This is a genomic window from Bacillus sp. FJAT-45350 (assembly GCF_002335805.1).
Taxonomy (GTDB): domain Bacteria; phylum Bacillota; class Bacilli; order Bacillales; family NISU01; genus FJAT-45350.
Genome location: NZ_NISU01000001.1, coordinates 2,908,968 through 2,966,638 on the forward strand (window position 1 = coordinate 2,908,968; position 57,671 = coordinate 2,966,638).

General features: G+C 38.8%; 55 protein-coding genes, 3 rRNA genes and 3 riboswitches (2 of these 61 cut by a window edge). Of the genes, 15 read left to right on the forward strand and 43 right to left on the reverse strand.

Features of this window, described 5'->3' with window-relative positions; all coding sequences use genetic code 11:
* Positions 1-539, reverse strand: the 5' portion of a protein-coding gene (locus tag CD003_RS14635; protein WP_096201797.1) for a diacylglycerol kinase. 352 nt of this gene lie to the left of the window's left edge; the window shows 539 of its 891 coding nt (coding positions 1-539); its start codon is at positions 537-539; the stop codon falls past the left edge of the window.
* A 265-nt stretch (positions 540-804) separates the two neighbouring features.
* On the opposite strand from CD003_RS14635, the gene CD003_RS14640 reads away from it, so the two are divergent.
* Complete coding sequence (locus tag CD003_RS14640) at positions 805-2,088, forward strand: glycosyl hydrolase family 18 protein (RefSeq protein WP_096201798.1); 1,284 nt, start codon at positions 805-807, stop codon at positions 2,086-2,088.
* 99 nt (positions 2,089-2,187) lie between these two features.
* Here CD003_RS14640 and CD003_RS14645 read toward each other — a convergent pair whose 3' ends face one another.
* The 13 genes from CD003_RS14645 to CD003_RS14705 all read right to left on the reverse strand — a co-directional run bounded on the left by CD003_RS14645 (position 2,188) and on the right by CD003_RS14705 (position 20,476).
* Entirely contained in the window at positions 2,188-3,459 is a 1,272-nt protein-coding gene (locus CD003_RS14645; protein ID WP_096201799.1) for a GntP family permease, read from the reverse strand.
* A 21-nt stretch (positions 3,460-3,480) separates the two neighbouring features.
* Positions 3,481-3,954: a Cys-tRNA(Pro) deacylase gene (ybaK, locus tag CD003_RS14650; protein WP_096201800.1), complete on the reverse strand. Its 474-nt coding sequence runs from the start codon at positions 3,952-3,954 to the stop codon at positions 3,481-3,483.
* Between the two features lie 63 nt (positions 3,955-4,017).
* A complete protein-coding gene (locus CD003_RS14655; protein ID WP_096201801.1) occupies positions 4,018-4,740 on the reverse strand; it encodes a hypothetical protein in 723 nt (240 codons plus the stop codon).
* Positions 4,741-5,176: 436 nt separating this feature from the next.
* Positions 5,177-5,292: ribosomal RNA gene (gene rrf, locus CD003_RS14660) — 5S ribosomal RNA — on the reverse strand.
* A gap of 76 nt (positions 5,293-5,368) precedes the next feature.
* Positions 5,369-8,308 (reverse strand): 23S ribosomal RNA (locus CD003_RS14665).
* A gap of 350 nt (positions 8,309-8,658) precedes the next feature.
* A 16S ribosomal RNA gene (locus CD003_RS14670) occupies positions 8,659-10,210 on the reverse strand.
* Together the 16S, 23S and 5S rRNA genes form the textbook arrangement of a ribosomal RNA operon.
* A gap of 430 nt (positions 10,211-10,640) precedes the next feature.
* The gene (gene gatB, locus CD003_RS14675; RefSeq protein WP_096201802.1) at positions 10,641-12,074 is read right to left on the reverse strand and encodes an Asp-tRNA(Asn)/Glu-tRNA(Gln) amidotransferase subunit GatB; all 1,434 of its coding nucleotides are present in this window, start codon (positions 12,072-12,074) and stop codon (positions 10,641-10,643) included.
* Between the two features lie 15 nt (positions 12,075-12,089).
* Positions 12,090-13,547 carry an Asp-tRNA(Asn)/Glu-tRNA(Gln) amidotransferase subunit GatA gene (gatA, locus tag CD003_RS14680; protein ID WP_096201803.1) on the reverse strand — a complete coding sequence of 486 codons (1,458 nt, stop codon included), beginning with the start codon at positions 13,545-13,547 and terminating at the stop codon, positions 12,090-12,092.
* A gap of 13 nt (positions 13,548-13,560) precedes the next feature.
* Positions 13,561-13,851, reverse strand: coding sequence for an Asp-tRNA(Asn)/Glu-tRNA(Gln) amidotransferase subunit GatC (gene gatC / locus CD003_RS14685; protein WP_096201804.1), 291 nt, complete (start codon positions 13,849-13,851; stop codon positions 13,561-13,563).
* Positions 13,852-14,239: 388 nt separating this feature from the next.
* Positions 14,240-15,412, reverse strand: coding sequence for a CamS family sex pheromone protein (locus CD003_RS14690; protein ID WP_096201805.1), 1,173 nt, complete (start codon positions 15,410-15,412; stop codon positions 14,240-14,242).
* A 32-nt stretch (positions 15,413-15,444) separates the two neighbouring features.
* The gene (gene ligA / locus CD003_RS14695; RefSeq protein WP_096201806.1) at positions 15,445-17,457 is read right to left on the reverse strand and encodes an NAD-dependent DNA ligase LigA; all 2,013 of its coding nucleotides are present in this window, start codon (positions 17,455-17,457) and stop codon (positions 15,445-15,447) included.
* Positions 17,458-17,501: 44 nt separating this feature from the next.
* Positions 17,502-19,721, reverse strand: coding sequence for a DNA helicase PcrA (gene pcrA, locus CD003_RS14700; RefSeq protein ID WP_179295564.1), 2,220 nt, complete (start codon positions 19,719-19,721; stop codon positions 17,502-17,504).
* Positions 19,722-19,789: 68 nt separating this feature from the next.
* Positions 19,790-20,476 (reverse strand): heptaprenylglyceryl phosphate synthase, encoded by a 687-nt coding sequence (locus tag CD003_RS14705; protein WP_096201808.1) that lies wholly within the window; start codon positions 20,474-20,476, stop codon positions 19,790-19,792.
* Between the two features lie 189 nt (positions 20,477-20,665).
* Here CD003_RS14705 and ade point away from each other — a divergent pair, with 189 nt between their 5' ends.
* Positions 20,666-22,402 carry an adenine deaminase gene (gene ade, locus CD003_RS14710; RefSeq protein WP_257008322.1) on the forward strand — a complete coding sequence of 579 codons (1,737 nt, stop codon included), beginning with the start codon at positions 20,666-20,668 and terminating at the stop codon, positions 22,400-22,402.
* Positions 22,403-22,457: 55 nt separating this feature from the next.
* Here ade and CD003_RS14715 read toward each other — a convergent pair whose 3' ends face one another.
* From CD003_RS14715 to CD003_RS14725, 3 genes are all read right to left on the reverse strand, one after another.
* Positions 22,458-22,763, reverse strand: coding sequence for a YerC/YecD family TrpR-related protein (locus tag CD003_RS14715; protein ID WP_096201810.1), 306 nt, complete (start codon positions 22,761-22,763; stop codon positions 22,458-22,460).
* A gap of 19 nt (positions 22,764-22,782) precedes the next feature.
* On the reverse strand, positions 22,783-23,835 hold the full coding sequence (locus tag CD003_RS14720) for a DUF3048 domain-containing protein (RefSeq protein ID WP_096201811.1): 1,053 nt from the start codon (positions 23,833-23,835) through the stop codon (positions 22,783-22,785).
* 61 nt (positions 23,836-23,896) lie between these two features.
* Positions 23,897-25,642, reverse strand: coding sequence for an adenine deaminase C-terminal domain-containing protein (locus CD003_RS14725; RefSeq protein WP_096201812.1), 1,746 nt, complete (start codon positions 25,640-25,642; stop codon positions 23,897-23,899).
* Between the two features lie 238 nt (positions 25,643-25,880).
* Here CD003_RS14725 and CD003_RS14730 point away from each other — a divergent pair, with 238 nt between their 5' ends.
* Together CD003_RS14730 and CD003_RS22845 are read left to right on the forward strand one after the other, a co-directional pair.
* Positions 25,881-26,186 carry a YgaP family membrane protein gene (locus CD003_RS14730; protein ID WP_096201813.1) on the forward strand — a complete coding sequence of 102 codons (306 nt, stop codon included), beginning with the start codon at positions 25,881-25,883 and terminating at the stop codon, positions 26,184-26,186.
* Positions 26,187-26,261: 75 nt separating this feature from the next.
* Positions 26,262-26,360 carry an EYxxD motif small membrane protein gene (locus tag CD003_RS22845; protein ID WP_441296615.1) on the forward strand — a complete coding sequence of 33 codons (99 nt, stop codon included), beginning with the start codon at positions 26,262-26,264 and terminating at the stop codon, positions 26,358-26,360.
* Here the strand turns inward: CD003_RS22845 and purD are convergent.
* The 16 genes from purD to CD003_RS14815 form a co-directional block, all read right to left on the reverse strand.
* A complete protein-coding gene (gene purD, locus CD003_RS14735; protein ID WP_096201814.1) occupies positions 26,338-27,606 on the reverse strand; it encodes a phosphoribosylamine--glycine ligase in 1,269 nt (422 codons plus the stop codon). The two genes, CD003_RS22845 and purD, sit on opposite strands and share 23 nt — an antisense overlap.
* Positions 27,607-27,750: 144 nt before the next feature.
* Positions 27,751-29,289, reverse strand: coding sequence for a bifunctional phosphoribosylaminoimidazolecarboxamide formyltransferase/IMP cyclohydrolase (purH, locus tag CD003_RS14740; protein ID WP_096201815.1), 1,539 nt, complete (start codon positions 29,287-29,289; stop codon positions 27,751-27,753).
* Positions 29,290-29,563: 274 nt separating this feature from the next.
* Positions 29,564-30,127 carry a phosphoribosylglycinamide formyltransferase gene (gene purN / locus CD003_RS14750; protein WP_096201816.1) on the reverse strand — a complete coding sequence of 188 codons (564 nt, stop codon included), beginning with the start codon at positions 30,125-30,127 and terminating at the stop codon, positions 29,564-29,566.
* Position 30,128: 1 nt separating this feature from the next.
* A complete protein-coding gene (purM, locus tag CD003_RS14755; RefSeq protein WP_096201817.1) occupies positions 30,129-31,163 on the reverse strand; it encodes a phosphoribosylformylglycinamidine cyclo-ligase in 1,035 nt (344 codons plus the stop codon).
* 297 nt (positions 31,164-31,460) lie between these two features.
* Positions 31,461-32,873: an amidophosphoribosyltransferase gene (purF, locus tag CD003_RS14760; protein ID WP_096201818.1), complete on the reverse strand. Its 1,413-nt coding sequence runs from the start codon at positions 32,871-32,873 to the stop codon at positions 31,461-31,463.
* A complete protein-coding gene (purL, locus tag CD003_RS14765) occupies positions 32,849-35,077 on the reverse strand; it encodes a phosphoribosylformylglycinamidine synthase subunit PurL (protein ID WP_096201819.1) in 2,229 nt (742 codons plus the stop codon). Before purL ends, purF begins: the two co-directional genes overlap by 25 nt.
* Positions 35,061-35,744, reverse strand: a complete 684-nt coding sequence (gene purQ / locus CD003_RS14770; RefSeq protein WP_096201820.1) for a phosphoribosylformylglycinamidine synthase subunit PurQ — start codon at positions 35,742-35,744, stop codon at positions 35,061-35,063. The genes purL and purQ overlap by 17 nt, the downstream gene beginning before the upstream one ends.
* Positions 35,741-35,992, reverse strand: coding sequence for a phosphoribosylformylglycinamidine synthase subunit PurS (gene purS, locus CD003_RS14775; protein WP_096201821.1), 252 nt, complete (start codon positions 35,990-35,992; stop codon positions 35,741-35,743). Before purS ends, purQ begins: the two co-directional genes overlap by 4 nt.
* Positions 35,980-36,702 (reverse strand): phosphoribosylaminoimidazolesuccinocarboxamide synthase, encoded by a 723-nt coding sequence (purC, locus tag CD003_RS14780; protein WP_096201822.1) that lies wholly within the window; start codon positions 36,700-36,702, stop codon positions 35,980-35,982. The genes purS and purC overlap by 13 nt, the downstream gene beginning before the upstream one ends.
* 134 nt (positions 36,703-36,836) lie before the next feature.
* Positions 36,837-38,135, reverse strand: coding sequence for an adenylosuccinate lyase (purB, locus tag CD003_RS14785; protein WP_096201823.1), 1,299 nt, complete (start codon positions 38,133-38,135; stop codon positions 36,837-36,839).
* A gap of 60 nt (positions 38,136-38,195) precedes the next feature.
* A complete protein-coding gene (gene purK / locus CD003_RS14790; RefSeq protein ID WP_096201824.1) occupies positions 38,196-39,320 on the reverse strand; it encodes a 5-(carboxyamino)imidazole ribonucleotide synthase in 1,125 nt (374 codons plus the stop codon).
* Positions 39,317-39,802, reverse strand: a complete 486-nt coding sequence (purE, locus tag CD003_RS14795; RefSeq protein ID WP_096201825.1) for a 5-(carboxyamino)imidazole ribonucleotide mutase — start codon at positions 39,800-39,802, stop codon at positions 39,317-39,319. Before purE ends, purK begins: the two co-directional genes overlap by 4 nt.
* A gap of 205 nt (positions 39,803-40,007) precedes the next feature.
* Positions 40,008-40,109: riboswitch (purine riboswitch) on the reverse strand.
* Positions 40,110-40,376: 267 nt separating this feature from the next.
* Complete coding sequence (locus CD003_RS14800) at positions 40,377-40,574, reverse strand: NETI motif-containing protein (RefSeq protein ID WP_096201826.1); 198 nt, start codon at positions 40,572-40,574, stop codon at positions 40,377-40,379.
* A gap of 166 nt (positions 40,575-40,740) precedes the next feature.
* On the reverse strand, positions 40,741-41,298 hold the full coding sequence (locus CD003_RS14805; RefSeq protein WP_179295565.1) for an isoprenylcysteine carboxyl methyltransferase family protein: 558 nt from the start codon (positions 41,296-41,298) through the stop codon (positions 40,741-40,743).
* 13 nt (positions 41,299-41,311) lie between these two features.
* Positions 41,312-42,397: a type III polyketide synthase gene (locus CD003_RS14810; protein ID WP_096201827.1), complete on the reverse strand. Its 1,086-nt coding sequence runs from the start codon at positions 42,395-42,397 to the stop codon at positions 41,312-41,314.
* Positions 42,398-42,558: 161 nt separating this feature from the next.
* Entirely contained in the window at positions 42,559-43,089 is a 531-nt protein-coding gene (locus tag CD003_RS14815) for a DUF6944 family repetitive protein (RefSeq protein ID WP_096201828.1), read from the reverse strand.
* Between the two features lie 143 nt (positions 43,090-43,232).
* Between CD003_RS14815 and CD003_RS14820 the strand changes: the two genes are divergently transcribed.
* From CD003_RS14820 to gerPC, 5 genes are all read left to right on the forward strand, one after another.
* Positions 43,233-43,559, forward strand: a complete 327-nt coding sequence (locus CD003_RS14820; protein WP_096201829.1) for a hypothetical protein — start codon at positions 43,233-43,235, stop codon at positions 43,557-43,559.
* Positions 43,560-43,651: 92 nt separating this feature from the next.
* Positions 43,652-43,735, forward strand: a complete 84-nt coding sequence (locus CD003_RS14825; protein WP_096201830.1) for a YjcZ family sporulation protein — start codon at positions 43,652-43,654, stop codon at positions 43,733-43,735.
* A 131-nt stretch (positions 43,736-43,866) separates the two neighbouring features.
* On the forward strand, positions 43,867-44,088 hold the full coding sequence (locus tag CD003_RS14830) for a spore germination protein (RefSeq protein WP_257008324.1): 222 nt from the start codon (positions 43,867-43,869) through the stop codon (positions 44,086-44,088).
* Positions 44,089-44,115: 27 nt separating this feature from the next.
* Entirely contained in the window at positions 44,116-44,328 is a 213-nt protein-coding gene (locus tag CD003_RS14835; protein WP_096201831.1) for a hypothetical protein, read from the forward strand.
* 310 nt (positions 44,329-44,638) lie between these two features.
* Positions 44,639-44,950 (forward strand): spore germination protein GerPC, encoded by a 312-nt coding sequence (gene gerPC / locus CD003_RS14840; RefSeq protein ID WP_218838252.1) that lies wholly within the window; start codon positions 44,639-44,641, stop codon positions 44,948-44,950.
* A 79-nt stretch (positions 44,951-45,029) separates the two neighbouring features.
* On the opposite strand, the gene CD003_RS14845 is transcribed toward gerPC, so the two are convergent.
* Complete coding sequence (locus CD003_RS14845; protein WP_096201833.1) at positions 45,030-45,461, reverse strand: Hsp20/alpha crystallin family protein; 432 nt, start codon at positions 45,459-45,461, stop codon at positions 45,030-45,032.
* Between the two features lie 85 nt (positions 45,462-45,546).
* On the reverse strand, positions 45,547-45,987 hold the full coding sequence (locus CD003_RS14850) for a LysM peptidoglycan-binding domain-containing protein (protein ID WP_096201834.1): 441 nt from the start codon (positions 45,985-45,987) through the stop codon (positions 45,547-45,549).
* Positions 45,988-46,179: 192 nt separating this feature from the next.
* On the opposite strand from CD003_RS14850, the gene CD003_RS14855 reads away from it, so the two are divergent.
* Positions 46,180-46,392, forward strand: a complete 213-nt coding sequence (locus CD003_RS14855; protein ID WP_096201835.1) for a spore germination protein — start codon at positions 46,180-46,182, stop codon at positions 46,390-46,392.
* 104 nt (positions 46,393-46,496) lie between these two features.
* On the opposite strand, the gene CD003_RS14860 is transcribed toward CD003_RS14855, so the two are convergent.
* The 5 genes from CD003_RS14860 to CD003_RS14880 all read right to left on the reverse strand — a co-directional run bounded on the left by CD003_RS14860 (position 46,497) and on the right by CD003_RS14880 (position 50,347).
* Complete coding sequence (locus CD003_RS14860; protein WP_096201836.1) at positions 46,497-47,345, reverse strand: ATP-binding cassette domain-containing protein; 849 nt, start codon at positions 47,343-47,345, stop codon at positions 46,497-46,499.
* Between the two features lie 240 nt (positions 47,346-47,585).
* The gene (locus CD003_RS14865) at positions 47,586-48,743 is read right to left on the reverse strand and encodes an agmatinase family protein (protein ID WP_096201837.1); all 1,158 of its coding nucleotides are present in this window, start codon (positions 48,741-48,743) and stop codon (positions 47,586-47,588) included.
* A gap of 195 nt (positions 48,744-48,938) precedes the next feature.
* A complete protein-coding gene (locus CD003_RS14870; protein ID WP_096201838.1) occupies positions 48,939-49,376 on the reverse strand; it encodes an Hsp20/alpha crystallin family protein in 438 nt (145 codons plus the stop codon).
* A 66-nt stretch (positions 49,377-49,442) separates the two neighbouring features.
* A complete protein-coding gene (locus CD003_RS14875; RefSeq protein WP_096201839.1) occupies positions 49,443-49,997 on the reverse strand; it encodes a GNAT family N-acetyltransferase in 555 nt (184 codons plus the stop codon).
* 80 nt (positions 49,998-50,077) lie between these two features.
* Positions 50,078-50,347, reverse strand: a complete 270-nt coding sequence (locus CD003_RS14880; RefSeq protein ID WP_096201840.1) for a hypothetical protein — start codon at positions 50,345-50,347, stop codon at positions 50,078-50,080.
* 307 nt (positions 50,348-50,654) lie between these two features.
* Here CD003_RS14880 and CD003_RS14885 point away from each other — a divergent pair, with 307 nt between their 5' ends.
* The 5 genes from CD003_RS14885 to cbiQ all read left to right on the forward strand — a co-directional run bounded on the left by CD003_RS14885 (position 50,655) and on the right by cbiQ (position 53,989).
* A complete protein-coding gene (locus CD003_RS14885) occupies positions 50,655-51,056 on the forward strand; it encodes a YppG family protein (RefSeq protein WP_096201841.1) in 402 nt (133 codons plus the stop codon).
* A 215-nt stretch (positions 51,057-51,271) separates the two neighbouring features.
* Complete coding sequence (locus tag CD003_RS14890; RefSeq protein WP_096201842.1) at positions 51,272-51,880, forward strand: CbiM family transporter; 609 nt, start codon at positions 51,272-51,274, stop codon at positions 51,878-51,880.
* Positions 51,881-51,900: 20 nt separating this feature from the next.
* Positions 51,901-52,320, forward strand: coding sequence for a hypothetical protein (locus CD003_RS14895; RefSeq protein ID WP_096201843.1), 420 nt, complete (start codon positions 51,901-51,903; stop codon positions 52,318-52,320).
* A gap of 36 nt (positions 52,321-52,356) precedes the next feature.
* Positions 52,357-53,223 (forward strand): DUF4198 domain-containing protein, encoded by an 867-nt coding sequence (locus CD003_RS14900; RefSeq protein WP_096201844.1) that lies wholly within the window; start codon positions 52,357-52,359, stop codon positions 53,221-53,223.
* Positions 53,224-53,242: 19 nt separating this feature from the next.
* The gene (gene cbiQ, locus CD003_RS14905; protein WP_096201845.1) at positions 53,243-53,989 is read left to right on the forward strand and encodes a cobalt ECF transporter T component CbiQ; all 747 of its coding nucleotides are present in this window, start codon (positions 53,243-53,245) and stop codon (positions 53,987-53,989) included.
* 49 nt (positions 53,990-54,038) lie between these two features.
* Here cbiQ and CD003_RS14910 read toward each other — a convergent pair whose 3' ends face one another.
* The 3 genes from CD003_RS14910 to CD003_RS14920 all read right to left on the reverse strand — a co-directional run.
* Positions 54,039-55,340 (reverse strand): NCS2 family permease, encoded by a 1,302-nt coding sequence (locus tag CD003_RS14910; RefSeq protein ID WP_096201846.1) that lies wholly within the window; start codon positions 55,338-55,340, stop codon positions 54,039-54,041.
* Between the two features lie 145 nt (positions 55,341-55,485).
* A riboswitch (purine riboswitch) is annotated at positions 55,486-55,587 on the reverse strand.
* An 84-nt stretch (positions 55,588-55,671) separates the two neighbouring features.
* The gene (guaA, locus tag CD003_RS14915) at positions 55,672-57,210 is read right to left on the reverse strand and encodes a glutamine-hydrolyzing GMP synthase (protein ID WP_096202365.1); all 1,539 of its coding nucleotides are present in this window, start codon (positions 57,208-57,210) and stop codon (positions 55,672-55,674) included.
* A 195-nt stretch (positions 57,211-57,405) separates the two neighbouring features.
* Positions 57,406-57,505, reverse strand: a riboswitch (purine riboswitch).
* A 48-nt stretch (positions 57,506-57,553) separates the two neighbouring features.
* On the reverse strand, positions 57,554-57,671 hold the end of the coding sequence (locus CD003_RS14920) for a transglutaminase TgpA family protein (protein WP_096201847.1). It continues 2,033 nt past the right edge of the window; only the last 118 of its 2,151 coding nucleotides appear in the window; its start codon lies off the right edge, out of view; its stop codon occupies positions 57,554-57,556.

Sequence of the window (57,671 nt, forward strand, 5' to 3'; positions counted from 1 at the left end):
TCAATACGGACGTTTGTTGGTGAAATTGAAGGGAGCTTTTCTAGCCCCTTTACATAATAGGCGACTTGTCCCATCATTGTTTTGAGCCTACTTGGAACTTCGTATGTTAACTCTGTTAACGTACCACCAGCAGCTATATTCACAAAATATTGTTCTCCTGCCTTACCTATATCAATTGGTCTTGTCTGACCATCACATAATATATCACATGCTGCTTCTATATCTCTTGGAATACCGAGGGCTCTTGCAAAATCATTCGTTGTGCCTGCAGGGATTAATCCCAGAGTTGGTCTATACTCCTGTTCTGCTAATCCATTAACAACTTCGAAAATTGTACCATCTCCCCCAGCAGCAATAACCACATCATACTGTCTCTCTACTGCTATTCTAGCTGCTTTTTTGGCGCATCCTTCCCCTGTTGTTGCATGTGCACTAGCTTCATACCCTACACTTTCTAATCGCTCAAGTACGTAAGGTAATTGCTTCCTCATATACTCTCTTCCAGCGGAAGGATTATAAATGATTCTAACTCTCTTCATTTCGATCCCCTACTTTATAATAAAATGTATCCCATGTATTTACATAGCCGATATTTTTAATTATTGTATCGTAATTAGCTAACCTAGTACAATCTTTGAATTATAATTTGTTGAAAATTGTCAGTTTACTACAGTCTTGATTTGTACAACCTCTTATTTCAATATATCAATTTTTCTTCTGATTATGATACTTTTTTCGATTGTATCATCATTTCCTTTTATTTGAATATAGTTATATTGATGATTTTTTTAAGGAGGAACTAATGTGCAAATTTATGTTGTTCAGCAAGGAGACTCTATTTGGGGAATTTCACAGGCCTATAATATCTCACCTGAGCTATTAATTGAAGCAAACCAACTTCCTGACCCAACTCAACTCGTCTTAGGGCAGGCACTCGTTATCCCTATTTGGGGGAGATTTCATTGGGTCCAGTCAGGGCAGACATTAGAAGATATAAGCAGACAATATGGTGTATCTGTTCAGGAACTCGTTACTATTAATCAAATAGCCGATCCTGGATTAATATCACCTGGATTACGTTTATATATCCCTCAGCAAGAGCGAGTACCAATTGATGTTGGGGCTTATGTTGATTTAAATATTACAGGTCCTGAATCACCAGCGGCAGTTGAAGCAGTTGGCGAATACTTAACCTATTTGCAAATCTTCAGCTATGAATTGAATGAAGACGGTTCCTTAACTCCCATTGAAGACCAACAAATAATTAATACTGCCTATGAAAATCAAGTTGTTCCCCTTATGGTTATCACAAATATTGATGAGGGGCAATTTAGCACTGATTTAGTTACTACTGTCTTAGAAAGTGAACAACTACAAGAACGACTTCTTAATGAAGCCATTGCCGTTATGAATCAAAGGGGTTATTTAGGTCTCGATTTTGATTTAGAATATCTTGGAGAAGTAAATCGAGAGCGCTACAATGAGCTCATGAGAAAAGCACAAGTCCGTTTAGATGAAAGAGGCTACTTTCTCTCTAGTGCTCTTGCTCCAAAGGTTCGAGCTGATATGCCTGGTGTCTTATATGAAGGCCATGATTATGCAGCGCACGGTGAATATGCAGATTTTGTTTTCTTTATGACGTATGAATGGGGTTGGACTGGTGGTCCACCAATGGCGGTTGCCCCTCTTCCACAAGTACGAGAGGTTATTGAATATGCTGCATCAGAGGTTCCAAATGATAAAATCATGATGGGTATTCCATTATATGGATATGACTGGACACTCCCCTTTGAACCAGGTGTAACTAGAGCACGTGCTATTGACCATCAAGAAGCAATTGAGCTTGCTCTCACTTATAATGCAGATATCGAGTATGATCCTGTAGCCCAGTCACCTCATTTTAACTATGTAGATGAAGAAGGCCTTGAACATGAGGTTTGGTTTGAAGATGCGCGAAGTATGCAGGCAAAATTTGATTTAGTGAAAGAGCTTGGCTTACGAGGCTTTTATTATTGGGTACTTGGCTGGGAATTCCCACAAAACTGGCTGCTTATAGAGGATAACTTTATTGTAAATAAAAGAGTGTAACCATCAAGATGATCAATACCATCTGGTTACACTCAAAGTAATATAGGTAGCCGCTTCCTTTTTTAGAATATTTTTTAAGGGAGCGGTACACTTATATTTTTAAAAAGATAAAGCAAATACCCCAAATAATAAGGTAGAAATGATTACAATGACTAAACCTATTACTGTTTCATACGGTAGTAGCTTGAAACGCTCTACCATACCCATATTCACACTCCCTCTTGTAATATGAAAATACGTACCATGAGGCAAATGATCGAGTACTGTTGCCCCAGCATGAACCATAGCCGCTCCAGCGAGTGCCTGAATCCCTAATTCTAAAATAATAGGAGCGAACACATTTCCCGCCACCGCAGTAGCAGCTGCCGTTGACCCTGTTGCTGCTGACATTGTCACCCCAGCAATTGGAGCCAATGCATAGGCTGGTAATCCCATTGAATCAATTGCAGACAAAATTACATCAATAATTGCAGAATGTGCTATGACTCCTGCTAGAGTACCGGTCCCAATAAGCAATATTGCTACACCTGACATTTTTTCTAATCCAGACGTAGCATAGCGATTAATTTCTCTTCCCTTTTTCATAATGATCGCCCCTACTATTCCTCCAATGGGCAGCGCAAATAAAGGATCAATAAACCAACCAAAAAGAGGCTGAAGTAGTAAAAGGAAAATAGCAAAAGCTGGGCCAGACAACGATGCTCCTAAAGAAGGCAATTCAGTCTCTTGTTGTTGTTCAGGTACATCGACATCAGAAATTGAGCTTCCTTTGTTTACTAACTTTTTTGCAATTAAATATGTAATAGCTGCTCCACCTAATGCGGGAATAACTCCTGCAACCATGACTGATGTTAACGGTACTTGAAAGGCTTCCGCTGCTGCAATCGTATTCGGATTGGGTGAGATGATGTTTCCAGCCTTTCCCCCACCTGAAATCGCTAAAAGTACAGCAAACTTCGACATATTTGCCCGCTTAGCAATTGCTAAAGCTATTGGGGCTACCGTTAATACAGCTACTCCTATAAAGACACCTACGCCAGTTAAAATCATCGTAGCACCAGTAATCGCAAGAAGTGCCTTCGTTTCTCCTAACCCGTTAACTATCGATTCTGCAATTCTCTTAGCAGCACCAGATTCTATCAATACACCTGCTAGAACACCTGCAGCAAGTACACGAAGTACAACCCCTGTCATTCCTTGTGCACCTTGTATCATTACTTGGACTGTTTCTGGAATTGGCAGTCCTCCAATTAAGCCGCCAACTAGTGCGCCTAGCATCATGGCATATGGTGGATTCACATGCTTAATAATTAAGATAATCGTTAAAGTGAGTCCAATAAGTGTTCCAAATGAACTGATTTGTATGTCCATATCAATCCCCTATTTCTTCTATTATGTTATATCTGCTATCTCAGCATTAGTAATATCTTGGAGAGACTGAACCGATAATTCAATTTGCAAGCCTATCTTACCTCCACTTACTATGATATTCGAAAGCTCGTTTGCTGCGTTATCAATGTATGTGGGGTATAGCTTTTTCATTCCAATCGGAGAACAACCGCCACGTATATAACCAGTCAAAGCTAGAATATCCTTTACAGGGACCATCTCTACTTTCTTTTCCCCTGAAGACTTTGCAGCTTTTTTCAAATTTAGTTCAGCTTCGACAGGTATAACATACACATTAATTGAATTGCTGCTTCCTTTAGCAACAAGTGTTTTATAAACGATAGACGGATCTCTTTCTACTTTTTTAGCAACTGATACACCATCTATCAATCCATCATCATGGGAGTAAGTTAATATATGATAATCAATCTTCTTTGAATCTAACATTCGCATAGCATTTGTTTTTACCTTTGACAATGTCAACCTCCCTTTCTCTTTTAACTGTTATCATTAATAAAAAAGTAGTAGAATTACATTAAGTTACCAACTAAAAAAGTAATTAAATGACAGAAGAACACTAGTGTACAGTAAGACGCTTATCGCGAAAGTAGGAAAATGTGACTCATGTTCATTTGGTAATTCATTTTTTAACACATTTAATATCATTGCCCCAGACAGAAAAGAGTAAATTACTGAATTCACTACTAGAGATAACTCTATAATTGCCCCTATTAAGCAACCTACTATTACACTTACTGAAAGAATATAGCGTCCGAGCTTCAAGTATTTTCTAGGGCTCTCAAACCAAAGATCGTGTGCTACTGTGAGGAAATGTCCACCTATTGCAATAATATATAACAGTGCTTGTATCCCTTCAATTGCTGAGTGTACGAATATATAAGAAATCATCATAGTATAAAGAGCAAAGAAAGCTACTTCTATCCAAAAGAACACCCATTTTCCCTTATTATTTTGTTTCTCCATAACAACTGCTACTCTCTCAAGCCCGCAATATACTAATAATCCTATTAATCCAACGAAGTATATTTCAATATCCATCGCGAGGTTATCGTTATACTCTCTTATCGATTGTTGATAACCATGTAATGAAGGAAAAATATAAATAAAAACATATGATACAGCCAAGCCTCCAGAAAAGGATAACCACCGATTACGACGAATTCGGTTAGATGGAATAATCCTAACTATGAAAATATAGATGAAAATAAAGGTGACTGCCATACTAATAGATTCTATAGACATAGAAATTTCTCCTTTACATACCTTCTCTCCAATAAAGTATTATTTCCCTATAAGGTTTGGAGAAAAACATTCTGATAAATTGGTTAAGAAAAGAGTACATTTTCAGAGTGAGCAATACTAGATGGTTAATGGTTAATGGTTAATTACTTTGTTTTGAAAGAATAAACTTAGGAAATAAATAAAAAATAGGTTCAATCATTATCGATTGAACCATTTTGCTTATATTTTAAATATCAAATTTGAAGATATTTTTTTAAAAATTTAAGATAACTTTTTGATTCGGATAAAGTCTGTGTTATTATTCTGTACACTTTAATTTTTTTACTTATAGTTTTGTTTTATATATATTGAAGATATTGACTCTTCGAGCCAATCGCTCTTCAGCTTTGTCTTCATCAACGAAAAAAAGCACCCTCTTAAAGGATGCTTTACATTTACCTAGCAACGTCCTACTCTCGCAGGGGGAAGCCCCCAACTACCATCGGCGCTGAAGAGCTTAACTTCCGTGTTCGGCATGGGAACGGGTGTGGCCTCTTCGCCATCATCACTAGATTCTCTGAGAGTTGTTCTCTCAAAACTAGATAGTGTTATATATGCAGGTCGTCGAATTCATTTCAACCTTAGAAAATTGGATAAGCCCTCGACCGATTAGTATCTCTCAGCTCCACATGTCACCATGCTTCCACCCGAGACCTATCAACCTCATCATCTCTAAGGGGTCTTACTTACTTAACGTAATGGGAAATCTCATCTTGAGGGGGGCTTCATGCTTAGATGCTTTCAGCACTTATCCCGTCCACACGTAGCTACCCAGCTATGCTCCTGGCGGAACAACTGGTACACCAGCGGTGTGTCCATCCCGGTCCTCTCGTACTAAGGACAGCTCCTCTCAAATTTCCTACGCCCGCGACGGATAGGGACCGAACTGTCTCACGACGTTCTGAACCCAGCTCGCGTACCGCTTTAATGGGCGAACAGCCCAACCCTTGGGACCTACTTCAGCCCCAGGATGCGATGAGCCGACATCGAGGTGCCAAACCTCCCCGTCGATGTGGACTCTTGGGGGAGATAAGCCTGTTATCCCCAGGGTAGCTTTTATCCGTTGAGCGATGGCCCTTCCATGCGGAACCACCGGATCACTAAGCCCGACTTTCGTCCCTGCTCGACTTGTAGGTCTCGCAGTCAAGCTCCCTTATGCCTTTGCACTCTACGAATGATTTCCAACCATTCTGAGGGAACCTTTGGGCGCCTCCGTTACTGTTTAGGAGGCGACCGCCCCAGTCAAACTGCCCACCTGACACTGTCCCCGAACCGGATCACGGTCCTAGGTTAGAATTTCAATACAGTCAGGGTAGTATCCCACCGACGCCTCCACCGAAGCTTGCGCTCCGGTTTCCAAGGCTCCTACCTATCCTGTACAAACTGTACCAAAATCCAATATCAAGCTACAGTAAAGCTCCATGGGGTCTTTCCGTCCTGTCGCGGGTAACCTGCATCTTCACAGGTAATATAATTTCACCGGGTCTCTCGTTGAGACAGTATCCAAGTCGTTACACCATTCGTGCGGGTCGGAACTTACCCGACAAGGAATTTCGCTACCTTAGGACCGTTATAGTTACGGCCGCCGTTTACTGGGGCTTCAATTCAAAGCTTCTCCCGAAGGATAACCTCTCCTCTTAACCTTCCAGCACCGGGCAGGTGTCAGCCCCTATACTTCGCCTTGCGGCTTCGCAGAGACCTGTGTTTTTGCTAAACAGTCGCTTGGATCTTTTCACTGCGGCTCTCTCGGGCTTGCACCCTAACAGAGCACCCCTTCTCCCGAAGTTACGGGGTCATTTTGCCGAGTTCCTTAACGAGAGTTCTCCCGAGCGTCTTAGAATTCTCTTCTCGCCTACCTGTGTCGGTTTGCGGTACGGGCACCTCTCACCTCGCTAGAGGCTTTTCTTGGCAGTGGAGGATCAGGAACTTCGCTACTATTATTTCGCTCGCCATCACAGCTCAGCCTTTACGATAAGCGGATTTTCCTACTTACCAGCCTAACTGCTTGGACGCACATATCCATCAGTGCGCTTACCCTACCTTACTGCGTCCCCCCATTACTCAAACGGTGAGGAGGTGGTACAGGAATATCAACCTGTTGTCCATCGCCTACGCCTTTCGGCCTCGGCTTAGGTCCCGACTTACCCTGAGCGGACGAGCCTTCCTCAGGAAACCTTGGGCTTTCGACGGAGGGGATTCTCACCCCTCTTTTCGCTACTCATACCGGCATTCTCACTTCTAAGCGCTCCACCAGTCCTCTCGGTCTGACTTCGCAGCACTTAGAACGCTCCCCTACCACTGACACCTAAGGTGTCAATCCATAGCTTCGGTGATACGTTTAGCCCCGGTACATTTTCGGCGCAGAGTCACTCGACCAGTGAGCTATTACGCACTCTTTAAATGGTGGCTGCTTCTAAGCCAACATCCTGGTTGTCTGTGCAACTCCACATCCTTTTCCACTTAACGTATACTTTGGGACCTTAGCTGATGGTCTGGGCTGTTTCCCTCTTGACTACGGATCTTAGCACTCGCAGTCTGACTCCCGAGGATAAGTATTTGGCATTCGGAGTTTGACTGAATTCGGTAATCCTGTGGGGACCCCTAGTCCAATCAGTGCTCTACCTCCAATACTCTCACCTCGAGGCTAGCCCTAAAGCTATTTCGGGGAGAACCAGCTATCTCCGAGTTCGATTGGCATTTCACCCCTACCCACACCTCATCCCCGCATTTTTCAACATGCGTGGGTTCGGGCCTCCATTCAGTGTTACCTGAACTTCACCCTGGACATGGGTAGATCACACGGTTTCGGGTCTACGACGGCGTACTGTAATCGCCCTATTCAGACTCGCTTTCGCTACGGCTCCGCATTATCTGCTTAACCTTGCACGACATCGTAACTCGCCGGTTCATTCTACAAAAGGCACGCCATCACCCGTAAATGGGCTCTGACTACTTGTAGGCACACGGTTTCAGGATCTGTTTCACTCCCCTCCCGGGGTGCTTTTCACCTTTCCCTCACGGTACTGGTTCACTATCGGTCACTAGGGAGTATTTAGCCTTGGGAGATGGTCCTCCCAGATTCCGACGGGGTTTCACGTGTCCCGCCGTACTCAGGATCCACTCTGGAGGAAACGAAGTTTCGACTACAGGGCTGTTACCTTGTTTCGCGGACCTTTCCAGGTCGCTTCATCTACTTCGTTTCTTTCTTACTCCGTATAGAGTGTCCTACAACCCCAAGAGGCAAGCCTCTTGGTTTGGGCTATATTCCGTTTCGCTCGCCGCTACTCAGGAAATCGCATTTGCTTTCTCTTCCTCTGGGTACTTAGATGTTTCAGTTCCCCAGGTCTACCTCCACATACCCTATGTATTCAGGTATGGGTACCATCCCATTACGGATGGTGGGTTCCCCCATTCGGAAATCTCCGGATCAAAGCTTACTTACAGCTCCCCGAAGCATATCGGTGTTCGTCCCGTCCTTCATCGGCTCCTAGTGCCAAGGCATCCACCGTGCGCCCTTTCTAGCTTAACCATGACAAAACATAATTGCTAATTGCAAATTACGAATTGCTAATTAAAACCTTAAAGGTTCGTCAGCGTGTAATCGCTAAGGCGATTACACTTAAATGAATTCTTGACTTCTCAAGTAAAACTCAATCGATAAACGATCAAATTATACTAGTTGCATATATAAATCACTATCTAGTTTTCAAAGAACAAGGCTACTACATTGAGTAGCTTCTTTGCTGCCTTGCGACGAGTAATCGCAGGAGCAAATGTATTTGTTGAGAGATTTATTCTCTCAAAACTGAACGACAAAAGTCCGAAGCGTCGAACAACACATAATGTGAAGTCCGTCGACTAGAGTTAAATACTCCATAGAAAGGAGGTGATCCAGCCGCACCTTCCGATACGGCTACCTTGTTACGACTTCACCCCAATCATCTGTCCCACCTTAGGCGGCTGGCTCCAAAAGGTTACCCCACCGACTTCGGGTGTTACAAACTCTCGTGGTGTGACGGGCGGTGTGTACAAGGCCCGGGAACGTATTCACCGCGGCATGCTGATCCGCGATTACTAGCGATTCCGGCTTCATGTAGGCGAGTTGCAGCCTACAATCCGAACTGAGAATGGCTTTATGGGATTGGCTCAACCTCGCGGTTTCGCTGCCCTTTGTACCATCCATTGTAGCACGTGTGTAGCCCAGGTCATAAGGGGCATGATGATTTGACGTCATCCCCACCTTCCTCCGGTTTGTCACCGGCAGTCACCTTAGAGTGCCCAACTGAATGCTGGCAACTAAGATCAAGGGTTGCGCTCGTTGCGGGACTTAACCCAACATCTCACGACACGAGCTGACGACAACCATGCACCACCTGTCACTTTGTCCCCCGAAGGGGAAAGCCCTATCTCTAGGGTGGTCAAAGGATGTCAAGACCTGGTAAGGTTCTTCGCGTTGCTTCGAATTAAACCACATGCTCCACCGCTTGTGCGGGCCCCCGTCAATTCCTTTGAGTTTCAGCCTTGCGGCCGTACTCCCCAGGCGGAGTGCTTAATGTGTTAACTTCGGCACTAAGGGCATCGAAACCCCTAACACCTAGCACTCATCGTTTACGGCGTGGACTACCAGGGTATCTAATCCTGTTTGCTCCCCACGCTTTCGCGCCTCAGCGTCAGTTACAGACCAGAGAGTCGCCTTCGCCACTGGTGTTCCTCCACATATCTACGCATTTCACCGCTACACGTGGAATTCCACTCTCCTCTTCTGTACTCAAGTCTCCCAGTTTCCAATGACCCTCCACGGTTGAGCCGTGGGCTTTCACATCAGACTTAAAAGACCGCCTGCGCGCGCTTTACGCCCAATAATTCCGGACAACGCTTGCCACCTACGTATTACCGCGGCTGCTGGCACGTAGTTAGCCGTGGCTTTCTGGTTAGGTACCGTCAAGGTGCCGCCCTATTTGAACGGCACTTGTTCTTCCCTAACAACAGAGCTTTACGACCCGAAGGCCTTCATCGCTCACGCGGCGTTGCTCCGTCAGACTTTCGTCCATTGCGGAAGATTCCCTACTGCTGCCTCCCGTAGGAGTCTGGGCCGTGTCTCAGTCCCAGTGTGGCCGATCACCCTCTCAGGTCGGCTACGCATCGTCGCCTTGGTAAGCCACTACCTTACCAACTAGCTAATGCGCCGCAGGCCCATCTTGTAGTGTTAGCCGAGGCCAACTTTAAGATAACACGCATGCGCGAATTATCTAACATCCGGTATTAGCTCCGGTTTCCCGAAGTTATCCCAGTCTACAAGGCAGGTTGCCTACGTGTTACTCACCCGTCCGCCGCTAACGTCCGGGAGCAAGCTCCCTTCAGTCCGCTCGACTTGCATGTATTAGGCACGCCGCCAGCGTTCGTCCTGAGCCAGGATCAAACTCTCCGTAGAAAGTGTGATATAAGCTCACTGTCACAAACGTGACGTTTCGATTTTAAAAAATCGAGAAAATTAACGAGATGTGTTTACATCTCTTTTACGCTTGGCTTTTGTCTTGTTCAGTTTTCAAAGAACAACTTGTCACTTGCTTCAGCAACATTTATTAATGTAACACATCAACACTACCAAAGTCAACATCATTTTCAAAAGAATTTATTTTTCTTTTTTAGATGCATTGCTTTAAGCAACATAAAATAATATACCATTTCTAATTATGCTTTGCAACTCTTTTTTAAATTTATTTGTTTTGTTTACCTGTAGTATCTTTACCCAACAGTACAAAGATTAAAACCCTTTTTTGTAAATTTATTTTCAACTCTACAATTTTTTTTAAAAATCCCATTGTAATAGGATCTCTCCTAGCACAATGGGAATCATTATATTATCTCTTTTTAATTTCTTGCATGATTAATTTATTAACTAATGGAGGATTCGCTTTACCTTTAGTTGCTTTCATTACTTGTCCAACAAGGAAGCCAACTGCTTTTTCTTTTCCTTCTTTGAAGTCAGTAACTGATTGAGGGTTATTATCAAGAGCCTCATTTACAATTTTAAGTAGTTCTCCCTCATCAGAGATTTGAACAAGTCCTTTTTCTTTAACGATTGTCTCAGGGTCTCCACCATTTTCAATTAACTCTTTGAAAACAGTCTTTGCAATTTTAGAAGAGATTGTTCCCTTTTCTATTAAAGAAATCATTTTAGCAAGACTTTCTGATGTAAGTGGAACCTCGCCTATTTCTTTATTATTTGCATTTAAATAAGCAGACATATCTCCCATAACCCAGTTTGCTACTTGTTTTGGTTCTGCTTTGTGAGACAGAGCTTCTTCAAAGAAATCAGCTAATGCTTTAGAAGCTGTAATAACGCCTGCGTCATAATCAGATAAACCTAACTCACCAGCATAACGTGCTTTTCTTTGGTCTGGCAACTCAGGAATTTCAGCACGAACGCGTTCTTTCCACTCTTCATCAATCACTGTTCCCACAAGATCAGGATCTGGAAAGTAACGATAATCGTCAGCACCTTCTTTTACACGCATAAGCAATGTTTCATTTTTCACATCATCCCAGCGACGCGTTTCTTGTGCTAGTACTTGACCTTCTAATAACTCTCTTTCTTGACGAATTTGCTCATAAGCTAGTCCCTTTTTAACATGAGCAAAAGAGTTTAAGTTCTTTAATTCCGTCTTTGTACCAAACTCCTCTTGTCCTACAGGACGTAATGAGATGTTGGCATCACAGCGTAGTGAACCTTGTTCCATTTTACAATCCGATACTTCTGTATATTCAAGAATCGCCTTAAGCTTCTCTAAATATGCATATGCTTCTTCAGGTGAACGAAGGTCTGGCTCAGATACAATCTCAATTAACGGTGTACCAACACGGTTAAAGTCTACTAATGAATAGTCTCCGTACTCAGAGTGTGTTAACTTCCCTGCATCTTCCTCTAAGTGTATGCGTGTAATCCCAATTGTTTTCTTCTCACCATCTACTTCAATTTCTATCGAACCATGCTCCCCAATCGGTTTATCTAATTGAGAGATTTGGTATGCTTTCGGGCTGTCAGGATAGAAATAGTTTTTACGATCGAATACTGTTTCCTCTGCAATCTGACAGTTAAGAGCCATAGAAGCTCTCATCCCATATTCCACTGCTTGTTTGTTCAATACAGGTAAAACACCTGGGTGACCTAAGCAAATTGGACATGTATGTGTATTTGGCGGAGCTCCAAACTCAGTGGAGCATCCACAGAAGATCTTTGACTTTGTTTTTAACTCTACATGAACCTCAAGTCCAATGACTGTTTCAAATTTCACGTTTTTTCTCCCCCCTTACAGTTCCGGCTTTGCCTTATGATGGTCTGTTGCTTGTTCATATGTATGAGCAACACGATAAATTGTTCCTTCATCAAAGTGCTTTCCAATGATTTGAAGCCCTACAGGTAAACCATTTGAGAAACCACACGGTACAGAAATCGCTGGTACTCCTGCAAGGTTTACTGGAATTGTTAAAATATCATTTGCATACATTGTTAATGGATCGTCCACTTTTTCACCAATTTTAAACGCAGTTGTCGGCGCAGTTGGTCCAATAATAACATCATACTTTTCAAGTACATCGTCAAAATCTTTCTTAATTAACGTACGTACTTTTTGAGCTTTTTTATAGTAAGCATCGTAATATCCAGAGCTTAATGCATAAGTTCCGAGCATTATACGACGTTTAACCTCGTCACCAAATCCTTGGCTACGAGTTTCTTTGTACATTTCAAGTAAATTCTCTGCATTATCCGAACGCACCCCATATCGAACACCATCAAAACGAGCAAGATTTGCTGATGCTTCTGAAGAGGAAAGTAAATAATATGTTGCCACTGCATACTTAGAGTGAGGTAATGACACCTCTTCCCATGTAGCGCCTTGAGCCTCTAACACTTTTAAAGCAGCAAGAATTTTTTCCTTTACATCTGTATTTACACCTTCTGCAAGGTATTCCTTAGGTACGGCAATCTTAAGACCTTGAACGTTTCCAGTTAATGATGAAAGATAATCAACAACGTCTACATTTGCTGAAGTTGTATCCATCTTGTCGTGACCGGCTAGTACTTGTAGAACTAATGCGTTATCTTCTACTGTACGGGTAATCGGACCTATTTGGTCTAGCGATGATGCAAAAGCAACTAGTCCAAATCTTGAAACACGACCATACGTTGGTTTAAGGCCAACTACACCACAATAAGCAGCTGGTTGACGGATTGAACCACCTGTATCTGAACCTAATGAGAACACAACTTCTCCTGCCGCTACCGAAGCAGCTGAACCACCACTAGACCCCCCTGGAACATAATCCGTATTCCATGGATTTCTCGTGTTGAAGAGACCTGAATTTTCAGTTGAAGAACCCATCGCAAACTCATCCATGTTTAGTTTTCCCATTGTCACAGACTGAGCTTCCTGTAGCTTTTTCGTAACAGTTGCATCGTGAACTGCTTCAAAATTAGCTAAAAGCTTACTTGAACAAGTTGTCTTTAGACCTCTTACCATGATATTGTCTTTAATTCCAGCTGGTATTCCAAACAGAAGTCCTCTTGTACTATCTTTTTCAAGTGCCTCATCTAATTGTTTGGCATAACTTTTTGCCTGCTCATCATTTAATGAAACGAATGCCTTTACCTTATCATCTACTTCTGAAATTCGTTGCTGAGATGCATCAACTAGCTCAGAAACCGATACTTCTTTATTATGTAATCGTTTATGTAAGTCAGAAATACTTCCCTCTAAAATTGACATACTATCCCCTCCTTTACTCCATTATCGATGGTACCTTAACTTGTCCATCTTGTTGGTCCGGTGCATTCTTCAATACCTCTTCAACCGGTAATGATTCTCTTACTTCATCCTCACGTAAGACATTTTGAATGTTCAATACGTGTGTAGTTGGTTCAATTCCTTCTGTATCAAGTTCATTTAATTGTTCTGCAAATGTAATGATTGCATCTAATTGCTTTGTAAAAAGTTCTGCTTCTTCTTCAGTAACTGATAAACGTGCTAAATTGGCAACATGTTTTACTTCGTCTTTTGTAATACGAGCCATGCTATCACCTCCAAAAATCGTACATTTCACAATAAATAGATAATACCAAATTACGTAGTAACAGGCAACAAAGTGGGGAGGGGGATAATGGTGAATTATGAGTTATGAGTTATGAATTGCTAATTGCTAATTGCTAATTGCTAATTGCTAATTGCTAATTGCTAATTGCTAATTGCTAATTGCTAATTGCTAATTGCTAATTGCTAATTGCTAATTGCTCGGCTGATAAATCAGCCGCGACAATTAGCAAAGACTCGTTCTAGCTTTGCTAGAACATCTATAGGTCTTAATTCGCCATTTGCCATTCTACATTTGCAATTCGCAATTCGTTTTTCAATAAAAAAAGAACACAACGTCGGTTTAATTGTCCTCGTTGTGTTCGTTCTGTCTATCGATAGATATGAATGATTGGTTCTTCGTTTGGGTTTCTGATGATGATGCTTTCGTTTCCTGCAACTGAAGTGATATACACTTGGACCTTTAAGCTATTCGGGAATCGCTGTGTGATACGGTCTGCAACATATTGTGTTAAGGCTATCACTTCTGCTTTCCCATAATAACGAATTGGCACTTCAATTGTTAATTCATGGAGCTGTTCATTCTTATAATACCCTTTGCCAACAACACCAATAAAGTTGTCAAAAAATCCTTCTATCTCTTCTTTTAACTTCATGAAACGCTCTGCATCATTACGTTGTTCTGCTGTCGCATCTCTAGACGGGAACAAATAATACCGCTCATTTATTCGTTGCCAATTTCCTATTTCTCTTGCCGGTTCAGCAACACCTTTTGCAAAGAATGTTCCTGGAATAACAGAGTTCTGCTCTTGTTCCATAAATAAAGCTACTATTATTGGAACATTTTCTAAAACACCATTTTCACGATTAACCTCACGCAGACGAGAAACAACCTCACTTGCCATACGTCTTCCCTCTGCTTCTACCTTTTGAGGGTCTAATTGCTTACTATAAAAATGATATCGTCCTTGGTCATCTTCTACTCTAAAATGATAGACACTATTCAACGATAGACCGACGACAATTCCACCTAATTCAAGGTTACCATTTTCATTTTCCACAAGATAATTGTGTTCTAAAATATGAGATAAGTATCTCGGCTGACTTTCCTCTCTCTCCCTCAGCGTTTCCCCATCACCTAGAGGAGGATTAATACCCGCTGGGTTGTTTTCTTCATGGTAACGAATCAACCAACTATTCAACTCATCCTTCTCAATATATTGACCTTCACGGAAAAAGTATTGTTCTGGGCTGAATCGTTCATTCGCTAACCCCATTAGACCCATTTCTAACTGTTCCAAATCAAATCGATTATAAACAACCGCATTACTAAATCCTCTGGCTTCCCCGTGAGTATAAACCCCTTCATAAAGAACACTACGATAGTAATTTTCCTGTGTATATATTTGCGGGCTTAATTCTACCAGTTGTTCCTGTTCATGTTCCTCTACTTCGATAAGCTCTTCTTCGCTTCCGATAAAGGGTAAACACCCAGATAGAAGAAAAACACTCGATAAGACGACCGCACTTATTCGTTTGATCATCTTGCAACACTCCTCATCCAAGCCAACTACTATTAGTTGTTTTCTAATTCTTGTATTAAACGCTCTTCATTCCAAACTTCAATTCCAAGTGACTCAGCTTTATCTAATTTAGATCCTGCATCCTCACCAGCAATTAGAAGGTCAGTTTTCTTACTGACACTTCCTGTTACCTTACCGCCAAGAGCTTCTATCTTTTCTTTTGCTTCATTTCGAGAAAGGACTTCTAACCTACCCGTTAAAACAACTGTTTTTTCTGCAAAAGGGCTATCTTTTACAGCTTCAACAGAAATCTTTGGCCCTGTATATGTTAGATTTACATTAAGTTCTTTTAACTCAGAGATAAGTTCTTGAACCTCTGGCATCTCAAAATAACTAACAATTGAATCCGCCATTTTTTCACCAATTTCGTTTACAGCAACTAACTCATCGTAGCTAGCATCATTTAATGAATCAATCGTTTCAAACTGCATCGCTAATGTCTTTGCTGCCTTTGCTCCTACAAAACGAATACCAAGTCCAAATAACAGACGTTCTAATGAATTTTGTTTCGTCGCTTCAATAGCAGCTAAGAGGTTATCAACCGATTTCTCTCCCATCCGCTCTAGGTTAAGTAGTTCTTCCCTATTTAGCTTGTATATATCGGCTACATCCTGAACAAGCTCATGCTCAAATAATTGCGAGATTACCTTTTCACCAAGACCATCAATGTTCATCGCATTACGAGAAACAAAATGAATTAAACCTTCACGAATTTGTGCTGAACACTTTGGATTAATGCAACGTAGGGCCACTTCCCCTTCTAAACGGACAAGCTCACTTTCGCACGCCGGACAATGGGTAGGCATGCGAAACTCCTCTTCTTCACCTGTTCGTCTATCAGCAAGAACGTTTACAACCTCAGGAATGATATCTCCCGCTTTCTTAATAACAACAAAGTCACCAAGCTTAATATCCTTTTCTCGAATTAAGTCTTCATTATGCAACGAAGCTCTTTTTACTGTCGTCCCAGCAACGGTAACAGGAGATAGTAATGCAGTAGGTGTGACAACCCCTGTTCTTCCGATGCTTAATTCAATCCCCTCTAGCTTCGTGACAACTTCTTCAGCCGGAAATTTATAAGCCGTAGCCCATCTCGGACTTTTTGCTGTGAAGCCTAGCTCCTTTTGATGCTCAAGACTATCGACTTTAATAACGATACCGTCTATTTCATATGGTAATTCAGCACGGCGTTCTAGCCAACTGTTAATATATTCAATTACCTCTTCTATTGACTCACAATGCTTATTCTCTTGATTCGTCTTAAAGCCTATTTCTTTCAAATACTCTAAGCCTTGATGGTGAGAGAAAACTTCATTACCTTCGAGCAGTCCAATTCCATATAAAAAGACATCTAGGTTTCTTTTTGCTGCAATTTTCGGATTTAATTGACGTAAAGAACCAGCTGCAGCATTTCTTGGATTCGCAAACTTCTCTTCTCCAGCCAATTCCCTATCCTTATTTAATGCTTCAAAAGAGCGCTTCGGCATAAACGCTTCACCACGAACCTCGATATCTACGTTTTCTTTTAAACGAAGTGGTATAGATCGGATTGTTTTTAAATTTTGTGTAATGTCTTCTCCAATTGTACCATCTCCCCTAGTCGCTCCGCGGATAAATTTCCCGTTTTCATACGTTAAGGAGACAGCTAACCCATCAATTTTTAACTCACAGCTATACGTAGGTTGCTCATCATCAATCCCTTGTCGAACACGTCGGTCAAAGTCTCGTAAATCTTCCTCATTAAAGGCATTTCCTAAGCTAAGCATTGGGATTTTATGTTCTACTTTTTCAAAATGAGGCAAAGGCGCCCCTCCTACGCGAACAGAGGGTGAACTTTCACTTTGAAATTGAGGATATTGTTGTTCTAGCTCTAACAATTCCTGCATTAACTGGTCGTATTCCACATCTGTTACGACCGGGTTATCTAGCACGTAGTAATGGTAACCATAGTCTTCAAGTAACTCTCGTAGCTTATCAATTCGAGCTTCTGCTTCAATTGTTTTCATTATCGTTCGTTCCTTTCAACCAAGCTCTGGACAAACTTTTCCTATTATACCTTCTTAATCGGAGCAAATTTAGCAAATAATCGTTTGATTCCAGTTGGTGGTGGGAAAGCAATATCTAATTCTACCGAGTCCCCTTCACCTTTCAAACTGACGACCGTACCAATTCCCCATTTTCCGTGCTCTGCTTTATCTCCTACACTCCATTGGAACTGTTCTCCACCCGTTGTATTCATTTTCGGACGAGAAACAGGTCTTGTTGGTGATGGAGAGGTTGAACGAGATGTTTTTGCCCATTGTGGCATTGGCTTGTCTTCATTTAAGTTCTCTAGTAACTCTTCAGGAACTTCTGCAATAAAGCGTGATGGTGGATTTGTATTTGTTCGGCCAAATAATGTTCTCATTCTCGCATTCGTTAAATGTAATTTTTGCTCCGCACGAGTAATACCAACATAAGCTAAGCGGCGCTCCTCTTCCATTTCTTCCTCTTCAAATAGAGAACGACTATGAGGGAACACACCTTCCTCCATCCCAACTAAAAAGACAATCGGAAATTCTAAGCCCTTTGCTGAGTGAAGTGTCATTAAGACAACTGCATCAGTTGGTTCTTCCTCATCTTCATCTAGCTTATCAATATCAGCAATTAATGCTAAATCAGTTAAAAAGGCAACAAGTGATTTATCATCATTCTTTTTCTCAAAATCCTGAGTTACCGATAAGAACTCATCAATATTTTCTAGACGACTTTGTGCTTCAAGTGTTTTCTCATTTTTTAACGCTTCACGATAACCTGTTTGCTCTAGTAGTTCTTCTACTAATTCAGTGACAGATAAAAACTCTTGCATTTGAATCCAATTATTCATTTTCGTCGCAAAATCATGTAGCTTCGTTACAACTCTTGCACTTAAGCCAATTTGCTCAACCTCTTGTAATGCTCTGAAAATTGTAATATCCTGATTCGCCGCAAATTGAGCAACCTTGTCCATCGTTGCTGCTCCGATTCCACGTTTTGGTACATTAATAACCCTTAGTAAGCTAATATCATCATCAGGATTGGCTATTAATCGCAAATAAGCTAATACATCTTTAATTTCTTTACGATCGTAGAACTTAGTCCCACCGACAATATTATAATCAATATTAGATTTAAGGAGCATTTCCTCCATTACACGGGACTGAGCATTCGTACGGTATAAAATCGCAATATCAGAATTCTTATACTGCCCACTTTGAACAGCTTCTTTTATCTTACCTACAACAAAGTAAGATTCGTCCTGCTCACTATCAGCCTGGTAGTACGTGATTTTTTGACCTTCATCATTTTCAGTCCATAGCTTTTTCGGTTTTCTATTTAAATTCTTCTCAATCACTTGATTTGCTGCATTAAGAATCGTTTTTGTTGAACGATAATTTTGTTCAAGTAAAATAACTTGTGCGTTAGGGTAATCCTGTTCAAAAGATAGAATATTCTTAATATCAGCTCCGCGCCAGCGATAAATTGACTGATCTGAGTCCCCTACGACACAGATGTTTTTCAAGCGGTCGCTAATCATTTTGACTAGCATGTATTGAGCTCTGTTTGTATCCTGGTACTCATCCACAAGTACATACTGGAATTTACGTTGGTAGTATTCAAGAACTTCTGGCACTAACTTGAATAACGTGATTGTCTTCATAATTAAATCATCAAAATCTAGTGATTGGTTCTTCTTTAGCTGCTTTTGATATTCTTCATACACTTCTGCAGCTGTTTCCTCATAAGGTCCACTTGCAATTTTACTGAACTCTTCTGGCTTTTTCAGTTCATTCTTAGCACCGCTAATTGACCCTAAAATACTTCTTGGTTCAAACTTCTTCGGATCAATATTCTTCGATTTTAGAATTTGCTTAATAACAGATAGCTGGTCTGCAGAATCTAAAATTGTAAAATTACGATTGTATCCAATGCGGTCGATGTCTCGACGCAAAATTCGGACACACATTGAGTGGAACGTTGAAATCCAAATATCTTCTGCTATTGGACCAACAAGCTGTCCTACCCTATCCTTCATCTCTCTAGCTGCTTTATTTGTAAACGTAATCGCGAGAACATTCCAAGGTGCAATCCCTTTTTCTCGAAGTAAATAAGCAATACGATGAGTTAGTACCCTAGTCTTACCACTTCCTGCACCAGCCATTAGTAATAGCGGTCCATCAGTATGGACTACCGCTTTTCTCTGCTCTGGGTTTAACCCCGATAGCATCTTTTCAATTATTTTCCCCTGCATATTATCACCGCCATAGAAACATATGTTCTTATCACTTTCATTGTAAACTCTATTGCTTTTGACTGCAATTATTCTTTTACTGCTTTAACTGTTTTTAATGCTTCTTTAAAATCATCATAGATGACATTTCCTACAATGACCGTATCAGCAAAATTAGCCATTTCCTTCGCTTGTTCTGGAGTTGTGATTCCACCACCGTAGAAAAGCCTTGTATCTTTCAAAACCCCTTTTGCCTTTTTCACGATTGCTACATCCCCATACGCACCGCTATATTCCACGTAAAATATAGGAAGCTTGTACATGTGTTCTGCCATTCTTGCATAGGCAACTACATCCTCTTTATCTAGTTCACAAACTGCGTCTGTTAGTTTAGCTACTTTAGATTTTTCATTTAAAACACAGTAGCCCTCCATGATAATTTCTTCCCAATTCATTATTGCACCAAATTCTTTAACAGCCTTATGATGAAGCTGAGTAATCCATTTTGTATCCCTACTATTTAGTACAGTTGGGATAAAATAATAATCAAATCCAGGTGTTAATGCCTCGATGTTTGATACCTCAAGAGCACAAGAAACCGAATAGCGACGGATTTGAGCTAATAACATTAATGTATTATCCAACGTAACTCCATCCGAGCCTCCTACAATAATGCCATCAGTACCAGATTCACAAATTGCTTCTAATTCCTCATCAGTTATCTCTTTATTTGGGTCAAGCTTAAACGCATGCTTCCACTGTCTATAGTCAAGCATCTATTGTCCTCCATTATCTCTATGCACTTTTTTCATACCTGTCTGATTATATCAAATAAAGAGGGAGGAACTAAAGGGCGATCCAAAATCAGTTCGTAAATTCATTGAAACTTTATCATCTAATTAGTATTTCAACCGTAAATTATGGTAATATTCCTCAATAGAAAATATAAAAGGTGGTATTCTTCCATGAGCAAAAACCAACTTAAACAACAGCTAGCAGTTGCAACAAGAGAATCTATTGCTGATTTAGTTATAAAAAATGGAAAAATACTTGATGTGTTTAACCGTGAAATTATCGAAGAAGACGTAGCCATTAAAGATGGAAAATTTGTTGGCATTGGCGACTATGATGGGAAGGAAATAATTGATGCTAAAGGTTCCTTTGTTTGTCCTACATTTATTGATGGGCATGTTCATATTGAATCTTCTATGGTGACACCTAACGAATTAGGAAAAGTATTACTTCCTCACGGAGTATCAACAATTATTGCTGATCCACACGAAATTGCCAACGTCTCTGGCAGTGATGGGATTCAATATATTTTAGATGCTTCGGAAAAGTCTCCCTTAAACATCTATATCATGTTGCCATCTTGCGTGCCCGCAACGGAATTTGAACATTCTGGTGCTACCCTTACAGCGGAGGATTTAGCTCCATTCTATGACCACCCTCTTGTTCTAGGTTTAGCGGAAGTGATGGACTTTCCAGCTGTGTTAACTGGAAAGGACCAAATGCTTGATAAGCTACTCTCAGCTAGCAAATATGAAAAACTCATCGACGGTCACGCTGCCGGTCTAGATAAATACGGTTTAAACGGTTATATGACGGCTGGAATTCGTACAGATCACGAAGCCATTTCTGTGAAGGAAGCAAAAGAACGACTTCAAAGAGGAATGCACTTAATGATTCGGGAAGGCTCAGTAGCAAAGGATTTAGTAAACTTACTTCCTGTAGTTACTGAAAAAAATGCTTCTCGTTGTCTATTTGTCACTGACGATAAGCATTTAGATGACCTACTTGAAGAAGGAAACATCGACCATAATGTGAGACTAGCTATTACAAATGGAATGGACCCATTATTAGCCTATTGTATGGCTTCATTTCATAGCGCTCAATATTTTGGTTTGCAAACAAAAGGAGCCATTGCACCTGGATATGATGCAGACTTCATGCTTGTATCAAATATAGAAGAAGTAACCATTAAACAAGTATTTACAAACGGCGCTATTGTAGCGCAAGACGGAAAGCTCGTCATTGAAACAGAGGATTCATACATTGTTCCACCAGTGAACTTAACAAAGAGTGTCAATCTGCCAGAACTAAAAGCAGAGAATTTTCAAATTAAGTTAGATTCAGCCAAAGCAAATATTATTGACATTATCCCAAATTCCCTTGTAACAAAACACATGATAGAAGAAGTAGACATCGAGAATGGTATCTTTATTCCATCAGTAGAAAAGGATCAACTTAAGCTAACAGTGATTGAACGCCATCATCAGACTGGACACATCGGGCTTGGAATTGTAAAAGGATTAAAGCTCCAAGCTGGAGCAATCGCATCGACAGTAGCACACGATTCGCACAACCTTATTGTCTGCTCTACTAATGATCAAGATTTACTAACAGCTGTTGAAGTAATTAAGCAAATGCAAGGTGGTACTGTTGTTGTGAAGGACGGACAGGTACTCTCTAAGCTTGAACTATCAATCTCAGGACTTATTTCTGATAAGCCCTACGAAGAAGTTAATAAGGAACTTAAGCATCTTAATGCTGCATTAGCAAAGATAGGCTTTCAAGAGACCTTTAACCCCTTCCTTACGTTATCTTTTCTTGCTCTACCTGTCATCCCAGAGTTGAAATTAACAGACCTCGGCTTATTTGATGTAAAAGCATTTAAGCATATTGATATATCAGCTATTTAGGAGTTAATCTAGACAAAGAAAATCCCTTTCACTTGATGTGAAAGGGATTTTTATCTTACTTACTTTCTTCTTCCTCGCGAACACGGTCAAGTGTCATTTTGTAGCCATCGTTTCCGTAGTTTAGACAACGCTTTACTCGAGAAATTGTGGCAGTACTTGCTCCAGTTTCTGTTTCAATCTTATGATACGTATATCCTAGCTGTAGCATACGAGCTACTTCTAAACGTTGCGCTAAAGATTGAATCTCATTAATCGTACATAAATCATCAAAAAATTGATAACACTCTTCTAAATTATTTAATGATAATATCGAATTAAACAGTTGATCAAGTTCTTTACCTCGCAATTTATCTATCTGCAAAACTTTCACACCTTTCTACTTATTCAACAACTACATTTTGTTCAATACCAGGTGACGTCGGAATAATATTAATCCACGTTTGACCAGGAACTAGTTTGACAACCTCACCATTTTTTACAGGTAGGATACGCCCACCATCATTTTTCCATTCAACTTGTTGAAGCTTTCCATTCTGTAAAAGTAAGGCTAGTCCACCTGAATTGACATCAATACTACGTCTTCCTACATCATCCAATACGCGGTGGGCCGCTTCGACTATTAACACATTTTCTACACCGACTGGTTCATCTGTTACATAGTCTTTTGTTGCAACGTCTCCATTACGACCACTTGAACGATAATACTTGTTCTTTTCCTCATCAAAATCATAAGCAACTTTATAATTATCGTAATAGGCTATGGTAACGCTCTTTGCCTCAGCCCCTACTACTTCATCATCCTCTTCTAAAAAAAGAAGTGGTGAAAGGTCTCCCTCTAACTTATAACCTTTGTTATCAACACCCTTAATTACATTCTCATATGTAATATAAGAGTTATGTGGAGCCCTTCTACCAGATGAACGTTGAAACAGACTGCCATCATGATAGAGCCCCTGCAAATAATCAGCTTTTCTTTCTCTCTCAAGCATCACATGAGCAGCAGGACTCCAGCCATGAGTTACAAAAAACGCATCATACCCGTTAGAAAGTTCAATCATATATGGGCGCGCACTTCTCACCGGCCCAATATTCTCTGGCTTCTGACTATGATAGAAAGCAACAAACCTAGTAATATTACCTTCTGCTAATACTTCGTAAACGAGATCAGCTTCATTTAATCCAGTTTGTGGTCTCGCTTGTGATTCATTATTTACTGTTACAACAACAGGACGGTGATTAATTTCATCATCCGTACCAATACCAGTTAAAGGATAGGTATTCTTAAATTGCGGTATTACCTCTTCTTCAATCGGTTCTTCTTCAGGCTCTACTTCAACCGACGGCTCTTCTTGTACTACTTCTTTTTCACTACAAGCAACAAGAGTAACAGCCCCTACTAGTAAGATAGAAACTAGGAGTAGTAAATGTTTCATGATGATACACGACCTTTATTAAAATTTCCCTCTCTAAAAACACCTCATATACTTTTATAGTTTAACGCATAATCGAAGGAAAGAGTATTGTTTTCTTATAAACATCGTAAATTCCTTTTTGCGTTACCCGAATATAAGGTAAATGCGTAGACGAGAAGAACAATAAGCTGTAAATTGGATCCTCATGATGATAGCCACGTTCATTTAACATCGTAACTAGTTTCTTTTGTTCTTCAATCACATCTTCCATAGGCTTTACAGACATTCCACCTAATAATGTTAGTGGGATCGAATGGATAATTTCTTCATATTCAGCAAGGAAGATCCCTCCCCCTTGTTCTTTTAAGGCGTTAAAAGCAGTGATCATATCCTTTTTACTCTTACCAATAATGACGATATCTCCAGTATTTGAATATGAAGATGCAAAGCCTCCAACCTTATCTGCAAACCCTTTAATAATTGTATTGATAATCCATTTTCCGTTACGATCAATTAACACAAAAAAGGACTCGTCATGCTCATCAGATAACCTCTCTTGAGTTACTTCAACTGATATTTGGTACGGTTTCAAAATAACAGAGTTTATTAACTCAATTCCCATAGGCATAGAAAAGTGTAGGTCGTCAAACGTTAAATCCCAGTCAATGGCTAATGGTTCTACGCCATGTTCTTTCCAACCAAATTGTTCATTACAACGACACTTTACATTATCTCTTACAAGCCATTGGCCCTTTGCCATAACTGAAACAGGCACTGGATTTTCCTTATCGCTCAAAAAGTTCAAATGCGCTATTCGGCCAGGAGCAATCATTCCAAGCTTATGGTCTAACTGATAATATTTAGCGACATTATACGTTGCCATCTCATATGCATCAATGACAGGAACCCCTTCATCAATGGCAATTTTAATCATGTTATCAATTACACCTTGCTCATAGAACATAGGTGTCGATCCGTCCGTAGTAAAGAGACAACGACCAAAATCATCTACCCCTAACTCCATCATCTCTCTTAATAGCTTTTGTAAATCAGGTCGAATTGATGAGTGGCGTAGAGAGGTTGTGTAGCCTAAATTTAACCTAGTGACAACATCTTTCCCTGTCATTGATTCATGGTCACATGTAACTCCTAATAACGCCATCTGACTTAACGTTCGCTCAGAAGCTCCTGGTAAATGCCCTTCAATTGGTTTTCTTAACCTTGTCGTTTCTTGCATCCAATGAAGAGTCGCATCGTCTCCTTCAAGAACCTTAGGCCATGATGTAAGTTCTCCACCTTGAAGAACTAGATGATGCTCAAGCCACGCTTTCATCCTAGAATTAGAAAACAACTCTTCTTCTTCCTCAAGTTCTGTTTGAGCATCATATCGACACCACCAGTACATTGTCGTTGGTAGCTCGTCAAGATCCTCAATCAAAGTAAGCGCTTTCTTTTTATCAAGATTCAAAAAGAACATTAAATTATCATTTATTAGTGTCGTTGTTCCTCTTTCTGCTGCATATTTAGAAAAGGAATGGGGATTATATAACTGATATGGATGAGCATGATGTTCGATATAGCCAGGAACAATTGTATAGTTACTGCAATCAACAACTTCAGTATCTTTATCAATCTTTTCAGGCATTTGCTCTCCGACATATACGATTCTATCTTTATATATCCAAATATTTGCTTGTAACCATTTCCGTCTTGCACCATTTAGATATGTTGCGTTCTTTAATACGATTGAAGGTGCTGCTTCGCCACGAATAACAGCTAATTGTTTTCTAAGGCGTCTTTTCGTCCAGCGATATATTCGTTCTGGCATTGGTTATCACCCGTTTCTCTCTTATCATTAGTTTCTACTATCGTACCATATTTTTATCGTTTACCCTATTAAAGTTATGTACAATCTTAAATATTTTTTCCAATTACACGGCACCACATAAATAGCACTGTATTACATTTCTTTTCATGAAGTTTGTCTTACGTATAGTAACTTAAAAATTAGGAAGAGTAATTAGCAGTATTAACTATTACTATTCAACGGAAAGGTGATGAAGAACATGAAACCTAATATTAGTATCATTAATGGCCTTGTTAGAATTACTTGTGGCTTTACTCTTTTAACTTGGGCCACGGCTAAACTCGTTCGTCGTCCATACCGTACAACGCCATTAATTGTAGCAATGTTAGCTGGTATGAAGGTAGGTGAAGGAATTTTACGCTATTGTCCTTTAACTGATTTATTTGAAAATAAAATGCAAGAAATGAACCAGCAACAAAATCAAGGCACAAACCTTCCCGTTCCACAACAAGCAGAATTCCAAGGGGAACAGGCTGAAGAAATCACACCTGTAAACCCTTCATAAAATGTAGGCAAAAAAATGCCTTATAAAATCGATTACTGATTTTATAAGGCATTTTTCAAAAAAGGAGATGATATTATGGAATTCATGATTGATACTTTTGCTGTATACGCACTAATCATCGGTAGTGTGATTGCTCTATTAGCCGTTTATATTAAGAAGAAAGGTACGAAATAGCTTTATTTCCAATGTCTGAACGGTTGAATAAGCCATCACATTGTATATTCTCTAACTCACGATATACATCAGCTTGGGCCGTCTTTAGGTCCTGTGCTTTTCTAGATACAAGTAGGACACGACCACCATTTGTTACAAGATTACCATTCACTTCTTTCGTTCCAGCATGAAAGACAAGTGTTTGTTCTTCTAGATTACCTAATCCTTTAATAACAGCACCTTTGTCATATGCTTTTGGATAGCCAGTTGATGCTAAAACAACACCTAAGACAGCATTATCTGACCAAGTAAGCTCTGGCTTTTCTTCATTTAGTAACCCTGTAATAACATCAACTAAGTCTGACTCTAGACGAGGTAGAACAACTTGCGTTTCAGGATCACCAAATCGTGCATTAAATTCAATGACCTTTGGACCTTTTGTAGTCATCATAAGTCCAGCGTATAAAATACCAGTGAACGTACGGTCTTCCTTCATCATAGCGTCTGCCATTGGTTGGAGAATTGTATCCACTGCCTCTTGAACATCGCTATCCTTAAATTGTGGCACTGGTGAGTATGCACCCATTCCTCCAGTATTCGGCCCTTCATCATTATCATACGCGCGTTTATGATCCTGCGCACCTACCATTGGTAATACTGTAGTTCCATGAACAAACGCCATTAATGAAAGCTCTTCCCCTTCAAGATACTCTTCAATAACAACTTTTGCACTTGCTGAACCAAATTGATTATTTTCAAGCATATCGTACAATGCCTCAATTGCTTCTTTCTCAGTCATAGCAACAACAACACCCTTACCAGCTGCTAGTCCATCAGCTTTAATAACGATAGGTGCCCCCATTTTTTCAACATATGCTTTAGCTTCATCATATATAGTAAAAGTTTCATAATATCCAGTTGGAATGTTGTACTTCTTCATAATCTCTTTTGCAAACGACTTACTTCCTTCAATAAGCGCTGCTGACTGCGTTGGCCCAAATACAGCCAAACCTTCACCTAGAAAGCGGTCAACAAGACCTGCTGATAATGGTGCCTCAGGTCCAACAATCGTTAACTCAACTGCTTCTTTTTTCGCAAAATTTATAAGTTCATCATGATTTGACTCGGGAATATTTACAAGAGTAGCTACATCGCTCATCCCATCATTACCTGGTGCAACAAACACTTCCGAAACCTTCTTGCTTTGTGCAATTTTCCAAGCGATTGTATGCTCACGTCCGCCGCTACCTACAACAAGAACTTTCATAAAAAATACCTCCTTAACTGAGAGCATTGAAAAGTGTGTGATTATAAATTTTCAAATGCTCTATTTTTTACACTGATTTTTTACGAGGATGTTGCAAAAGGTACAACCGACCTTTTGCAACATCCTCTTTAATTAAACGTTTGATTAATGTTTAAAGTGACGTACTCCAGTAAAGACCATCGCAATTCCTAGCTCATCTGCCTTTGCAATTGAATCTTCATCTTTGATCGAGCCACCTGGCTGAATAATTGCAGTTACACCCGCTTTACCAGCTGCTTCTACTGTATCATTCATTGGGAAGAATGCATCCGAACCCATAGCTGAACCAGCTGCCTTTTCACCAGCTTGCTCAATTGCAATTTTTGCAGCTCCTACACGGTTCATTTGTCCAGCACCTACACCAATTGTCATTTGATCTTTAGCAAGAACAATCGCATTTGACTTCACATGCTTAACTACCTTCCAAGCAAGCTTCAACGATGCCCACTCTTCTTCCGTTGGCTCACGCTTTGTTTGAATTGAAATTTCAGCATCATCAAATCCGAATGCGTCTTCTTCTTGAACAAGAGCTCCACCATGAATTGATGTTACTTTCTTTTCCACTTGACTACCCTTTTCTACTGGAAGAGTTAATAAACGTAAATTTTTCTTACTTGTTAACACTTCTAATGCTTCTTCAGTAAATGATGGAGCAATTATTATCTCTAAAAAGATTTCTTTCATTTTTAGTGCTGTTTCTCTGTCAATTTCTTGGTTCGCGGCAATAATTCCACCAAAAATTGAAACTGGATCAGCTTCGTAGGCTTTGTCATATGCTTCTTCAATTGTTTGTCCTACTCCAACACCACAAGGGTTCATATGTTTAATTGCTACAACCGCAGGCTCTGTAAACTCTTTTACAATCGCTAAAGCCGCATCTGCATCATTAATGTTATTATAAGATAATTCTTTACCATTTAATTGCTTAGCCGCTGCAATTGAACTAGATGCTCCTAATGGCTTTTTATAAAATGTTGCTTTCTGATGAGGGTTTTCTCCATAACGAAGGTCCTGTTGCTTTTCATATGTAACAGTGAACGACTCTGGACTTTCTTCACCTACTTGATTCGTTAAATACTCTGCAATTACAGCATCGTATGCAGCTGTATGACGGAATACTTTTGCTGCAAGTTTACGACGTGTTTCAGATTGAACTTCTCCATCTGCCTTTAGCTCATCTAAGACAGTTGCATAATCAGCAGGGTCTACAAGTACTGTCACATGGGCATGGTTTTTTGCTGCTGAACGAAGCATGCTTGGACCACCGATGTCAATATTCTCAATCGCATCAGCAAATGCAACATCTGGCTTTGCAATTGTTTGTGCAAATGGATATAAATTAACAACAACTAAATCAATCGGTGTAATATTATGCTCTTCAATTTGTGCTACATGGTCATTATTATCTCTCATCGCTAAAAGACCACCATGGATATTTGGATGTAATGTTTTCACTCGACCATCTAAAATTTCAGGAAAGCCTGTCACTTCAGAGATTCCAGTTACAGCTACACCAGCCTCTTCTAATGCCTTTCTCGTTCCACCAGTTGACACTACTTCTACACCTTGCTCTACTAATGCTTGTACAAAAGGAATAATCCCTTCCTTATCTGAAACACTTACAAGTGCGCGCTTAATTGCCATAATATCCTCGTTCTCCCCTCGAACTTTTAATTGATAATTGTCAATTGCGAATTGCGAATTGCGAATTGCGAATTGCGAATTGCGAATTGCGAATTGCGAATTGCGAATTGCGAATTGCGAATTGCGAATTGCGAATTGCGAATTGCGAATTGCGAATTTTCCGGCTGTAAACAGCCAGAAAATTCTATTGTTTACAAGGAACTTAAAAGGTTTTCATTTGCAATTCTAAATTAAGTCGCTTTTCAATTCATAACTCATAACCCATAATTCATAATTAATTAAGCAGTTTCTCCAACGTACTCGGATACAGCCCGTGCTCTACCTTTTGAATTTTCCCTGTTAACGACTGGAGTGTTTCAGCGTCATCAATAGTGACTGCTTCTTGGGCTATGATTGGTCCTGTATCCATTCCTTCATCAACAAAATGAATTGTTACGCCCGTTACTTTCACTTTTGCATCAAATGCTTGTCCGATCGCATCTTTCCCTGGGAACGAGGGCAATAGTGAAGGATGTATATTCACAATTTTGCCTTCATAAGCCCTCAACAGAGTTTCACCGATTAATCTCATATAGCCTGCTAAAGCAATAAAATCTACATTATGATCCTGTAAGTTAGCTAGAATTTCTTTTTCAAAATCTACCTTCGAAGAATAGTCTTTTGGAACAAATGCAAATGTTGCAATGCCATGATTTTTTGCTCGTTCAATAGATTTCGCTTCTGGCCTATCACAAACAAGCAGAGCGATTTCTACATTTAATTGCTGCTTCTCGACAGCATCAATAATCGCTTGAAAATTGGAGCCGTTCCCTGATGCGAAGACTGCAATTTTTTTCATTTTATTCTAATCCCCCGATCGTTACACCTTCACCTTTTGTTACGCGTCCAATGATGTAAGCTTTCTCACCAAGAGATTCAATTTCATTTAAAACAGGGATTAAATCATCATTTGAAACAACAACTACCATTCCAATTCCCATATTGAACGTTGAGAATAAGTCTTTCTTGCTGATTTCCCCTTTTTCTTCTATTAAGTCAAAGATTGGAGGGATTGGCCATGAGCCGTAATCTACTTCTGCACCAACACCTGCTGGAAGCATTCTTGGAATATTTTCATAGAATCCACCACCAGTAATATGCGAAAGACCTTTAATGTCAAATCGCTTCATAATTTCAAGAAGTGGTTTAACATAAATACGTGTCGGACGAAGAAGTTCTTCTCCCAGAGTACCTTCTAGCTCACCGTACGTTTCATTTAAGTCTAGGTTGTTCGTATCTAATAAGACATTTCTGACTAAAGAAAAGCCGTTACTGTGTAATCCATTTGAAGCAAGACCAATCATAACGTCCCCTTCTTGAATAGATTCACCAGTAATTAGCTTTGATTTTTCAACAATTCCTACTGAAAACCCTGCTAAATCATATTCTTCTTCACTATACATACCAGGCATTTCAGCAGTTTCTCCGCCAACAATCGCACAGCCTGCTTGCTCACATCCATCAGCAATCCCTTTAACAATCGCTTCAATTCTCTCAGGTTCTGATTTCCCACATGCAATATAGTCTAAAAAGTAAAGAGGCTCCGCACCTTGAACAACGATATCATTTACACACATAGCAACGGCATCTACACCAATTGTGTCGTGTTTATCCATCATAAAGGCAAGCATTAGCTTCGTTCCTACTCCATCTGTTCCTGATACAAGGACAGGTTCTTTCAATTGAAAGCTTGATAGATCAAACATTCCTCCGAATGAGCCAAGACCTCCTAGCACTTCTGGACGTTTTGTACGTGCCACATGCTTTTTCATGCGCTCAACAGCTTCATATCCAGCTTCAATATCTACACCTGCTTTTTTATATGCCTCAGACATATAAACCCTCCTCTTTTTTATAAGAAAAACGCTTTAAGCGTCTTTTCTGCAATGTCCGAAGAAACTACTATGTTTTGAGACTAACAACAAGCGGTTTTCTTGGTGTTAGTCGTGTAGTGTGCGGGCCATTGCCTTCTTTGAATTTGCTTACAACTGTTTATACTTATTTATCTCCAAAAATTCAAGAAGCAATGGCGTTGCTTGCTATGTATGTACCCCTGCTAAGAAAGAGCTCCCTCCTAACAAGGGGTAATAAGGTTCAGCAGCATACCATTGCTATGAGCATGTTTATTCCTATTACGATTTATCATGGGGATGAAGTGTATCAGGATAAATCTCTGTTGGATATTGTCCAGTAAAGCACGCTAGACATTGGCCACAATTGGCATCTTCATCCGGTCTTCCAATTCCTTGAGTTAACCCTTCTATACTTAAAAATGCTAGTGTATCTGCGCCCATCATTTCACGCATTTCTTCAATTGAATGATTGCTAGCAATTAACTCTTCAGTAGTAGACGTATCAATCCCATAAAAGCATGGGTTTGTAATTGGCGGTGAGCTTATACGTACATGAACCTCAGTTGCCCCAGCTTCACGTAGCATTTTAACGATTCGACGACTAGTCGTACCGCGAACGATCGAATCATCGATCATTACAACACGCTTACCTTCAACTACTCCGCGAACTGGCGAAAGCTTCATTTTAACACCTTGCTCACGTAGCTCTTGCGAAGGTTGAATAAATGTACGGCCAACATAACGGTTCTTAATCATTCCTAGCTCATATGGAATTCCAGTTTGCTCAGCATATCCAATAGCAGCTGAAATACTAGAATCAGGTACCCCTGTAACAACATCAGCTTCAATTGGCGACTCAATAGCCAACTGCTTTCCAAGGCTCTTTCTTGCCGTATGAACATTAATTTCATCGACATTACTGTCAGGACGAGCAAAATAGATATACTCCATACTACAGATTGCGCGAGAAGTTGAACGAGCAAACATTTCAGAAGTGATTCCATTATCATCAATGACTATTAGTTCTCCTGGTTTTACCTCTCGCTCAAACGTTGCTCCGACAATATCAAATGCGCATGTTTCAGAAGCGACTACGTACGCATCTCCTAATCGACCAAGAGATAGTGGACGTAGACCATTAGGATCAAGGGCAACCATTAGCTTATTCTCTGTCATAACAGCAAAGGCATAAGCCCCTTTAATCATTGATAAGGCATTTTTGAATTTATCCTCAAGACGAGGGTATACACTACGTTTAATTAAATGAGCAACAACTTCTGTATCAGAAGTAGATTGGAAGATGCTACCCTGGCTCTCTAATTGATGCTTTAATGCATTCGCATTAACTAAATTACCGTTGTGAGCAATCGATAGCCCGTCCGTTTGTGATTGAAATAATAGAGGTTGACAATTAACTAATCCACCGCCACCTGCTGTTGCATAACGAACATGACCAATAGCTGCTTTACCATATAATTCTGTGAACTTACTAGAATCGAACACTTCATTTACTAAGCCTAATCCTTTATGGATTGATAGCTTCTCTCCATCAGTCACAACAATTCCAGCACCCTCTTGTCCTCGGTGCTGAAGACTATGAAGGCCGTAATAAGTGATTTGGGCAGCATCCTTGTGCCCCCAAATCGCAAATACGCCACACTCTTCATTTAAGCCTTTGATTTCAGCAAGCATGGAATAGCTCCTTTCCAAGCTGTTTGAATCTCTTGTTGTGAAGTTTTAAGTACGTTTTCCCCGCTTGTGTGTGTAATAGTCAATTCTTGTTCAGCAACTACTTCACCAATAAGCTTCGCGTCTTCAACAACACTCTCAAACGCTGCTTGATTTTCTTTTTTCACTGACACAACAAAACGAGACTGGCTCTCAGCAAATAACTCTGTAACTACTTCTCCATCGACTGTTACACTTGCCCCTACACTTGTTTCCATCATGCTTTCTGCTATAGCTACAGCAAGTCCACCTTCAGCAACGTCATGAGCTGACTGTACTAAACCGTTATGGATCGCTTGTAATAATTGCTTTTGACGATTCTTCTCTACATCTAAATCGATGCTTGGAGCTTTACCAAAGATTTTTCCATACATTAATTTTTGGAGTTCACTTCCGCCAAATTCAGCTTTCGTGTCACCAATAACGTAAATTAAATCTCCAGCTTGTTTGAATTCTTGTGTTGTAATGTAATCTGTATCTTCGATTAAACCAACCATACCAATTGTTGGTGTTGGGTAAACTGCTTCACCACTACGTTCGTTATAAAGAGATACGTTTCCTCCGATAACTGGTGTTTCTAACGTACGGCAAGCTTCACTCATACCATCAGTAGACTTTTCAAGCTGCCAGAAAATTTCCGGACGTTCTGGATTTCCGTAGTTTAAACAGTCTGTTACACCTAATGGTACTCCACCAGAACATACAACATTACGAGCTGCTTCTGCAATCGCAATCTTCCCACCTACTTCAGGGTCTAAATAAAGATAGCGAGAGTTACAGTCTGTTGTCATCGCTAATGCTTTCTTCGTTCCACGAATACGAACGACTGCAGCATCTGAACCAGGAGAAACAACGGTATTCGTTTGAACCATATAGTCATATTGATTATAAACCCACTCTTTACTTGCAATCGTAGGCTGACTTAATAGATTTATTAGTGTATCCTTCGCATCTGTAATGTCAGGAATCACATTATCTTGTGATTGAAACTCAGCATAATAAGCCGGTTCTGCAGATGGCTTATGATAAACAGGTGCGTCCTCCGCTAATGCATCAACAGGTACATCTGCTACTACTTCACCTTTATGAAGAAGGCGTAGCTTTTTATCATCTGTTACGTGACCAACTACTTTTGAAAGTAATCCCCAACGATTAACGATTTCTTCAATTTCAGCTTCACGGCCCTTTTGAACAACAATTAACATACGTTCTTGTGATTCAGAAAGCATCATTTCGTAAGGAGTCATACCTTTTTCACGTTGAGGTACTTCATCTAAGTTCATTTCAATTCCAGAACCAGCTTTACTAGCCATTTCCGCTGAAGAAGATGTAAGACCAGCTGCACCCATGTCTTGAATACCAACAAGAGCATCCGATTGAATTAATTCTAGACAAGCTTCAAGCAGTAGCTTCTCCATGAATGGGTCTCCAACCTGAACTGCAGGACGCTTCTCTTCAGATGCTTCACTTAGTTCCTCAGAAGCAAATGTTGCACCGTGAATTCCATCACGACCAGTACTCGCACCAACATACATAACCGTGTTACCTACACCTTTTGCTTGTCCCTTTTGAATGTCCTTATGATCAATTAAGCCGACACACATAGCGTTTACAAGCGGGTTTCCTTCGTAGCAAGGATCAAATTGAATTTCTCCCCCTACAGTTGGTACCCCAACACAGTTTCCATACCCAGCGATTCCAGCTACAACTTCTTCAAATAAATATTTCACTTTTGGCGAAGTTAACTCACCAAATCGTAATGAATTTAAAAGAGCAATTGGACGTGAACCCATTGAGAATACATCACGTAAAATACCACCAACACCAGTAGCAGCCCCTTGATATGGCTCGATTGCTGAAGGGTGATTGTGACTTTCCATTTTAAAAACAACCGCTTGTTCATCACCAATATCAATGATCCCAGCACCTTCACCTGGTCCTTGAAGTACTTTCTCTCCATCGATTGGGAATTTTTTCAATAGAACTTTAGAGTTCTTGTAACTACAATGCTCAGACCACATAACTGAGAAAAGACCAGTTTCCGTATAGTTTGGTAAACGACCAAGAATGTTTTCTACTAGTCCAAACTCTTCGTCTGTTAATCCCATTTCAGCATAAATCTTCTGTTCCTTAATCATTTCTGGTGTTGGTTCACGATGTAGCGACATTGGTTTCCCTCCAATTACGTAAAATTGATTTAAACAGCTTCAAACCGTCTTCGCTGCCTATCATTTGGTCTACTGCACGTTCTGGGTGAGGCATCATTCCAAGAACGTTTCCTTTTTCATTCACTATTCCCGCGATATCATTTCTTGAACCGTTAATATTACTTTGATATGTGAAAGCAATTTGATTGTTTACTTTTAGTTGTTCATATGTTTCATCATCACAATAGTAGTTACCCTCACCGTGAGCAACAGGAATATTCACAACTTCTCCCTTTTCGTACTCAGATGTAAACATTGTTTCATTGTTTTCCACAACTAAATTAGCGGGACGACAAATGAACTTTAAGTTCTGATTACGTTTCATAGCACCTGGTAATAAGCCTGCTTCAAGCAGTATTTGAAACCCATTACAAACGCCTAATACTGGCTTTCCTGCTTCTGCTGCTTTTTTTACCGAGTCCATAATATTTGCAAAGCGTGCAATTGCACCTGAACGAAGATAGTCTCCATAAGAGAAGCCTCCTGGTACTAATACTCCATCAAAACCTTCTAAACTAGTTTCTGCATGCCATACATATTCAACATCAGCACCTAGCTCGTCTTTGATTGCGTGATACATATCGGAGTCACAGTTTGATCCTGGAAAAACGATGACTGCAAACTTCATGATGGGTTAACCTCCTCCAGTTCATAACGGTAATCCTCAATAACTGTGTTAGCTAAAAGCTTTTCGCACATTTCCTTAATACGTTGGTCAACATTATCAGTCTTTTCAACTGTCAGTTCCATGTATTTTCCAATACGCACTTCTTCTACCTCTGTATATGTTAATGCATGTAATGAACCTTTAACTGCACTTCCTTGTGGGTCTAGAACACTTTCTTTTAATGTTACATAAACTTTTACTTTGTACATGATGATCCTCCTAAGCGATTTAAAATTTCTTGATAAGCATCTTGTAAACTACCAAGGTTTCTACGGTAAATATCTTTATCAAACTTTTGATTTGAATCCATATCCCATAAACGGCAAGTATCAGGTGACACTTCGTCAGCGAGGAGCACATCTCCATTTTCAGTCAAACCAAATTCTAGTTTAAAATCTACAAGGCGAACATTTACTTCTTTAAATATATCTACTAGCACGTTATTAACAGCTAATCCTAATTCACGGATTTTTACTAATTGCTCTGGAGTTGCTATATTTAAGACTCGAATGTGATCTTCATTTATAAGAGGGTCACCTAAGTCGTCATCTTTGTAGTAAAATTCAACGATTGCTTCATCTAGTACTACACCCTCTTCAAACCCTAATCGCTTAGAAAGGCTACCTGCTACAATGTTACGTACAACTACTTCTAAAGGAATAATCGTTACCTTTTGTACTAGCTGCTCTGTTTCAGACAATTGCTTAATAAAGTGATTGTTAATTCCAGCAGTTGTTAGTTTTTCAAAAATTATTGATGTGATTTGATTGTTTAACTTTGCTTTTCCTTCAATTGTATCTTTTTTTTCACCATTAAAGGCAGTTGCTTCGTCTTTATACTCAATCCAAAATACATTCGAATCATCTGTTTTAAAAATCCGCTTCGCCTTACCCTCATACAACATCTCTAGCTTCTCCACAAAGAAACCCCCAATTTTTTGGAATTATGAATTATGAGTTATTAGTTACGAATTGCATGGATGGCAAAGCCATCCATACTTATTACATTCGCAATTAAGCTTTTAATTCATAACTCATAACTCAGCATTTATAATTAACCATTAAGTCCAGTTCGGTTAAAGATTGTGTCTACGTGTTTCATGTGATGGTTGTAGTCGAAGCATTCTTCGATTTCAGCTGGTGTTAGTTGATTTGTGATGCGCTCTTCAGCTTCAACTAGCTCTCTGAATTGAATACCCTTCTCCCAAGCTTCCATTGCTTTTGGTTGAACAAGGTCATATGCTTCTTCCCGTGCCATTCCTTTATCAATTAAAGTTAACATTACACGTTGAGAGTAAATTAAACCGTATGTTCTCGTCATGTTACGCTTCATATTTTCAGGGAATACCGTTAAGTTTTTCACGATATTACCGAAACGGTTTAACATGTAGTTTAATGCGATAGTTGCATCTGGAATGATGACGCGTTCTGCAGATGAATGAGAGATATCACGCTCATGCCATAATGGAACATTTTCATAAGCAGTCATCATATAGCCACGAATCACACGAGCAAGACCAGTCATATTTTCTGAACCAATTGGGTTTCGTTTATGTGGCATTGCTGATGATCCCTTTTGACCTTTTGCGAAGAACTCTTCCACTTCGCGAGTCTCACTCTTTTGTAATCCACGAATCTCTACTGCAAACTTTTCGATTGAAGTAGCAATAAGGGCTAATGTAGACATGTAGTCTGCATGACGGTCACGTTGTAATGTTTGTGTTGAAACAGGTGCAGCATTTAATCCAAGGTTCTTACAAACATACTCTTCAATAAAAGGGTCAATATTAGCAAATGTTCCAACTGCACCCGATAACTTACCAAAGCGAACACCTTCTGCTGCTGCTCTGAAACGTTCTAGGTTACGCTTCATTTCCTCGTACCATAGAGCAAGCTTTAAGCCGAATGTTGTTGGCTCAGCATGTACACCATGAGTACGCCCCATCATTACTGTATATTTATGTTCAATTGCTTTATTTTTTAAAATTTCAATAAAGTTCACTAGGTCTTTTTCTAAAATTTCATTTGCTTGTTTCAATAGATAAGATAATGCCGTATCAACAACATCTGTAGAAGTTAGTCCGTAATGAACCCATTTTCTTTCTTCTCCTAAGCTTTCAGATACAGCACGAGTGAAGGCAACAACATCGTGACGAGTCTCCTCTTCAATTTCATGGATACGAGCAACATCAAATGTTGCTTTCTCACGAATCTTCTGAACATCTTCCTTTGGAATATCCCCTAATTCAGCCCATGCTTCGCAGGCCACAATTTCAACCTCTAACCATGCTTGGAATTTATTTTCCTCTGTCCAGATAGCACCCATCTCCGGGCGTGTATAACGTTCAATCATCTTTTGTTTCCTCCACTTCATTTATCGTAAAATTTTCAATACGTTGTTATTTTAGCATGTCTACCAAATATTTAACGAATCAACTTTATCTAAAGCCTCTTCCACTGTATCAGCTAACACATTGATATGCCCCATCTTTCTCCCTTGCTTTGCTTCTTCTTTCCCATATAGATGAAGTTTGATGGTATCAAATTGTTGTAGCTTGTCTAGCACTGGTGATAAATGCTCTCCTAGAATGTTCACCATAACAACTGGTTTAAGGAGGTTTGTTTGTCCAAGTGGCAAGTCACAAATCGCTCTCACATGCTGTTCAAACTGTGATGTTTCACACGCTTCCATCGTATAATGTCCTGAATTATGTGGCCGAGGAGCTACTTCATTAACATATAGTTCATTGTCTTTTGTTAAAAACATTTCAACTGCTAGAGTCCCAACCATATTTAATCCTTCAGCTAGTCGTATCGCCAGCCCTCTTGCTCTATCTTGAACAATTTCAGGGATACGAGCTGGTACAATAGTTTGATGCAAAATATTATTTTCATGTATATTTTCAGCTACCGGAAACGTTTTTACTTCACCCGAAACACTTCTTGTTACGATAACTGATAATTCTTTATCAAATGGAATCCACTTCTCAAGTACAAGCTCACCTTTACCATCTAACGTTTGAAAGGCAGTTGCTATATCCGCCTTCTCACGAATAACAGCTTGTCCCTTGCCATCATAACCACCTCGACACGTTTTCAAAACGGATGGAATTCGAACTTCTTCAATAGCCTTTTGTAAATCATTTTCTGTCTTAACTAAATAATAAGGTGCAACTGGAATACCTAATGATTCAATTGCATTTTTTTCTAACCCTCGGTCTTGCGTTGTAAGTAACAACTTATGACCTTGAGGCAGGTACAAGTTTTCTTCTAAAAATTGAGCCGTTTGTCCATCAATATTTTCAAATTCATAAGTAAGTACATCACATTCCTTTGCAAGCTCTTCTGCTCCGCCTAGGTCATCATAATTAGCAATGACTTCAACATCAGCAACTTGCCCACAAGGTGAATCACTCTTAGGTTCAAGTACAGCAATTCGATAACCCATGGCTTTAGCTGAAAGAGCCATCATTCTACCTAATTGTCCTCCACCTAATATTCCGATTGTCTTACCGGGTTCAATAAGACGTTTCGTCATAGTTGTTCACTACTTTCAAGTACTTGTTCTTTCGTTTCTTGACGACGTACTTCAAGCTTATCAGCATACTCCGGGAATTGCGTCCCAAGCATTTGTGCTGCTAATAATCCTGCATTTGTAGCTCCTGCCTTTCCAATAGCGACTGTAGCAACAGGAACTCCACCAGGCATTTGAACAATAGATAGGAGTGAATCAAGTCCGTTAAGTGCCTTCGACTGAACTGGTACACCAATGACTGGAACGATTGTCTTTGCCGCTACCATTCCTGGTAGATGAGCAGCACCTCCAGCTCCTGCAATAATAACTTTAATGCCACGTTCTCTAGCTGTTTCGGCATAGTCAAACATTAAGTCTGGTGTACGGTGAGCAGAAACGACCTTCTTTTCATATGGCACTCCTAATTCATCTAAGATGTCGCACCCATGCTTCATCGTTTCCCAATCAGATATGCTTCCCATGATGACACCTACTAATGGCTCCATTGTTGTACCTCCCGTATTAATAAATATTTATGTAAATTATTTTATATAATTGTATTGTTTTGATAAAATCCGACCTTTTTTGCACAATAAACATAAAAAACGCTTATCTTTAGTATTGTCCGCTCTCTACCTAATCTATGGCGAGAAAGCAAAACAACACTAAACATAAGCGTTGTAATCACTTCTTTACACACTGGAGTGTGTTAGAAGAGTCGCTTTCCCTCATAGTCTGATGATTTACGGTCGTCAGGTAGAAACTTTTAGGCCATATTTCCTAAATTATATGAGGAATTATTTTATTAATGTACATGTACATCTTAGCAGTTTGTCAGAAGATTTGTCAATGAAAAATCGAACATTATTAGATTCCGTTAGTTTATTGTTCGCTTTTTACAAGCTATTCCAATGAAACCTATCTCATGATTGCTATACCAACCTTTTTCTGTATGAAAAGTCTGTTATTTGTTGACATACTAAAACTATGAATCAAATCTCTTTGAAGTTGTTTCGATTTTCTAAACAAACATAAAAAAAGACGATAGTGACACTCACCTCGTCTTCACTCCTCCTTATACTATTTTAATACCCCTTCAAATACAATCTTTTGTCTTATTGGCACAAACTCCTGTTTTCCATTTGTCATTACCTCTTGAAAAACTGGCTCTTCCATTCGCCTTGTTGGCATATATCCTTCTTGTTCCATCCTTTGTAAGCATTGATCAATTGATTCATTTTCTCCCACTTCGAATTTTTGCTTCTTTTTTTTCGACATCGATATCTAGCCCCCTTTTGAATATCCTACAGTTAAGATACTATCAAACATGCTTATTGAAAAGGACTCTCTTTGTCTTCATTATAAACAAAAAGAGGCACTTTTTAGGGGAGTAATCTGAATTAGACATTTTCAGTGGCTTTGTTCTTAGTCAACTCGTCTATAATTATTTAAATTTCGGAAAAAATCTATATCTACCCATAAAGGTATTATTATAATCTGTTACGTTCATTAATGCTTTTTCTTCCTCAGGTATACGAATGGACATGACTACTAAGTTTAACAAAGTAAAAATTATCGCCGTCCAGTATGCTTGAAAAATGATTGGCAAAGTGATAATTTCTGTTGCCACAATTACATAATTAGGGTGCCTCATAAATCGGTATGGACCTTTAGCGACTACATTAGCTCCTGGGAGTACCATAATCCTCGTGTTCCAAAATGGACCTAATGAAGATAGGCTCCACACTCTACCTATTTGGGCTAGGATAAAGAATAGGAAAGGAATCCACCACCAAGATAGTATTGTTTTCTCAAAATTAACTACTTCATATAATAAGGAAAGAAAGAAGCCAATATGAACGAATACAATGTATTTATAATGCTTCTCACCAACCTCGTATCCACCTTTTGCTTTAATCCAATCTGCATTTCTATTTGCTATCATTAATTCAACCAATCGTTGCAAAATTACAATTCCGACAATTACATAAAAAAGTATCATTACATCCCTCCTCCTACTTCCATTCTAAAAGAACGAGCTCCGAACTAAACCCTGGACCTAATGCCCCAAGTAACCCTACTTGTCCTACATCGGAATCCTTTTTCATAAATTCATTCAGTACAAATAACACTGTAGGTGCTGACATATTACCATTGTCTTCAAGAATTTTCCTTGAAATACTCGTCATGTCTCTTTTTTCATCAAACATCTTTTCATAAGCATCGAGAACTTTCTTTCCGCCAGGATGAGCTACAAAGTAATCCACTTCCTCTAATGAAATTTGATGTTCCTTCAAAAAATCTTGAACAACAGGACCAAACCAGTTTTTAATTAATGAAGGGATACTTCTAGAAAAAACAACATTCAACCCGTCATTCTTAACCTCCCAGCCCATTACGTCCTCTGAATTAGGCATTAGCTGAGAATCAGTTCCTGAAATCACAGGCAGTGTGTTCTTCGTTACTTGTATGTCGTTTACTTCATCTCCAGCTACTAAGGCACACGCAACACCATCAGCAAACAAAGAGGTTCCGATTAAGTTGCTCTTTGATTGGTCCTCTTTTTGAAAGGTTAGACTACATAATTCAGTGCAAAGAACGAGAACCTTCCCTTTCGGATATGCTAAACAAAATTCATACGCCCGACTTAATCCAGAAGCCCCTCCAGCACAACCAAGACCCCATATCGGAACCCGCTTAATATTTGATTTAAAGGGGAGTAAGTTTGCTATTTTCGCTTCAATAGTTGGAGTAGAAAAACCAGTACTTGAAATAAAATAAATTGCATCAATTTCACTACAGTCAACTGGACTATCTAGAAATTCTTCATTTGATAAGCACAGTTCAATTGCCTCTTTTCCATACTCTGTTGCGAGCTGAATATAAAGGTCATTTCTTTCTTTTAATGTATGGTCTTTATAATACCAATCAAGAGGCATTGAGAAATTTCTATGTTTAATTTGACCGTTATCAAATACTTGTAATAACCTATTAATATCATGAAATTCCTCATGGAATAGTTCTCTTGCAAATTCTGCCGTGTCAGACTGAATTATTTTATTGGAAGGTGTGATTGTACTAACAGATATTATAATCGGCATGCATATATAACCTCCAAAGTGGTATAAATCTTCTCTGTTAATTTTTCCATTACTTTCAAAAAAATACACAAAAAGAAAAAAGAGGCTAAGCTACATTATTTACTAAACCTCTCCTCTAATTTGGCTATGAATTTTCACTAGTTCTGTTTTCCTATTACTCCTTATCGAATTTTGTACGTAACAATAACCGCTTGTAAAATGGATCCAGACGTTTGTGTCCAACTTCCGACAGTTGATAGAATATCTCCCTTGCCTTCTTTTCCATGAATTTCACTCACAGCCCCAATCGCTTCTAGCCCAGCACCTATCGACTGTAGAAAATAGCTTACAAGCAACCGTCTATCTTCTTCTACTAATGAAGCTAGTACTGGACCTAGTGCTTGCAAAGAATCACCCAATGCCTCTAAACGTACATTATCAATGCTTTCTTCCTCCAACTGTCTTGCTGCTGCGATTGATGCTGTTGCTGCACCAGCAGCCTCTATCCAATCACCTATTTCCGCAATCGGTTCTTCTTCATCAATCGCTTGTAAAGCGTTTCCGAATGCCTGTAAACCTTCACCTATTTTAATAATCTCATAAACTAAATCATCATCTAATCCGACTAAGTTTCTAGTCTCACCTATAGATGAAAGAATTTGCCCTATAGCGTCTAACCAACTACCAGATACATCTAATTGTTCAAAGTTCATAGCTATCACCAATCTTCAAAACACTTCTTTAACTATTATATGTTGTTGAAATGACGATGCTATCTTAAATAGTCAAGTCATAATTAAATACGCATTCACATACATCATTAAGAATGTACTATGTGAAAAGGAGGTTTTGACTCTTGGACGAAAAACGATTAGAATTAATCGAAAATAACCTTAAACGCCTAGACAGATTAATCCTAGAAAATCGTGCATACTTAGAAGAATTAATTGAAAGTAAGTTAGCTGACATTACTAACGAGAAAAAGCACAACATTCAACATGACATACCCTCAGGTATAGACTCTCTAAGTTCACTTCAACTAAAAATTGAGTACTTAACATCAGCAAATGAACAAATGGTACAACAAAACCAACGGCTTAGAGAATACATTGAGAATGTTATAGATAAGAATGAAGTACCAACGAAAGAAGATTACTTTCGAGCATTACGAGGAGATGTATAATAATAATGTAAAAAATAAACAGTCTCTCTTCCTCACCCCTTTACTAAAATTCCATACTATGAAATGGAAAAGTAGAAAAGGAGGCATTTATCATGGATGGTGGGTACACGAGCGATTTTATTTTAATCCTTGTTTTATTTATTTTACTCGTTATCATTGGTGCAGCATGGATTTAAAGGAACACAAAAAACGTACTTTAATCACTTTTGATTAAAGTACGTTTTTTTCTTTTATCATGAAACTTGTGACATTCGTCTATATATATACATAAGAATATAGTAAAGGCTAAAAACGGGAGGAAGTTATTTTGACACATGTAAATAACATCGTCGGGATTCGAGTTAATAATGCCTCTAATAACGCCTCTATGAACTTTGGTAATACTCTTCATAAAGGACACCAGGCGAATGTCAAAATGAATGTAGGTTATTATCAAGCTGGGGATGCAAACTTTAGTCCATTGCAATTTAATAATGCTAATTTAGTTAATGATCCAGACGTAACAGATCAAGCCCAAGCGCAGGTCTAAATTTATAGTTTAGAAAGGACTTGAGCCATGCAAATTAATATAAAGAATATTCGTATTAACTCGATAAGTACCATTGGTTCATTAAATATTGGAAAAACTGTGTTTACGGATAATCATTCATCATCAGCTCGATATCCAAAACCAAATTATGAAGAAACTGAACCAGAGAATAACGATGAAAATGAAAACCCTCAAATAATTGATGTAGAAACAATTGGGTTACCTCCATATTCTGGATAGTCCACTCTTCTAACAGTAGAAAAGGATATATTCAACTATAATCTTCGTCATACATTGAGCTACAAATCATATTTTAGTAGGAGAGATAACTATTTAGGGAGGGGTTATTATTTATTATTACTACTGGCCTCGGTATTATCAACAACAACCTGGCTATATAAATCAGTATCAACAGGGTGCACATCAACTTCCAGAATACCTATATCAGCAACAAAAGGATTATAATCCACTCGAAAACGAAATGGTTAGTGAAAGTTATAACTATGAAGATAACTTTCACTTGCCAAACCCTCTAGACATATTAGAGGAGTTGCAAAAGAAAATTGAGGATATCGAAGAAGAAAATAAGCAACTAAAGGAAAAAATCGAGAACCTTCAACCGATTACAATTGAAAATATTAATTACAAAATTCAAGAATTAACTGTTAAAGAGTTGTCAGGCACTTTAAATATTGGCATGACAGCCCTAACAGATCCTGAAAACATCAAGAAGTTAATTAATGAACATGACGACATTAAATTTAATGATTTGGATACGACAGAAGTGAGTGAAGTAGAGGATTTGGATCAATTTGAAGATATAGAGAATATGGAAAACATGAATACTCATCAAGAAGGCTAAAAGTAAATGCCTATGACCAATTAGCGAAAAAAGGTCATAGGCATTTACTTTTTTATATTCTTCTTAGTCGTAATCCACACTACTCATCATCTAAATTCTTTATGCTTACCTTGTTCTTCAAGTGATTTGAGCGAATTAATCGATGCAAATGAATGACCAATAAACCTTTCTGATAAGCAGCATCGATTTTATCATCTCTAATCGGGAAAGGTAACTCTATTGTACGTTTAAATGGACCTTGCGGGATTTCTTCTTGAATAATACGGAACCCAGAGAAATCAGTATGAAGAGTGCCTCTTACTTCTAGCGTCCTTTCATATGCATAAATATCAACTTCCTCTAGTTTAAGCCCAGGCAATGTAAAGACACATAAAAGCTCATTACTAGTTTCATACATATTCATCCTCACTACACTATTCTCATTTGATAAATTATCAAAGCTAGAGAAGAAATCGTCCCCTAGAAATTTCGGCAGCATACTTTTCCAGTTTTGTGAAAAGTTATTATTCATGCTCTCCCCTCCTCTAAGAGTCAGTCACCCCATCTAAACGAGAAACTTTGGTGGATGGGGTGACGTTTCTACTAATATCTAGCTTCTACTGGCCTTGATACCAATAGTAAGGATAATAATAGCCAACTTGATTTGGATATTGATATTGCGGATACATAATTGCTTGAGGCTGGTCTGCTACTGAACGATACTGTTGTTCTTCATTTCTCATCTTAGGTAATTGTTGTTCAGCTTGGTGTCCATGCTTAACCAAATAATCTTCTGATGGCCAATGAGGGATGTTTGGTTTATTGTAATGTACAGGTTCATCAGACACATATGCACACACATTACCTTTATTATCGGATCCGTCCCACAATCCATCTAATCCCATAATAGAAGGTATTGTCACTTGCGCCCCTTCAATGATACTTGTGGGGTCTTGAATATGTTGATTATAGGATAATAATAAATTCACATCAATGTTATACTTTTTAGCTAAAAAATGTAACGTCTCCCCTTGACCACATACGTGCGCTCTAATCATATAAAAACCTCCTATTGATTTGTAACAATATATGTTTATTCACCCATTGGGTTTTTGACATAGTTTTTTAGAAGAACAAGTAGTATTTTTTTATTAGTTCTTTTTCTATAATAGCTGTGTCATTATTCCTCCTACTACATAGGATGAAAGAGTAAGTACACACGTTGGGAGGAGATTACTTTCTTCACACATATGAACAATATCCTCGGGATAAGGGTAAATCAAGCAGCTAGTAATGCCTCTATGAACTTTGGTCACGCTGTCCACAAGGGACATCAAGCAAATTTAAAACTAAACTCAGGCTACACACAACCAGGGGATGCAAACTTCAGTCCATTGCAGTTCAACAATGCTAACTTAACGAATGATCCTGATGTTGTCGACCAAGCACAAACACAGATTTAGTGTTTTTTTAGTGCCACAAAACTGAGTCCACTGAAAAAGTGTGATTTTACACTTTTTTAGTGGACTTCTGTATCTACTATTCTAAAATCTAGTGTACACATAACTTACATCATTTCTTGGTTCGAACTTCCCTCATTAGTACTTAACATTTCATATAACAGCCTTACTGCTTCTTGCTCATTTGTAGGAAGCCTTTCACAGTTTACATCTGGTAACATCCGAAATAGTCTTGAAATTCTCGGTAGGTGTAGTCTTGCCTTTCTAATTGAATCCTCATCTACTAATAACTCAGGTCCACCTACAGATAATATTTTTCCCTCCCTCATCAAAATGATAATATCTGCCCATGAAGCCGCGAAATCAACATCATGGGTGGAAAGCAATATTGTTTTTCCTAAAAAGTTTAACCCTTGTAGCAACCCAGCCACCTCATCTTGCCCTTCAGGGTCAAGGTATGCCATCGGTTCATCTAAAATCACAATATCAGGTCTCATTGCTAATATCCCTGCAATCGCGACTCTCTTCTTCTGACCATAACTCAAATGATATGGCGCCTTCCCTTTAAATTCTCTCATTCCAACTGAACCTAGAGCTACTTCGCAAACCTCTTCTATTTCCTCTTCTGTTAATCCTAAATTTCGTGGACCAAACTGAACATCCTCCCACACAGTTCCCGAGAATACTTGGTCATCAGGGTCCTGAAACACCAACCCCACTTTCTGACGAATTGTTCGTACTGTTTTTTTATTTAAAGGGATTCCCATAATCGATATAGAGCCTTCTTGAGGAAATTTTAAACCATTTAGATGATGTAGCAGTGTAGACTTTCCAGCTCCATTAGGACCTAATAATGCCACCTTAGACCCTATTGGTATTTGCAGTGATAAACGGTCAACAGCCTTTGTTGTATCCGGATATTCATATACAATTTCTTTAATATCAATAGCATGCACTTCGATTACCCCTCCTCACAAGTTGTTCTATTCTTAACTTATAGTATGATTCAAGAAAAAATAACCTTTACTCCTCTTCCATAATAAAAGTGAGCTTGTCCCAAAGAAAACTACAAAAAAATGTGTTTTTATCTTTTCCACTCTTCCAAAAACATCGAATTTAAAGAATGGAGCCCTACTACGAGTGAGTCACTCGTAATAGGGCGGTATGATATATAATAATTGTAATAGCACTATAGCTTACGTGAACTTTTTCCCAAGTTTCCCTGCATCAACCATTGAAGCTAATACATCAGCAATACAACGCGTACCTAATAATGCTGTTTGATCACTTACATCATATGGTGGAGAAACTTCAACTAATTCCATTCCACAAATACCTTCTCTAGCAACAATATCTAAGAATTCTAGACCTTCTCTTGGTAAAAAGCCTCCTGGTTCAGGCCAACCTGTACCTGGAACAAAACCAGCATCAAAACTATCAATATCCACACTTAAATAGACTGCTTTCGCTCCTCCTTGCCACGCCTTCTCAAGAGCTATTTCAGCAACTTTCTTTACCCCTAATCGCTGAATATCACCAATTGATATTGCTGTTGTGTTAAATTTACGTACATTTTGCACAGCTTCACGTGGTACTTGCCAGCCACCAATACCAACTTGAACAAGATTTTCTGGCGGAGCATTCGGAATATTTGTCGCATGGAACCAAGGAGTCGTATGCATCCGTTCATCCATATCTTTTTCCTGTAAGTCCAAATGGCGATCCATATGAATAATACCTACTTTACCATCAACGTTTTCCGCAATTGCCTTTAGACATGGATATCCAATGGCATGGTCTCCCCCTAACATGACAGGTAAAGTCCCTTGCGCAAATACATGAGAAACTGCTTTATAAATTTGGTCAAAGCTTTTCTCAATATTCGCTATTGTAAAGACATCACCAACATCACACATCTTCAAAGATTCAGCTAAATCGACGCCTTTTTCATAGCTATATGATGTATATAACTTTGAAATTCTTCTCATTGCCTCAGGACCAAACCTAGCACCCGCTCTGTATGTCGTACCAATATCAAAAGGCACACCAATAAATGCCACATCATACTCCCCTACTTTACGTACGTCTTCTAAAAATGGAGTTCGCAAAAAAGTAGGAATACCCGCATATGCAGGACGTGGCTCTCTCGTGAACGTGGAAATTGTACGATCTCCAATCGATGGAGCTGCTTCTAATCCGTACTTAAGGGATCTTTGAAGTATTTTTTGATTTTCTACTTCAGGAATTTTGGCTTCCTTTTCAGCCTGCTCTATTCCAAGTAAGTCTGTATGACGATCACTTTCTAGAGCCTTTTTCTTCCTGAAGCTTAAGCCATGATTATCAAAAAAACCCACTACGTCACCTCCGTTTTGTTTTTCTTAGCTGCTAGTTCAAAGAATTACAAATTACTGCAACTCATCGTATTTATATTCTAAAGAATTCCCTTCATTCCAAATTTCAACAAAATAACCAAGCTTACTAACTATTTTATTTTCACAAAGTAATAGAGAACTTTGACACACATGAATTGTCAGTCTTGAGTACAGCCTCTATACATCATCTAAGTTCTTTACATTTACTTTTTTTCTAACCTTGTTAGATTGAATTAATCGATGTAAATGAATAATTAATATCCCATTTCGATAGGTAGCATCGACCATGTCATCACGTACAGGATATGGCAACTCAATTGACCGTTTAATAGTCCCTTGGGATATCTCTTCTTGAATTAATCGATACCCTTGGTAATCAAAGTGCAGTGTACCTCTTATTTCTAGCGTTCGTTGATAAACATAAATATCTACCTCTTCAAGCTTTAACCCCGGTAAAGATAATGTGCAAATAATTTCATTACCAGATTCATAAATATTCGCTCTCGCACTTCCGTTGTTATCAGATACTAAACCTTTAAATTCTGAAAAAAAATCATTCCCTAAAAAATCAGGTATTGAATCTTTCCAGTTCTTCATCGATCCTGATCTATCCAATCACATCACCCTCTCCAACTGATAATTCATATTTATGAAAATTAGGCAGTTGGAGTGCCTGGTTTATTATTTTTTCCACTCACTTTTTAATATCCCATAAACGACAACATCCTCATATTTTCCTTTAATAAGCTGATACTCTCGTAAATAACCTTCTATTTTAAAGTTATACTTTTTTAGTAATTTTAAAACAGGTTTATTCTTTCTAATCGTATAGGCATGAACCTTGTTTAACTGAAGGACACGAAAGCCATAATCAACAATTGAAGGCAATAATTCAGTAGCATATTTCTTGCCCCAATGCCCACTAAGTATATTTCCACCAATTTCTGCATGATCCGATACTCTGTCCCAGTTTCGAAAACCACACGTACCAATAAACTCTCCTGATTCCTTATGAATAATAGCCCACCTTATCGAATCGGTATTCACGTATGGGTTAGTAATTTGCCTTATAAACTGTTCAGCCTCTTCCACGCTCTTCAAGCCATCACTATTATCAAAACGAATAACACCAGGATCAGAATAGAGGTTATATATATGATATTTATCTATAATCTCTATATTTCTAACAATGAGATTTTTCGTTTCAAATTGAATAGAACTTGGTTTATCAAACATTGGTTCTAGCACATCCTTACATATTCAAATATTTTAAAAAAGGGTGGCACTTATAATAAAGGCCACCCATCGAATAATCCTTACCAATATGGGTATGGCATAAATGCCATTGATGCAATTGCCCCTAGACCAACTCCAAATAATGCACCTGCGCCAAAGCCCCAAAGAAACATTCCTGGTCCACCTGGTCCTGCCGGTGGTGGAGCAGCTCCATCTAACGGTCGAAGATATACCTGTTCATAATCCACTCTTTCAATGATTCCTCTATGAACATTGCCATGAATATCTCTAATCTCTACCGCTCTACCTATACTTTTGTTACATAAATCATAATAATGACTTACAGACATTGGTCATCCTCCTCAAATGCGTTATTAGTAATTAAAAAACGAAAGTAAACTCTCTTATGACAGTCAGATCGCCCCTTTCGTTATTCCTTATTAGCATATTGTGTTAGGTGTAATTTGGTTGGACATTTGTAATGCATCTCTAATTTTTTTAATAAATAGGCCTACTGATACTGAGTTTCTGGTTACTTAGCCGTTTCTTTATTTTGTAGCTACCATACTCTGTAATAATTAGACTCTTTTCTAGAATGTTACTAATTAGAGTTGATGAGATTATTTGTTAAGAAAATATGAATTATGGGAGGATACTATGTTTCCACCAAGAGTAAGACAGCAAGGACCGTTTAATGGTAATAGTGGAATGGGATTTAATCCCATGGGTTTTAATCCGTTCGAGCATCATAATCAATATATTCAAGAAGATAATCCATTTCGTAGAGACTTTTTCATGCCACAACAGCCACCTCAATCACAGCAAATACAAGGTCAAGGACAAATGCCTCAATCACAGCATTTTCAGGGGCAAGGACAAAATCCCCAAGTTCAACCATTCCAAGGACAAGGGCAGATGCCTCAAGGATTAAATTCACTTTTCCGAGATCAAAATGGAAATGTCGATTTAATGAAAATCGGAAACAACGTACAAAATGTAATGGGCGTTGTGAACCAAGTTGGACCAATAATGAAAATGTTTAATGGTTTTTTCAGATAATTTAAGAATCTCTCTTGTGAAGCAATAATGGCTTCGCACATTACTTTAAGGGGACTGAAAAAGTGAAAACCACACTTTTTCAGTCCCCTCTTTTAACACAAGAGGTTTTTTTCATTTACATAATTTCGATATTAATAAGTAGAACGAATACTTGGTTTGTCCCTTCTATATAAATAATCTCAGTGTAGTATTCGTCTTTGAAAGGAGGGATTCACGTGCATGTGGCGGATGGGGTACTTAGCGTAACTGTTGCAGCAGCCACAACTATTGGAGCATTCGGATTATTAGCTTATTCTCTTAAAGGGATTAAAGAGGATGAAATTCCAAAAATCAGCTTACTTACAGGCGCTTTTTTTGTATCCTCATTAATTAATATTCCTGTTGGTCCTACATCCATTCACCCTCTACTTAGTGGTTTTCTCGGCTTAACATTAGGAAGAAGAGCACCTATCGGAATTTTTATCGGCCTACTTTTACAAGCTACTCTATTCCAACACGGAGGCTTAAGTACACTGGGGGCAAATACATTATTAATGTCCTTACCTGCGTATTTAGCTTTTGGGCTTGTTCAACTGTTTAAACAACTTCCTTATTTTATGAAAGGGTTTCTTGCTGGCTTTATCGGTGTATTAGTTGGAGTTTTCCTCTTGATTACATTACTTCTCTTTTCGGACCAACGCTATAACGATGGCATGTTTTCCGTCGTTAATATTGTATTTGTTTCCTATTTCCCACTTGCACTTCTCGAAGCAATTCTAACGGGTTTTTCAGTTAAATACTTATATTCCATACGACCAGCCTTCTTCGATCAGATGAAGTCATGAATAGGGGTTGATTCAAACAAATGTTACTAAAAAAAAGACTCCTTATTAGTTTGTTTACCTGTACTTTAATACTATCTTTCTTCATTGTAGATCTTGCTCATGCCCACCGGATGCTCGTTGAAGTCAAGGAAGATTCTATACATGTTCGGTACGATGATGGTACAAATGCAGAACTAGCGGTTGTCTCTGGTTACGATGAGGAGCATAATTTACTTTTTGAAGGAACAGTTAATGAAGATGGTTACTATGAACTAGAACCTAGATTAGATATAGCTAGAATTACAGCCGACGATGGTATAGGACACCGAGCATCATGGTCTAACGAACAAGAGCAAAACACAGAAAGTAACTTAGACCAAATCCCCCTCTTAATTAGAGCCCTTCTTGGAATCTCTATTTTGGTATTTATCGCTAGTTTCTTTTTCTATCGCAGAAAGTAACACTTATATATCTTATTAAAAAGGAGAGCTATTCTAATGAAAAAATTTATACTTACGTTACTATTTTCATTCCTATTGCTAGGTGTGTTTATCCCTACTGCAACAGCACATGAGCTTTTTATTGAGGTTAAGGAAGATTACAACTCTGATGAAATACAGGTTGATGTACTTTGGGGGCACTTACGAGACTTCTTAGATAACGCAAACCATGAAAACTATGAATTATTCGTACGTTATCCTAGCGGGGAAGTAGAACAATTACCTTTAGAAAGTATAGGAGTTCAAGCAAGAGCCTATCTTACACCTGTTGAAGAGGGTGAATATATTTTCTGGGCTGAACGAAAACCTAGTCTTTATTCCCCAAGTGAAGACGTCACAATTCTAAGTAAACAAATGGCAAAAAATGTATACCAAGTAGGCACAGGTAGTCAACCCGACTCTGAGCCAATTCACATGCTATTAGAAGTTATTCCAACTAATGGTTTAACCACTTTCTCTACAGGTACTTTTAGCGGAACTGTATTATATGAAGGAGCTGCCTCTCCTACTACTCTAATTAGCGCCTATGGTCCTAATGGTGAAATATTAGAAACTGAAACAAACGAGGATGGAACATTTGAACTACCATTTGACTCAGTTGGCGACTGGCTTGTAAAGGCTAATGTTCAAACAGACGAGGAAGGTCAACTAGACGGGGAAGATTATCAACAAATTAGTCGTACATCCACACTCATTATTAACACAACAACTGACGAAGAGGTAAGTGAAGCCATTACACCTAAAGCTGACACGTCTTCAGAAACGACTACGACTACAGAAACTTCAACAAGCATCTTAACATTCATTATCGGCTTTCTATTGGGAGCATCGGTTATCTTTTTAGCGGCAAGGAAAAAACGCTAGAAAAAAACGGAGGAACGTCATGCCAAATTATCAAGAGGACATTCAATATGAATTCGAGGGTATCTCCAAGTGGGCACTTGCATGGGAGTCTAGAGCGAAGTTAATAGCTGCCATCCTTTTTATCTTTGGTGTTATCAGCCTTACTTCCACAACGTTTGCTTTAATTGCTTACACTACAACTGTACTTTCTGCAATAATGATGGGCATTAAAATTATCACGTTATTAACTAGATATTTATTAATTGCGCCATTTGTCTTACTAATGACGATTCCTCTTGTGTTTGGTGGCGGATTTCCACTCGATCCAGATCGTGTTTCTTTTGCATTATTGATCATTTTAAAAGCTGTAACTTCCATGACTATCATTACAATGATTTTAGAAACCCAATCAGTTGATCAGTTTATGAAAAGCCTCGCAGATTTAAAAGTACCACCAATTATGATTACTGTTCTACTATTATCATATCGCTATGTTTACTTATTTTTAGACGATATTCAAAAAATGCAACTCGCTCTCAAAACTCGCTTTTTTAAAGGGGGCGTTAGCATCAAAAATTTAAAGGTATATGGTCAACTAACAGGCTGTTTATTAATTAAGTCCCTCGACCGCTCGGAAAAGATTTATAATGCGATGGCATCTCGTGGCTTTAATGGTACCTTACGCTTTAAAGAATCAAGTAGCATTAGTAGCGTGGACATTTGGAAAACTACTATCTCTATTCTTTTTATAGGAGCATTAATCGTAACAGAAAGATTATATTTCTAGGAACGAAAAAAGGTTATGGCACAAAGCCATAACCTTTTTTCTGTATAAATTAATGTAAGAAAATCAAGTACGAAAGGAATACAAAGAATAAACCATACATAATTGGATGAACATCTTTGCCCTTCCCTTTAACTACCATTGTTAATGGATAGAAAACAAAACCAAGAGCTATACCTGTTGCAATACTATAAGTTAAGGGCATTGTGATGATTGTTAAGAAAGCTGGCACTGCAATCTCAAACCTTTTCCAATCGATTAATCCTAGAGACGATGTCATTAAGATCCCTACAATAATTAATGCCGCTGCGGTTACTTCCTGTGTTACTACTCCTAATAATGGAGAGAAGAATAGTGCAATTAAAAACAGAATTCCTGTTACAACAGAAGCAAACCCTGTACGTCCACCAGCAGCTACACCAGATGATGACTCAATATAAGCCGTCGTTGTTGATGTACCTAGAATTGCACCAATTGATGTTGCTGAAGAATCAGCGATTAATGCTTTACCTGCACGAGGAAGCTTATTATCTTTTACAAACCCAGCTTGGTTTGCTACTGCATATAACGTACCTGCTGTATCAAAGAAATCTACGAATAAGAAAGTTAATACAACTACTAATAACTGAATAGTAAAAACTTGTTCAAACGTAATATCTGTAAATAAGGCACCAAATGTTGGAGCTAAACTTGGAACAGAACCTACAATTGCCTCAGGTGGTTGAATGATACCGAAAACAATACCCGCAATTGACGTAATGATCATTCCGTAGAAAATACCGCCTTTATATCCACGAACCATAAAGATTACTGTAACTACTAAACCAAACACCGCTAAAACCGTAGTTGGAGCAGTCATGTTTCCAAGTGTAACTGCTGTTGCTTCATAAGGTACAACAATTCCTGCATTTTTTAAACCGATAAAAGCAATAAATAACCCAATACCCGCTGCAGCTGCATACTTTAACTCTGCAGGGATAGCATTTATAATAGTTTCACGAATTTTAAAAACTGTAATTAAAATAAAGATTATTCCTGAGAAAAATACACCTAGTAACGCAACTTGCCATTCAATTCCCATTCCTAATACTACAGAATAAGCAAAGAATGCATTTAATCCCATTCCAGGAGCTAATGCAATAGGGTACTTAGCAAGTACGCCCATGATGATTGTACCAATCGCTGCTGCTAATGCAGTAGCTGTAAATACTGCTCCAATATCCATCCCCGCATCTGCAAGAATCAATGGGTTAACAAAAAGAATATACGCCATTGCCAAAAATGTTGTTAAACCCGCAACCGTCTCCTGACGATAGCCTGTCCCATGTTCCTTAAAACCGAAATAACGATCCATTTTAAAATTGTTCCTCCCTTAAGTAAATAAAAGTATTTTGCCAGATTAAAAGGATCTAAAAAGCTCTAGGTAGACACTCCTACCTAGAGCTTTTTACGACAAAAAATCTGGATTGTTTATGTATAGTATCGCAAAACACCATACGTAAGTAATCCCAATTTTTCGTAGTTAAGCCATTTACGGTAGCTTGGTAGAGACTCACGGGCCATATTCCCATGATTATACGAGAAAATCGTTTTCCAACACTTCTTATTTATATAATAGCAAAAAGGTGTAGTGTCGTCAATTGAAACACGAACATTTTTATATTTTTTTTTGTATTATTCGTTTTTTATTCCCACTCGATTGTTGCAGGTGGTTTAGACGTAACATCATACACGACTCTGTTAACATGCTTTACTTCATTTACAATACGTACTGAGATTTTTTCTAGTACATCGTAAGGAATTCGAGCCCAATCCGAAGTCATACCGTCAATTGATGTAACTGCACGGATACCTACTGTGTAATCATACGTTCTAGCGTCACCCATAACACCAACACTTCTCATATTAGGAAGAGCTGTGAAGTATTGCCATATTTCACGTTCTAGTCCAGCATTTTTTATTTCTTCACGTAAAATTGCATCTGATTCACGAACAATTTCAAGCTTCTCATCTGTGATTTCCCCTAAAACACGAATCCCTAAACCAGGACCTGGGAACGGCTGACGCCAAACGATCTCATCTGCAATTCCTAATTCAGAACCAAGTTTACGAACCTCATCCTTAAATAATGTATTTAAAGGCTCAATTAATTCAAACTTCATATCTTCTGGTAATCCACCAACGTTATGATGAGATTTAATTGTTTGCGCTGTTGCTGTACCACTCTCAACAATATCCGTATACAGTGTTCCTTGAGCTAAGAAATCCATGTCTGTTAAAGAAGCTGTTTCCTCTTCAAATACATAGATAAATTCGTTTCCGATAATTTTACGTTTTTCCTCAGGATCAGAAACTCCTTTTAGTTTACTTAAGAAACGCTCTTGAGCATCAATTTTAATTACGTTCATGTTAAAGCCTTCGCTGAATGTCTTCATTACACTTTCAGCTTCACCTTTACGAAGAAGTCCATGATCGATGAACATACACGTTAGCTGGTCACCAATTGCTTGATGAATAAGAACAGCAACTACTGATGAATCTACTCCACCACTTAGTGCACATAATACTTTTTTATCTCCAACTTGCTTACGGATCTTGTCCATTTCAATTTCAATGAAATTTTCCATTGACCAGTTACCTTCACACTCACACACTTTATAAACAAAGTTCTTTAATAATTCAATTCCATGCTCTGAATGGCGAACTTCTGGGTGGTACTGTACACCATAGAAGCTACGAGATTCGTTACTCATACCTGCAACAGGACATGACGGATTAAAAGCATCAACAACAAATCCTTCTGGAGGAGCAACGATTAAATCACCATGACTCATCCAAACAAATTGCTCTTTCGGTAAGCCATCATACAGCTTTGATTGATTCTCAACTGTAATTAATGCTTTCCCGTACTCACGATGTTCAGCTGCTTCAACTTTCCCACCAAAATGTTGAGTCATTAACTGCATTCCATAGCAGATACCTAAGATAGGTACACCTAAATCAAAGATTTTCTCATCACACTTTGGAGCTCCTTCAGCATATGCGCTATTAGGACCACCTGAGAAAATAATACCCTTCGGATTCATCTTTTTGATTTCTTCTGCTGTGATTGTGTGGGGATGAAGTTCACTAAAAACACCTAAGTCACGAATACGACGAGCGATTAGCTGGTTGTACTGACCTCCAAAATCTAAAACTATAATTTTTTCCTTGATGCTTTCCATCATTTCTCTTCCACCCTTTATAAATTAAATTTTTAAAGATTTTCTAAAATGAAATTTTTATGTTTTAAAAAATCTTATTAAACATGCTTATTATCTTATACTACAAACTAACATACACATAGATTTACCAATAAATCCACAATCTATAGATAAAGAGCTAGAATTCCCCATAAAATTAAAGGCAGATTCTAGCTCTTTCTAACACTCTGCCTTCATAGTCGGATATTTACGGCACCCGCTAGAAACTCTTAAGCCATATTCTTAAGAATATATGAAGGAAACTATTATTCGGACATAATTCGACAATAACACGGACTAATTGTATCAATGACTAACAAAGTGGTCAAGAACCGATTTTTATAATTAAATTTTTCCACAATTTTCGGTTTTCCGTCCACTCCTTCTCAGGGGATGCACCACCATAATATACCTTTTCATAACTCTCCGTTAACTTCACCATT

Coding starts and splice junctions, on each gene's coding strand:
- CD003_RS14645 (WP_096201799.1), bottom strand. CDS start 3,459: ATGGACATACAAATCAGTTCATTTGGAACACTTATTGGACTCACTTTA.
- CD003_RS14655 (WP_096201801.1), bottom strand. CDS start 4,740: ATGTCTATAGAATCTATTAGTATGGCAGTCACCTTTATTTTCATCTAT.
- gatA (WP_096201803.1), bottom strand. CDS start 13,547: ATGTCAATTTTAGAGGGAAGTATTTCTGACTTACATAAACGATTACAT.
- gatC (WP_096201804.1), bottom strand. CDS start 13,851: ATGGCTCGTATTACAAAAGACGAAGTAAAACATGTTGCCAATTTAGCA.
- CD003_RS14690 (WP_096201805.1), bottom strand. CDS start 15,412: ATGATCAAACGAATAAGTGCGGTCGTCTTATCGAGTGTTTTTCTTCTA.
- ligA (WP_096201806.1), bottom strand. CDS start 17,457: ATGAAAACAATTGAAGCAGAAGCTCGAATTGATAAGCTACGAGAGTTA.
- pcrA (WP_179295564.1), bottom strand. CDS start 19,721: ATGCAGGGGAAAATAATTGAAAAGATGCTATCGGGGTTAAACCCAGAG.
- CD003_RS14705 (WP_096201808.1), bottom strand. CDS start 20,476: ATGCTTGACTATAGACAGTGGAAGCATGCGTTTAAGCTTGACCCAAAT.
- ade (WP_257008322.1), top strand. CDS start 20,666: ATGAGCAAAAACCAACTTAAACAACAGCTAGCAGTTGCAACAAGAGAA.
- CD003_RS14720 (WP_096201811.1), bottom strand. CDS start 23,835: ATGAAACATTTACTACTCCTAGTTTCTATCTTACTAGTAGGGGCTGTT.
- CD003_RS14725 (WP_096201812.1), bottom strand. CDS start 25,642: ATGCCAGAACGAATATATCGCTGGACGAAAAGACGCCTTAGAAAACAA.
- CD003_RS14730 (WP_096201813.1), top strand. CDS start 25,881: ATGAAACCTAATATTAGTATCATTAATGGCCTTGTTAGAATTACTTGT.
- CD003_RS22845 (WP_441296615.1), top strand. CDS start 26,262: ATGGAATTCATGATTGATACTTTTGCTGTATACGCACTAATCATCGGT.
- purD (WP_096201814.1), bottom strand. CDS start 27,606: ATGAAAGTTCTTGTTGTAGGTAGCGGCGGACGTGAGCATACAATCGCT.
- purH (WP_096201815.1), bottom strand. CDS start 29,289: ATGGCAATTAAGCGCGCACTTGTAAGTGTTTCAGATAAGGAAGGGATT.
- purN (WP_096201816.1), bottom strand. CDS start 30,127: ATGAAAAAAATTGCAGTCTTCGCATCAGGGAACGGCTCCAATTTTCAA.
- purM (WP_096201817.1), bottom strand. CDS start 31,163: ATGTCTGAGGCATATAAAAAAGCAGGTGTAGATATTGAAGCTGGATAT.
- purF (WP_096201818.1), bottom strand. CDS start 32,873: ATGCTTGCTGAAATCAAAGGCTTAAATGAAGAGTGTGGCGTATTTGCG.
- purL (WP_096201819.1), bottom strand. CDS start 35,077: ATGTCGCTACATCGTGAACCAACACCAGAAATGATTAAGGAACAGAAG.
- purQ (WP_096201820.1), bottom strand. CDS start 35,744: ATGAAGTTTGCAGTCATCGTTTTTCCAGGATCAAACTGTGACTCCGAT.
- purS (WP_096201821.1), bottom strand. CDS start 35,992: ATGTACAAAGTAAAAGTTTATGTAACATTAAAAGAAAGTGTTCTAGAC.
- purB (WP_096201823.1), bottom strand. CDS start 38,135: ATGATTGAACGTTATACACGCCCGGAGATGGGTGCTATCTGGACAGAG.
- purK (WP_096201824.1), bottom strand. CDS start 39,320: ATGACGAAACGTCTTATTGAACCCGGTAAGACAATCGGAATATTAGGT.
- purE (WP_096201825.1), bottom strand. CDS start 39,802: ATGGAGCCATTAGTAGGTGTCATCATGGGAAGCATATCTGATTGGGAA.
- CD003_RS14800 (WP_096201826.1), bottom strand. CDS start 40,574: ATGTCGAAAAAAAAGAAGCAAAAATTCGAAGTGGGAGAAAATGAATCA.
- CD003_RS14805 (WP_179295565.1), bottom strand. CDS start 41,298: ATGATACTTTTTTATGTAATTGTCGGAATTGTAATTTTGCAACGATTG.
- CD003_RS14810 (WP_096201827.1), bottom strand. CDS start 42,397: ATGCCGATTATAATATCTGTTAGTACAATCACACCTTCCAATAAAATA.
- CD003_RS14815 (WP_096201828.1), bottom strand. CDS start 43,089: ATGAACTTTGAACAATTAGATGTATCTGGTAGTTGGTTAGACGCTATA.
- CD003_RS14825 (WP_096201830.1), top strand. CDS start 43,652: ATGGATGGTGGGTACACGAGCGATTTTATTTTAATCCTTGTTTTATTT.
- CD003_RS14835 (WP_096201831.1), top strand. CDS start 44,116: ATGCAAATTAATATAAAGAATATTCGTATTAACTCGATAAGTACCATT.
- CD003_RS14845 (WP_096201833.1), bottom strand. CDS start 45,461: ATGAATAATAACTTTTCACAAAACTGGAAAAGTATGCTGCCGAAATTT.
- CD003_RS14850 (WP_096201834.1), bottom strand. CDS start 45,987: ATGATTAGAGCGCACGTATGTGGTCAAGGGGAGACGTTACATTTTTTA.
- CD003_RS14855 (WP_096201835.1), top strand. CDS start 46,180: ATGAACAATATCCTCGGGATAAGGGTAAATCAAGCAGCTAGTAATGCC.
- CD003_RS14875 (WP_096201839.1), bottom strand. CDS start 49,997: ATGTTTGATAAACCAAGTTCTATTCAATTTGAAACGAAAAATCTCATT.
- CD003_RS14880 (WP_096201840.1), bottom strand. CDS start 50,347: ATGTCTGTAAGTCATTATTATGATTTATGTAACAAAAGTATAGGTAGA.
- CD003_RS14885 (WP_096201841.1), top strand. CDS start 50,655: ATGTTTCCACCAAGAGTAAGACAGCAAGGACCGTTTAATGGTAATAGT.
- CD003_RS14895 (WP_096201843.1), top strand. CDS start 51,901: ATGTTACTAAAAAAAAGACTCCTTATTAGTTTGTTTACCTGTACTTTA.
- CD003_RS14900 (WP_096201844.1), top strand. CDS start 52,357: ATGAAAAAATTTATACTTACGTTACTATTTTCATTCCTATTGCTAGGT.
- cbiQ (WP_096201845.1), top strand. CDS start 53,243: ATGCCAAATTATCAAGAGGACATTCAATATGAATTCGAGGGTATCTCC.
- CD003_RS14910 (WP_096201846.1), bottom strand. CDS start 55,340: ATGGATCGTTATTTCGGTTTTAAGGAACATGGGACAGGCTATCGTCAG.
- guaA (WP_096202365.1), bottom strand. CDS start 57,210: ATGGAAAGCATCAAGGAAAAAATTATAGTTTTAGATTTTGGAGGTCAG.